Origin of the sequence: Nocardia sp. NPDC051570 (assembly GCF_044454005.1) — a bacterium.
GTDB lineage: Bacteria > Actinomycetota > Actinomycetes > Mycobacteriales > Mycobacteriaceae > Nocardia.
The window spans coordinates 621,899-675,748 of the sequence record NZ_JBITDI010000004.1 but is presented as its reverse complement, the minus strand read 5'-3'; the positions used below and the strand labels follow the sequence as shown (position 1 = coordinate 675,748).

Here is a 53,850-nt window from a genome sequence, read left to right as displayed (position 1 = left end):
GGATTCACCGCAGGCAGCCCACAAGAAGCCCTCGACTGCGCCTGCGACCTCTACCTCGGACACTGACCCCCGAAGAACTTGTAGGCATGACCACTAAGTCTGGTTCGCAGCCTGTTTGACGGTCCTGATCACCGGTGCGGTCTCCATATGTGTGATGGCCGGGAGGGACGCCACCTGGGTGGTCAGGTACCGGTACAGCTCCCGCTGATCGGTGCAGACGGCGGTCGCGTACAGGTTCGTCGGCCCGGTTGTGGCTGCGGCGAAGGCGATTTCGGGGTGTTGGGCCAGTGCGGCTCCGGCCTGCTCGAGACTGGCGGGAGCCACCGAGAGCCAGAGCAGGGTGCGCACGCCCAGGCCGAGCAGACGCCAGTCGATGTCGATATCCAGATACAGCACCCCGTGTTCGCGCAGCTCGGTCATCCGGCGCCGGATCGTGGTCGGCGACCAGCCGGTCACCGCGGACAACTGTTCGATGCTGGTCCGCCCGTCGTCGGCGAGGGCGGCGAGCAGTTTCCGGTCACCGTCGAAGAGCTGCACCCGCCCGGGCCGATACGACACCGGTGGTGGGTGTAGTAGCGCGGCCTCCTGGTCGGTCAGCACACCGAGTTTGGCGATCAGGCTGTCCGAGCGGCCGTAGAACATGTGCAGCACCGAATGTGCGGTCACCCCCTCCACACGGGAGGTGCGAGGAAGTTTCGCCAGCAGCAGCGCTTCGCTGTCGGCGTCGTTCTCGGTGCGGACCACACAGGTGATCTCGGTGCCGCCGGAGCACAGGCTGACCCAGGAGGTGTCCGGTCGCCGGGCCAGCGCCTCGGCGACCGGGACGGCCGCGGCGGGTGCGCAGCGCACCCGCAGAAACCACATCGTCGCCCCCAGCGCCACCGGGTCGACCCCGCCGATCACCCGCACCGCCCCGACCGACCGTAACCGGGCGTAGCGGCGGGCGATGGTGCGATCCGACACGCCCAGAACCTCGGCGATGGCGCTGAACGCGGCCCGGCCATCGATCTGCAAAGCGTGCAGGAGACGACGATCCAGCTCATCGAAGTCGAAATCCACCGTCGCAACGGTAGATATTGCCGGATACCGACGCAATCAACCCGGTTGATGGCTCCGCAGTCCCAGCAGGCGCAGCGTTGCTGGTGTCCCGATCGACACGATCGAAGCGACACAACGAACAGGAGAAGCGATGGACACCGACGTGCTCATCATCGGCGCCGGACCCACCGGTATGACGCTGGCCAACGAACTGCGGATAACGGGAGTATCGGCCACGCTGGTCGACAAGCTCGCGCAGCGCAGCCAGTTGTCCAAGGCGGGCGGTGTGCAGTCCCGCACGCAGGAGGCATTCGATCAGCGCGGCCTGCTGGAACCGTTGCTGGCCACCGGAAATCACCAGACCAGCACCGCGCACTTCGCCGGTATCCCGCTCCTGCTCACCCGCCGGCGGCAACGCCTGCCGTGGCGGTCCATACCGCAGGTGGTGATCGAGGGCTTTCTCGAACAGCATCTGGCCGCACACGATCTTCACGTCCGTCGCGACCACGAGTTGATCGGCCTCGCCCAGAACGATATTGGCGTGACCGCGAATTTCGCCAACGGTGTCACCGTCGAGGCGGGATACGTCGTTGCCGCGGACGGCGCCCACAGCACGGTGCGGTCACTGCTGCGCGCCGAATTCCCCGGGCGGGTGGGGACGGCGACCGCGATCGCCGCCGACGTCCGGCTCGACGGCGACGTCCCGGCGCTGACCCGCGCCTGGAGCGAGGACGGATATTGGGCGCAGGTGTTCCCGCTGGGCACCGACTCGCAGGGCAGACCACTGCACCGGCTTGCCCTCGGCGGGCCTGGTCGATCCCTGTCCAGAGACGTTCCCGTCACCGAGGACGAAATCCGCGACGGCCTCCGGAGCGTATTCGGCGCACGGGTGCGACTGCTCGAACTGCGCTACGCCCGCCGCATCACCAACGTGGCCCGCCAGGCCGCCCGCTACCGGCACGGGCGAGTGTTCCTGGCCGGCGACGCCGCCCACGTCCACCTCCCCATCGGTGCGCAGGGCATGAACACCGGGATCCAGGACGTGCTCAACCTCGGCTGGAAACTCGCTGCCGCCGTGCACAATTGGGCCCCGGAACACCTGCTCGACACGTACCACGACGAACGGCACCCGGTCGCGGCCGCCGTGCTGCGCAACGTTCAGGCGCAAAGCCTGCTGATGGACTGGGAAGGCACTCACGACCCGGACGTGATCGCCGCCAAGGACCTGTTCGCGTCCCTGGCCCAACTGCCGGAAGTTCAATACCACCTCGACGGCATGCTCTCCGGAATGGGCATCCGCTACCCGATGCCCGGCAGCGACGACCAACCGCTCGTCGGCCTCCCCGCGCCGGACCTGAAGCTCGGCACGACACGGCTGCACGAACTGCTGCGCTCGGGCCGCGGCATCCTGCTCGACCCGTCCGATACGCTCGCCGAACTCGCCTCCCCGTGGACGGATCGAGTAGACCGCACCGGCCAAGGCGCCGAGCCCGAGCCCATGCTCATTCGTCCCGACGGCTACGTGTGCTGGACCGCCGGCGCCGACCGAAGCACCGACGGCCTGACGTCAGCACTGAACCACTGGTTCGGCAAGCCCCGTTGATGACAACCGCATCTCGGCAATAGGGTGCGTCGAGGCCGACGAGATGATCTCGGCACGTTGACCTTTCGAGCGTGCCGCATGGCCGCTTCGAGCCGCGCGCCATGCGGCATGGAAAGAACACCAGCAGGGCGCCCCGGATCGACCTCACTTCGGCGTATCGTTTGCCTGAGCCGATCATCGCGACCACAGCTCCGTAGAAACAGCGATACCGGTGTTGCTTCCGTATCGCCGAGGTGATGCCAGCTGCGGACTAGGGGTGGCAGGCGGATGTCTGAGCAAATCTGTTCCGTGAGAATAGATCTCACGCCGCACGGCTGGTCATGATCAACTACCGTATCGGCTGTCGCTACTCGGATCTCGGAGGGTGCAGCAATGGCTGAGGATGGTCCGGCTGTTGTGGTCGTGGGTGCGGGTATCGCCGGTCTGTCTGCCGCGTATCGCCTGCAGCAGGCGGGGATTCGCGTGCTGGTGGTGGAGCGGCAGGGGGCGGAGCTGGTCGGCGGGCGGATGGCGACGGTGCGCCGGGGCGGGTTCGACGTCGATCTCGGCGCGCCGCTGTTGGCGCGGCGGTACCGGCGCATGCTGACATTGCTCGACGAGGTGGGCGCGGGCGATCAGATCGTTTCCGCGGCAGATGTTTTCGGTATTCCATATGCGGGACAGGTGTTTCGGGGGCGGACCGGTTCGCCGTGGCGATTGTTGCGTGGTGGCCTGCTGGAGGCGGTGCCGATGGCCGATCGGCTACGGCTCTCGCTCGATGTGTTGCGGCGACGCGGTGGGCTGCACCCGGCGGATATGACCGGTGCGGCGCGATGGGATACCGAGTCGTTGACCGGTTATGCCGATCGGCGCCGATTGCGCCGGTCGACGCTGGATCTGCTGCTCGATCCCCTGGCGAGCACCTTGTGTCTGTCGGAGCCGGGGACCACGGCGGCGATGCCGGCTCTGTTGTTTCTGGCCTTTCTGGCCGGTAGCGGTGGGTTGTTCACCTCGGCCCGGGGGACCGGGTTCGTGCCGCAGGCACTCGCTGCGCGGGTGCCGATCGCCTACCACTGTGAGGTGACCGGCATCGAAACCTGTAGTGGCGGTGTGAAAGTCAGCTACCAACAGCGGAGCGGCGGGGAAGTCACCCGGGCCGCCGAGGCGGTTGTCGTGGCCACTCCGCCGCCGGTGTCGGCCGCCGTGTGTCCGCAGGTGCGGGGCCCGTTGCGGGAAGCATTCGCGGGTACGACCTATTCGCGGACGATCCAGGTGACCTTCTGCCTGGACCGGGCCACTGCCGAGACAGCGGCCTACCTGTTCACCCCACGCCCCGAAGCCCCTGATATCGCCGGAATCACCCTGCCGCACAATCTATCCCGCCGCCGGGTGCCCGAGGGTAAGGGCATGATCACCGTCTACCTGCGTGGTGAGTCCTCGGATCGGTTGTGGCACAGTCCCGATGCGCGGATCGTGGACCATACCGTGGCGGAGCTGTCGGGTCTGCGGATACTGCCCGAAGCGGAGCGGCACAGTTGCGCGGTGTACGTCGATCGGCTCTCCCCGTGTGTGGTGCGCCGCAGGCCGGGGGACTACCGGCGTCTGGCAGACGCGGTCCGTACCAGCGGCGCGCTGCCCGCCATAGTCTGGGCCGGGGGAGATCACTTCGGCCATTCCACCACCATCGGCAGTCTCACCAGCGGTGAGCAGGCCGCTCACGCCGTGCTCGCACATCTGGCGGCACAGAACCCGAAAGGCACACTGTGACAGCGGAATCGGAACTGTTCCCGGATTCGGATTGGCGCGACCTACTCGGCCCCGAGCGTCGCGCACAGGCCCGCGAACGCATGCAGCGGCGGTGCTGGATCGGCACCGACGACGAGGAGCCGTGGATCAGTATCGAAGTCGATCGCGAATGTCTGGAGATGGCCTACACCCTGTTGGCGGTCATCTCCCCGGTCACCGCGCCGGGACGCGACCGTGAAGCCATGATCGTCTATGGCGCGTTGTCGGCCATCTTCGATACCGGTGCCACCGTGACGAGTACGTTCACCACCGAGGACCTGCTCGCCAAGAACTTCCGGGGCAGGCCGATCGCGCAGTGGGCCGAGCGCGCCACTCACGGTTTGGACGAGTGGACGAAAAACCAGATCCTGCAAGGCTTCCACCGCCAGATCGGCCAGCTCACCAAACAACGCGTCGAACACGGCATCGCGGTCAGCGAGACCCGGCACCGGGCCAACCAGGCGAACTATCGGGAGTATCTGCGGTGGCGCGACCGCGAAGGCTGGTACACCGGCGGTCTGCTGTCGTGTGCGGTGATCTCCGGTGTCGACCTGCGCGCGATCCCGCACCGCTGGCTCGAGGAAACCATCGAGGCGTCGATCCTGGCGTTCGATATCCACGGCTCGGTGCGGCACTCCTACGAGCAGGAATTGGGCCACACCCTCAACTATCTGCCCGGCAGCCAACATGACCAGGTCACCGCGTCCTTGGACGCCTACACCGAGATCCTGTTCCGTATCCAGGAGACCGACGAGCTGACCCCGGCGGACAGGGAGTTCCTGATGCGGTTCATCACCGGGCTGGTCATCGCGTCCTACGGCTGTCGCCGCTACAACCGGACCACCGCACTGCATATCGCACAAGCCGGCGACGTCACCACGCCGTGGACCCACACCGACGGCAGTCCCGGATACCGCTACACCTACGACCAAGTCACTACCGAGGGCTGATCATGTGCGAATCCGATAGCCTCACCGACCTCAGCGCGAACGCGGATGTGCGCACCGCACAGAGTCATCGGCTCGTGCAGAAGTTCTACGACATCGCCACCGCGGCGTACCTCGACAACTGGGGAGTGTCGTTCCATCTGCCGCCCTTCACGCCGGGACAGACCCTGCAACAGGCATGCGTTGCTCAGGAACAGCAGCTCGCGGGTAACTTCCGTGCCGGGCAACGCATCCTCGATGCCGGATGCGGCGTCGGCGGGCCCGCCCGAACGATCGCCGCCAGCGTCGCGGGCCTGCATATCACCGGCGTGACACTGATCCAGGAGCAGGTCGATCTCGCTGCCGAGTACACCCGCACCGCGCGGCTCGCCGAGCAGATCACCTTCGTCACAGCCGATTTCAACCGGCTGCCGTTCCCGGACCACTTCTTCGACGGCGCCTACACCTTCGACGCGCTGTGTCACAGCCCCGACAAAGCGACCACCTACCGTGAACTGCATCGCGTCCTCGCTCCCGGCGCCACGTTCGTCGGTACCGACTGGATGCACGCCGACGGTCTGACCGCCTCCGACTACGCCCGCTGGATCGAACCGGTCTGCCGTTACTCGGCCCTGCCGGATCTGCGGAGCCCGGCCGGCACCGCCGAACTGCTGCACGCGGCCGGATTCACCGTCCACCACTGCCACGATCTGGCGGCCGGGCACGACCTGAGCCCCAACTGGGACCTGTTCGATCAATCGGCGGCCTCCATCGTGGACTACTCCGACCCCAGACACCGCTACCTGCACCAGCATTGCGTCACCACCGCCGACGCCGGACGCGCCGGAGCATTCACCATCGGTGCCTGGACTGCCACCGCGTGACCAGTATCGGAATGCCATGACCACCGACGCCGAACTGCCCACGGCCGCAGCCCAGCACGCACACCACCTGCTGGCCCGAGCTCATGCACGGGTGGAACCCGGGTTGCGGCGCAGCGTCGATGACCTGTCGGGCCCGCTGCGGCTCATGGCGGGATACCACTTCGGCTGGTGGGATCGCCACGGCGACACCGTGAACGGGTGGCGCGGCAAGGCATTGCGGCCGGCACTGACCTTCGGTGGCGCCGCATACGGCAGCGATCCGGCGCAAGCCACCGACGCCGCGGTGGTCGTCGAACTACTGCACAACTTCTCACTGATCCACGACGACGTCATGGACGCCGACCCACTGCGCCGCGGACGCGGGACAGTCTGGCACATCTGGGGAACCACCGACGCAGTCCTGCTCGGCGACGCTTTGCACACGCTCGCATTCCGCACACTCACCACCACCACCGCCGCGTCGGCGGCCACGATCCGTCCCGCGATCGACCGGCTCACCACCACCTCACTCGAACTGTGCCGAGGCCAACAAGCCGACTGCGCCCTCGCACACCGCCCGCCGCACACCACCGACTACATCGCGATGGCCATGGGCAAGACCGGCGCACTGATGGGTTGCGCCTGCGCATTGGGCGCCCTGTGCGCCGGTGCACCCACCGAAACAGTCGATGCGCTGGACGCCTTCGGACGGCAACTCGGACTCGCGTTCCAATTCGTCGACGACATCATCGGCATCTGGGGCGACCCCACCGTGACCGGCAAACCCGTCGGCGCCGATCTGATGCGCCGCAAACCCACACTGCCGGTACTGACGGCCATCGAAACCGGCGGCCCCGCCGCCACGGAATTACGTCGGCTCTACGAATCCACCTCCGCGATAACGGCATCCGACATCACCCGAGCAACCGAACTACTCGACGCCTGTGGCGCAAAACAGCAAACCCTCCAGCACGCCCAGCAACTCATCACCGACGCATTCGCCGCACTACCCACACAACAATGGGCCACCGACCTCGAGACATTGGCCCACCTCGCCGTTCACCGGAATCGATAACAGGCAACGTGGCAATAGCGCGACACGGCACCGAACACCACATAATCAGCTTGGGCAGTAGGCGCATTCGCGGTCGGGTCAGATGTCTCGCCGCATCTCCCAGAACTCGTTGCCCGCTTCACTTTTCGGCGGGATGTAGGTGCCGACACGGTGGAATCCGGCCCGCTGATAGACCCGGATGCCGCGCTGGTTCCAGCTGAAAACGAACAGGCGGAAGTAGGCGGGCTGAAATGCCGTCCGCGCGAAGTCGAGGCCGGCTCGCACGAACGCGAGCCCGGCCCCGCCACCTGTCGCGTCCGGTCGCATGCCGAGCCCGATCGCGACCTCTCCGTCGTCGCCGAGCAGGGCAGGCCCGGCCGTGTCCCAGGGCAGCGCGGCGGTGCCGAAGCTGAAGAACCCCACGAGGTTTCCGCGCTGATCGTGCACCGCGTAGTACGGGCTCCGCGGATCCAGCAGTTCTTCGGTGGAATCCTCGCCCATGTCGTAGATCTGGTACGGGGATTCGTAGCGCCACGAGAGAACGGCTCGGGCATCGCTCGGGCTCATTTCCGCCAGCGTGAACAACGAACAGAATCTCCTCATCGGCGAGTGGCCTTCGATACCTGTGGGACTCGCGAAACCATGACACACCCAGGGAAGAGTCCGCGACCGTATTTCACGCGGTGCCTCGAAGTTCGCGCTCATCGGCGTAGCGGGCACTCGACGGGGCGCGACTAGTTCGACCGGGTGGGTTGGGTGTCGGCGCGGGTGTCGTATTCGGCGCGGGCGGCATCGATGTGTGTCAGGTGGGCGATGCTCCACTCCAGAAGGGGTGCGGTGGCTTCGCGGAGAGTCCTGCCCATCGGGGTGAGTTCGTAGCTGACGTGGGGCGGCATGACGTTGTGGACGGTCCGTGTCAGGATTCCGTCGCGCTCCAGGCTGCGCAGGGTGACGGTGAGCATGCGCTGGCTGATCCCGTCGATATCTCGTTTGAGTTCGGTGAAGCGGCGCGGCCCGTGTCGGAGATTGCGCACGATCAGCAGCGACCACTTGTCCCCGACGATGCCGAGCACTACCCGTGCCCGGCACGCATTGTCCTGCCGCACAGGCTCGTTGTCCGTCGTGGCCATGGTTACCTCCAGAGAACCGGGGCACCGAAATGTGCCTTATTGCTCAGGGCATATCGAACGATCACGATGGTTGTGGTTCCTAAACAGTACCGGGTTACGAACAGTAACCAGGGTCGTTTCGCGCGTTGTCACGCCTTGAAAAGAAGAGAGCACTACAACCATGTCGATATTTCTGCTGGTCCACGGCGCCTGGCACAGTGGACGGTGCTGGGAGCGGGTGGTGCCGCTGCTGGAGTCGCCCGGCCACCGAGTGCTCGCACCATCGCTGACCGGCTACGGCGACCGGGCACATCTACTCAGCCCCGAGGTAGGGCTCGACACACACGTCGACGACATCGTCGCGCTGATCGACGAGGAGGACCTCACCGAGGTGATCCTGGTGGGGCACAGCTATGCGGGACTGGTCATTTCCTCTGCGGCCAACCAGGTTCCGGACCGGATCGCGCACCTGGTCTATCTCGATGCGATGGTCCCGCGCGACGGTGAGACCGCGATCGACATCCAACCCGTCACCCGGAATCTGATCGACCTCGCCGCGCAGTCCGACAGCGGCTGGCGAGTTCCGCCGCTTCCCGAGAGGCCGCCGCCCTTCGGCCTGTTCGGGGTCACCGACCCCGCGGATGTCGCTTGGCTGCGTGAGATGCTCTCGGATCAACCGGTGCGCTGCCTTCAGCAACCGGTGCGGCTGGACAACCCAGCCGTGCACGCGATCCCGCGGACCCATATCCACTGCGTCGGGGCGAGGCCGGCGGGCATCATCCGGCGACCCGTCCCCGCGATGCAGCCCAATGGTTCTCCGGCGCAGGTGTGGGAGCTGCCGACGGGCCACGACTGCATGATCACCCTGCCCACCGAGCTCAGCGAACTGCTGCTGAAGCTTGGCATGTAGCCCCGGCCCGAGGCGTCAGCAGTCGGGTGAACCGCTCATCCATAATCCGGTAGGCAGTGTCTTACGTTGTCGCCGTGCCGATTCGGTTCTCCGCCGGGCTACCGAGACCGTGGATGAGGTCGATGCCGTGGCCGAGGTTGTCCAGTCGGGCGGTGAGGGTATCGCCTGCGGGGTAGAGGCGGATGGTGTCCACCCCGGCGTCGCGCCAGGTGCGCAACCTGTCGCGGACCATGGACTCGGTGCCGATCAATGTCGTCGCCAGCACCATCTCATCGGTGATCAGGGTGGCGGCGCCCATGCGGTCGCCGGACTGCCAGCGTTCCCGGACCGCGGCGGCGACCTCGGCCCAGCCCTGCCTGCTGTAGGCCTTGTTGTAGTAGTTGGTATCGCTGGAACCCATGCCGCCCAGGGAGAATGCGAGCTCCAGTTTGCGGCTGCCGAGGGTCTCGGCCAACCGGCTCTCGTCGACGATGTTGATCTCGGCGCCCTGGCAGATGTCGAGATCGGCGCGGCTGCGACCGGAGCGCGCCAGACCCGCGTCCAGGTGCGTGAAGTACGCGGCGGCGCCCTCGGGGACGAAGCTCGTGCCCAGCCAGCCGTCCGCGATCTCGCCGGTGAGTTCCAGCATCTTCGGTGACAGCGTGGCGAGGTAGATCGGCACCGATACCGGCGACAGGCTCAATCGCATCGGGCGGCCCTCGCCACCGGGCAGCGGGATCGTGAATCGCTCACCGCTGTAACTGATCTTCTCGCCGGTGAACGTGGCGCGCACGATCTCCACGGTCTCGCGCATCCGGGACAGCGGGCGGGCGAAGGGGATGCCGTGCAGGCCCTCGAGAACCTGCGGGCCCGAGGCGCCGAGGCCGAGCACGAAGCGGCCACCGGACAGGTGGGCGAGTGTCATCGCGGTCTGTGCGATGGTCACCGGTGACCGGGTGCCGAGCTGAATCACCCCGGACCCCAGCAGGATCCGCTCGGTGCGAGCCGCGAGAAATCCCAGCGGCGAGGGCGCGTCGGCACCCCATGCCTCGGCGACCCAGCACATATCCAGTCCGAGCTTTTCGGCCTCGACGACGAATTCGGTGATCATTCGCCAATCGCCGGCCGAACCCTCGATCGTGGTCGCGGTGCGCATCACCGTACCTCTTCCAACAGATCCTTGATGGCGGCCAGATTGGCTGTCATACCCGTCTCGAATTCGCGCAGCCGGACGAATACGATCTTCTGCTCCTTGTCCGGCATCGCACTGATCGCGAAGCTCAACCCGGAAGGGGCCGGGCCCATCTGCGTCCACTGCTCCAGCACCGTGCCGGACCCTTCCGGACGCACCGTGAAACGCCAGATGCTGGAAGGAAATTCGGGATCGCCGACCGCCCAGGCGAAGCGGCGCGGCGGATCGTATTCGACGACCGTGCTCACCGTCTCCCAGGACCCCAGCGACTCGTGGACGTTGCGACCGGCGAACCGCATGCCGATCGCGGGCCCCGCGGCGCCGTCGAGCCACTCGACCTCTCGCAGCTCGGCGCTCAGTGTCGGCATCAGGTGAATATCGCTGATACAGCGCCAGACTTGCTCGGGCGGAGTCTCGATATAGCTGTCGACCGCCACGGTCGGGGTGTCCGCGTACACCTGTCCGGTCCATTCCACGCTTCATTCCTCTCGCCTACGTCCATAGTTGCGTAGATAGACTCACTGGGCAAGACTGGACCGGTGAAACGCACCTCGTTCGCGAACTGGCCCTGCTCGATCGCGCGGACCATGGATCTGCTCGGTGACTGGTGGACGCCGCTGGTGCTGCGCGAGGCGTTCTACGGAATCCGGCGGTTCGACGAGTTCCAGCAGGAGCTCGGCATCGCCCGCAAAACCCTGTCGGAGCGATTGCGCCGGCTGGTGGAGGCCGATCTGCTGGAGAAGCGGATCTACGAGACCACGCCGATCCGGTACGAGTACCTGCTCACCGACTCCGGCCGGGACTTCTTCCACGTCCTCCTGGCCATGACCGCCTGGGGTGACCGATGGCTGTCCGGCGAGGGCGGCGTCCCCGTCATCGCCCACCACACCACCTGCGGTCACGATGCCGAGGCGAAAGTCGTTTGCTCACACTGCGATCAGCCGATGGACTGGGACAACGTGACCTGCCGCCCCGGCCTCGGCTACCCCGCCAAACTACTGACCCGCCCGGCCGTCCGCCGCCGATTCCATCTCGACGACCCGGTCGCGGAATCCGCCGGGCCGGCGGCGTGAGGAATCCTGAGATGTGAAAACTGAACGGCCACAAGCGGTTGACGCGCTGGCTACCTTGCGGCCGCTTGTAGTGGTTCGGTCTTCCTGGGCTTCTGCAAGAGGCTGAGCAGTAGTCGCACGTAGGGTCCCCAGTGCGCCGGGTGCGCCACTGTGCCGGTGCAGGCGAGCTCGGCTCGGTCCAGGCTGTCTTCCAGGCATGCGTTGTGTAGCGGTCCGATGGCGAGTGGCCAGGTGAGTCGGGCCATGCCGCGGGTTTTCATGGCGACGGTGTGCCGAAGAAGTGTGTGGTCCTCGTCGACATCCAGGACGGCGAATTCATGGAAGCCGTGGAAGCCTCGCGGCCCGGTGAAGGTGAAACGCACCCAGGTAGCCGGGACGTACGCGGCGACGGTGTAGCGGATCGGCTTGTGCCCGCCGACCGCCCCGACCGACAGAGGGCGGTCGAACTCCATCGGAGGCCACTCCGCTCGCGGCCATAGTGCGTCGTTGCTGCTCGACAGGGTGTCGATCAAAGCTCCCACCTCGCTGTGCTTGGCGGGCAGCAGGCGCTCGTGCACGTTGTAGACGGCCATCAGTCCTCCAGGATCAGGTATCAGAGGGAACCTTCAATAGCGCGAATCCGGTCACCGTTCGGGCGGCAATCTCTGCGACTGGAGCATTCGATCGACTCGATGCTGTTCTTGTACGCAGGAACCTCGGCTCCTGTCGACCTGGATAACACCTGACCTTCCCACGTTAGGTGATCAAGGACGGCCCAACCGGCGGAAGCGCCATTTGGTTATCCAACAGCAATTAGCGAGCTATGCCGTCGCAGTTCCGGCTCGATCAGCACCATCTTGCTGTCCTCTGAAACCGTGGTTGCCGATGAGACACTCTAGGCGTAGTGTCTCCGGCGAGACACTGTCTCATAAGTGTCTCATGAAGGTTGTCAGCCATCGTGGCCGGTGAGAGGAGCTTGTTTTGACCATCCAGACGACGACGCTCTTGGAGCTTCCGGACACAATGGTGGCTCGGCAGTGTCTCGAGCTCGCGATGCTCGAGGAGTCTCCCGCGATTGTCAATCACTGCATCCGCAGTTTTCTGTTCGCGAGATTGTTCGCCGAGAACATTCAGGCGATGCCCGGTTCGGACTATGATCCCGAAATACTGTTCCTCGCATGCGTTTTGCATGATCTCGGTCTGGGCGTCTCTGCCGACAGCTATTTGCGCTTCGAGGTCGATGGCGCGAACAGGGCCGCGAAATTCCTCACGGAACTGCGGGTGCCGGCCGATCACGTGGACGCCGTGTGGGAGGCTATCGCGCTACATACCTCGGCCCACATCGCGGAACAGCGTAATACCTTGTGCTACCTGACCCGATCCGGAATCAATCTCGATTTCGGTCCACCGGCGGGATTCCCCTTCGGCCCATCGTCGGAGTTCATCACGGACGAGCAGGGTGCGGCCATTCACGAGGCCTATCCGCGGTATTCGATGGTCACGGCGCTGACGAATACGGTGATCGAGCAGGTCGAAGTGCGCCCGGCCAAAGCGCCGCCGTTCTCTCCCGCCGCGGTCATGACGAGCGAACGTCAGCAGTCGCCCGATCACCTGAGCTGGATGGAACGTGCCGGCAGCGCCGGACGGTGGGGAAACTGATCACGCCGAATCGGCATGCCGACCGACTGCGAATCGAGGTTTGATCGATGGGCGCACAGGATGGGTTCGATTGGAGCTGGGCGAGTAGCACCGGCGGCAAGCTCGACCGGCGACAGATGGGCAAGCTCCTCATCGCCGCAGCCACATTGGTACCCGGAGCACTCAGTAGTCATGCACTGTCATTTCTGGGTGTCCAGGGTCCGGCCGTGCTCGACGAGGCCGAGATGCGAATTCCGGATACCGCGGTGGCCAAAGAGGCCGAATGGGAGGCTCGCAGGAGATTGAGCCCCTGGGTGCTGGAGCACTCCTACCGGGTCTACTACTTCGGCAAGGCATTAGCGAAGATCGGTGGGGTGCCCCTCGACGAAGAGCTGCACTTCACTACGGCGATTCTCCATGACATAGAGTTCGAACATCCCGTTCCCGGAAGGTGTTTCGCAGTGCGCGGCGCCGAGGATGCCGAACGCTTCCTCACCGGCCTCGGAGTCCCCCGGGACAGGGTGGTGCTCGTACGCAACGGTATCTCCGGGCATATCACCTTCGGTGTCGAAAAGGATCTGTCGGATCTGGCCGGAGTCGTTTCGGCGGGATGCGAAACCGACCTGGGCGGAACTCGCGTGGAAGAAATGAACCGCAAGTGGGTGGATTCGGTTGTCGCACAGCACCCTCGCCTCGATTTCAAGCGAAGGGTAATCGAGGCCGTTCGCTTGGAATCCGAAGCCGTTCCCGACGGCCGCACAGCATTGATGCGCCAAATGGGCTTCGAAATGGGCGTGACCAACGCGCCCTTCGCGGAGTAACGCCCGCGAGCGGCGCTAGCGCAGAACTCGGCCGATAATAACCCCGGCAGCGCCGGGATCGGCCGGCTCGCCGGTGATGAACTCGCGGTAATAGAAGGACTCGGCCAGGCGCACAACGGCATAGGCGAGACTGTGGCTGTCGATATCGGCCGGTTCGCCGATCTCCTCGATGATCCACTCGACGACGGTCGTGATGAGCCGCTGCTGAACCACCCCGTGCCGAGAGGACAGCACCCGTAATGCTGTATCGGTATGTTCGCCGAGGAAGGTGCGCATGGAGTGGCGCGCGAAGCTGATGCGCACCAACTCTTCGACGGACTCCGCGATTCCGGTCGCGCCCCGGCCTCGGTGTTGTTCACGCAGGCCGGCCAGGTCGGCACTGGCTTGTGACCACACCACTTCACCCAGGATGCGGTCTCGGTCGCCGTAGCGACGGTACAGCGTCGCGCGACTGACCCCGCTGACCGTGCCCAGCCTGCGGACGTCGATCCAGCCGTCCTGAATGAACATCTCCCGCGCGATGGCCAGCACGGGATCATCGGCCGGGAACGGGGCCGGCGACTCTTGCTCCTGCAACACCACCTGTTCAGTGTCTCACACGCTGACGTCGTTGCCCTTGATACACCACGCGGGTAGTGTCTCAACTGAGACATTGACCATACTGTGTCTCAGGGGAGTTTCAGGGGCAAAAGGAGAACCTCATGAACACACGCACCAGAAATGGCCGGCATCGCGTCGCCACCAGCCGCTGGCTGAAGGTCGGCGCGACCGTGACCGTGACGCTGGGGCTGATCGGCTCGACGATCGCGTCCGCCTCGGCGGATCCCGTTGAGGAGCAGCCGCGGCACAGCTTCGCCGAGTATCAGGGGATCCCGATCTCCATCTACGAGTACGGACCCAGCGCCGAGGAAGCTCCGACGATTGTCATGACCGGCGGCTGGCCGGGTACCTCGGATATCTTCGAGGCCTCGGCTCGCAAGCTCGCATCGACGTACCACGTCGTGCGCTACGACCACCGGGGCTCCGGCGAATCCGGGCATCCCACGGACACCCAGTCGTACACCCTGGAAAACCTGGCCGGTGAATACGGCGCGGTGATCGACAAAACCGCACCCGGTCGTCCGATACACAACTACGGCATCGCTTTCGGGGCGTGGATCGCCGCCGAATACCAGTGGCGTCACCCTGGGCGCATCGTTTCCCTCAGCTCGATCGGCGCACCGAGTGCGGACCTGGTGCACTACGCACTGGCCGACGCCGCCACAGATCCGACGGTATATCCGCAGCTCGCCTTTCAATTGGCCTGCATCTTCTACTTCGCCGGCTACGAGGTGCCGGATATGCCCGAAGCGTTCTTCCGCACCTTCCCGGTCGAACCGGTCCTCGCCGAACTCATGAAGCTCAAGGGCAATCCGCCCATGGAGTGGTCCAATGCCGACACGGTTTCCGGGGTGCAGATGTATCGCGCGAACACGCCGGAACGAGTCGTTCGCTCCCCCCGATACGACTATCTCACCGTGCCGGTCATGCAGGTGTTCCAATCACCCGATGACCAAGAGGGCCCGCTCATGATCCGCGGCCTGGCCCAGCACACCAACAACCTCTGGCTCACTCAAATCCAAGGTGACCACGGCGATTTCGGCCGCACCTCCTGGCCACTGATCCGCGCCGAACTCGATAAGGCCATCGCAACCACCGAACCCGGCGCATCAACCAACTGACCGGGTCCGCCCTCATGATGCGCGGCCGTCTACGTGATACTGGTCGGTATGCGCGTTGACTTCGATCCTGCTGTGCTCGACCGCAACACCTTCTACAGGTTATTGACCGCCACGGTCGTTCCCAGGCCGATCGCCTGGGTATCGACGCTGTCGGCCAGCGGTGTCGCGAATCTCGCCCCGCATTCCTTCTTTACCGTGTCCTGCGTCGAACCACCCATTGTGCAGTTCAACTCGGTCGGCCGTAAGGACTCGTTGCGCAATGTGGAGGAGACCGGGGAGTTCGTGGTGAATCTGGCGCCGGAGCCGCTTTTCGAACAGGTCAATGCCACAGCGACGGAGTTTCCGAGGGAGACAAGCGAGTTCGATGCCGTGGGGATCGCGCGGGAGCCCAGCGTGCGCGTGAAACCGCCACGGGTGATGGCGTCGCCGGTGGCGCTGGAGTGTGTACTTCACAGCACTCTGCGGTTGGGGGATACCACGATGGTGTTCGGCCGGGTTGTGCACGCGGCGGTGTCCCAGGACGTCATGGAGGACGGACACCCCGACGTCCGCAGGCTCCGGCCGCTCTCACGCCTCGGCAAGAACGAGTGGGGGACGATCGGAGACCTGCGGGAGATCGCACGGATCCGGTTGGGGGACTGGCCCAGCGGTGGGATCACATCTCCTTCTCGATGAACTCGCGGAAATCCCGTGGCGCACGGCCGCTGATCTTCTCGACCGTGTCGGTCACCCGATCCTCGGTCCCCGCGCGGATATCGGCGTCGAGTGCCGCGAGCATGGTGGCGAAGTCCGCGGGTATGCCGGTTTCGATGAAACGGTTCGCCAGTTCGCCCCTGGTGATCGCGCGGTGTGTCAGGGGGCGGCCGGTGATCTCGGTGATGAGGGCGGTCGCCTCGGTGTAGCTCAGCGCCCTCGGTCCGGTCAGTATGTGCTCGCTGTTGTGCGGTGTGAGGTCGAGCAGGGCGTGGCCGGCAGGGAGATGCTGCTGCGTGCCCTGGGCGCCGTCGCGCACTGACGGTGGATCAGGCGGGGGTCGTGTGCCGGGCGCTGCGTGCGGTCCAGGTAATCAGCAGGACGTAGACCGCGATCATCAGGATCTGGGACAGGTCGGCCGCGATGTGGATCGGGAGCAGGTAGACCGCTGCGATGCGCAATGCCGAGTCGGCCAGCAGCGCCAGGCCCCAGACCAGCGACACCCGGAACCAGCGCTTGCGCATGGCGTCGCTGTGAGCATGGGCGAGGAAGTCCGCGCGGCGCTGGGCCCCGGCGAATCGCAGGGCGGCGTAATAGGCGAGTGGGCGGCCGATCACGCAGCTGATGACCAGGGTCAGGCCCGCGGTGGCCGAGGTCGCGGAGTCCTTGGCGAGCATGAATCGGACATCGCCGGTCACGAAGGACAGCGCCAGCCCCGCACCGAACAGCACCAGTAGGAAGGTGGCGAAGGCATCGATGCGCCTGTGGCGCACCAGGACCCAGACCATCCGCACCCCGGAGACCACCGCGCCCGCCAGTAGCGAGAGGTAGGTGCTCGCGCCCAGCAGCTGCGCCAGGAAGTAGGCGGCGACCGGCAGGCCGAGATCCAGACCCAGCGTGGTCACCATGTTCCGGACCGCGGGGGTGTGCGACTGCCGGGAGTCGGTCTTATGCGTCATCGTGATTGTCCTTCATCAGGCGAGGGTGTTTCGATGTCGCCTATGACGCTACGAATCGACGCGGCCTGGGTGATCGGCTCGTGAATGTAGCCCGGGTGGAACTTCTCTCGCCGCGGGTGGACCGAATTCTCCACCCGCACACCCTCGGCGGGCCCTACCGGCCCACCGATGATCAGCGCAACAGCCGAAACCGCAAGGCCCACCAAATCTCCAGCGCCCGAGTCGGATCGGACAGATCGATGCCCACCAGATGTTCGTATCGGCGTAGCCGGTAGCGGACGGTATTGGTGTGCAGGCGCATGGCCTCGGCGGTGCGGTCGACGCGCATGCCGTTGGTCAGATAGTGCTCGACGGTGTCGAGAAGGGCTGCGGCGCTGTCGGTATCGCCGAGCGGGGTGACGTAGCGGGCGGCCACCTCCTCGCCCACCTCGGTATCGGCGAGGATGGCCGGCAGCAGGCCCAGCTCGGCGAGGGTATGGATGCCGCGCAGGCCGAAGGCGTGTGCGGTGCTCATCGCGCGGGTGGCCTTGCGGAAGGAGGGTTCCATCCGATCGAGGCGGGTCGCGGGGCCGAGGCCGACGGCCGCGAGGATCGAACCTGTCGGGGGTGCCGCCACGATGCCCGCGAGATCGCCGTCGACGACCGCGATCAGGCCGCGGGGGCGGTCGGCGGGCGGTTCCAGCAGCCGGGTCAGGGTTTCGGCGGGTAGTTCCGGGGTGGGGCGGGCGCGCAGCGCGTGATAATCGCGCTCGGGATCCAGGCCGTAGCGCTCCGCCTCGATGCGGATCTCGGCGGGGCCGAGCGTGCCGAACAGGATGCCGCGCACCAGATCCGCGCGGCGCTGCTGGTCGTGGCTGGCCAGTTCGAATTCGGTGGCCATATGGCCGCGGGCCATCGCCAGGGCGGCGGCGTCGGTGAGTGCCAGTGCCTCGGTGCTCAGATCCAGCAGGGCGCGGTCGTCGATGCCGAGCGCGCGGCCGGCCTTGGTGATCTCGTCGAGCAGGCCGCGCACGGCCAGCCGCCAGCCCCGGAACATCTCGGTGAGCGGAATCCCTTGGCGTCCACGGGCTCTGCCGTGTTCGGTGAAGACGGCGACCTCGGCGTCGGTGAGCCCGCGCTGTTCGGCCACGGCCGCGAGCAGCCCCAAGGCGGTGCGGTAGGCGTCCGGCATGAGCTGATCCAGGTCGACGAACGAATAGACGGGGATATCCGCGCGCATCCGCTCGATGACCGCGGCCACCAGATCAGGCCCGTGCGCCACCAGCGCGTCGACCAGGCTATGGCGCGTGTCGAGCGGCAGAGATTCGGCCATATCGTCGAGAATAGACCCGACCTTGGACAGAACAACAAGGTGATTATGACAAACTTAGGCGCTCGCTCCATATCAATACCGCCCTGAAGTGGACATTCTGGTATCAACGGCACCGTGGCCGGGCCACGGGGTTGGACATGTACACAATGTGCCCCTGTGGAGGATCAGTGAGCTCACCGACGACGCTCTGCGAGGCGTTCCAGCGCACCGCGACGACCCGATCCGATCGGGTGGCGCTGCGCACGGTGGACGGTTCGATCGAGATCACCTGGGGTCGCTACAGAGAGCGGGTGCGCGCGATCGCGGCGGGGCTGTCGGCGCTGGGAGTCGGACGCGGGGACACCGTGGCGCTCATGCTGACCAATCGCCCCGAATTCCATCTGGTCGACACCGCGGCACTGCATCTGGGGGCGGTGCCGTTCTCGGTCTACAACACCTTCACCCCCGAGCAGATCGCCGGGGTGTGCGATAACGCCGGGGCGCGAATCGTGGTGACGGAGCAGCGTTTTCTGCCGTTACTGCGGCAGGCGCAGCCGGGCACCCGCCTGGAACGAATCGTGCTCGTCGACGGCGCCGCATCCGATGCGGTCACGCTGGCCGAGGTGGAGGCGACGCCCGACCCGGCCTTCGATTTCGAGGCGTCGTGGCGGGCGGTGACGGGTGCGGATCTGATCACCATCGTCTACACCTCCGGCACCACGGGCCCGCCGAAGGGCGTGGAACTCACCCATGCCGCGCAGGTGGCGCTGCTCGCCGGGCTGGAGCAGATCTTCGCCGACATCCCCGGTTACGCGCAGCGGTCGATATCGTTCCTGCCCGCCGCGCATATCGCGGAGCGGTTCGGCTTCCACTACTGGCCGATGCTCACCGGCGCCACCATCACCAGCGTCGCCGAGATGTCCGGCGTCATGGACGCGCTGCCGCGGGTTCTCCCCACCTATTGGGGCACGGTGCCGCGGGTATGGGAGAAGGCGAAGGCCGGTATCGAGGCCAGGGTCGCCGAAATGCCCGGGGGCGCACGATATCTGTTCGAGAAGGCGTTGGCGCTGTCGCTGCGGCGGGTGCGGGCCCAGCAGGCGGGCCGCGACCTCGATCCGATCTCGGTGGCACTGCAGCGCGCGGTCGACGCGCTGCTGTTCGCCCGGCTGCGCCGGACGATGGGTCTGGAGCAGTGCCGGTTCGTCTTCGTCGGCGCCGCACCGATTTCCGTGGATGTGCTGGAGTTCTGCAATGCGCTCGGCATCCCCTTGATGGAGGCGTTCGGCATGACCGAATCCTCGGGTCTCGGCGCGGTCAACCCGCCCGAGGACGCGCGGATCGGCTCGGTCGGGAAGGCCATGCCCGGAATGGAAGTGCGGTTGGCCCCCGACGGTGAGTTGCTGCTGCGTGGACCGCTGCTGATGCGGGGCTACCGCGGGCAGCCGCAGCAGACGGCCGAGGCGATCGATGCCGAGGGCTGGCTGCACACCGGCGATATCGCGACGATCGACGCCGACGGCTACGTCCGGATCGTCGATCGCAAGAAGGAATTGATCATCAATGCCGCGGGCAAGAACATGTCGCCCGCCAATATCGAGGCCGCGTTGAAGGGCGCGCACCCGCTGATCGGCCAGGCCGTGGCCATCGGCGACGGGCGGCCGTACAACGTCGCGCTGATCGTGCTGGATCCGCAGGTGGCCGCGGCGTTCGCCCGCACCCGCAATCTCCCCGCCGATCCGGTCGCGCTGGCCGACAGCGCGGAGGTGCACGAGGTGATCGAAGGCGCAGTGGCCGAGGCGAATCGGCATCTGGCCCGCGTCGAGCAGATCAAGCGGTTCGTGATCCTCGGCCAGGAATGGCTGCCCGGCGGTGATGAGTTGACACCGACGCTGAAGCTCAAGCGCACCCCGATCACCGCGAAGTACGCCGACCGCATCGAGGCCCTGTACGGGCCGGTACCGCAAGGGAGTTGAGTTATGACCGGATGGCATTCCATCGAACGCGGCACCGGCCGCCCCCTCATCCTGCTGCACGGCGGCGGCGCCTCGGCACGCAGCTGGCTGCCGGTCTTGGATCGGCTCGGCGCCGAAAGACATGCCATCGCACTGGATTTCCCCGGTTTCGGCGAGACGCCCGATCCGGAGGTCGAGATAACCATCGACTGGGTGCTCGACGAACTGACAGAAGAGTTGCGGCGCAGAGAGATTCCCACTCCGGTGGATATCGTCGGCAACTCCATGGGCGGGCTGTTCGCGCTGGAGTTCGCCAAGCGAGGGCTGGCGCGTTCGGTGGTCGCGCTGGCTCCGGTCACGTTGTGGCGCAGCACGATGCCGCTTCCGCTGCGCGCCCAGTTTCAGCTCGGCATGGCGCTCGCGCCGGTGACCCGAACCCCCGTGCGGCGCATCCTGGACAAGCCCGCCGTCCGACGCGCACTGCTGTCGATCCCGTTCGCTCATCCCGAGCATATGACCGGTGCCGAGGCCATCGCCTTCATGCAGGATCTGGACCGCTCCCGTCCTACCTTGCACATCGCCCTGAACATCGCGAAATCCATTCGCTTCCAAGGCGGTAACGCGATCACCTGCCCCATCACGGTCGCCTTCGGCACCCGCGATCACATGCTCCCGCCCAGCACCAGCCAAGTCCACGACGAACTTCCGGCGCAGACCCGCTGGCTGACGCTGCCCGACTGCGGCCATATGCCCATGTGGGACAACCCCGCCCTCATCGCGGAGACCATCCTGACGGGCACCGAGAGCGATCGGCTCGCACAGACGGGCTGATCGGTCCGGCCGTCGGCTCAGCTCGTCGCCTGCGTGCGCAGGGCGTCGAAGAACCACCAGGCCCCCACGGCCGCAACGGGTATCCCGATGGCGACAGTGCCGACGACCGCGCCGATCGCCCCCGCCGCGGCGCCGGTGACGAGGCAGCCGCCGAGGAAACCGGGGACGGCGAGCACGCCGATACTGGGCACGGCCGCGGTCGCGCCGACGAGTGCGCCGCCCGCGACGCAGCCGACGACCGCGCCGATGGCCGTGCCCAGCAGGGTGCCCAGGGCGACGCCGAGGCCGAGCTGGGTGGCGAAGTTCATCACCGAGGTATTGAAGGCGGGGGACTGCGGATCGAGGGCGATCTCGCCCGCGCTCGGATGTGTCACGGGGACAGCGTGTTTCGGATCCGTATCGGGTGTGAGCGTCACGGTGCCGGCGTCGATCGCCGCGCCGATCGGATAGACGGCGTCCTCGCGCCGATAGCTCAGCGGCACTGTCACCGCCGCGGCGCCCGACCGATCGCGCACCTCGAGTCGGCCGTCCCGGGCGACCAGGCTGCCCTTGTCCAGGGTCAGCACCACGGACCTGTCGACCAGGCGCATCGAATACCCGATCGATGCCGCTGCCTGCGGCGGCGGATCGGCGGCGGCCCGCCCGGCCGGTCCGGCGATCGCCGCCACCGCACAGGCCGATACCACCGCGAACGTGAGAGCCCTCATCATCACGACCACTTTCTCTAGGACGAGACGGCACGAACGTGCCGTGGGTGAAGGTCGGCGGCCACGCGGGCGAAGTTCCGATGGTGAGGGGTATCACTGTCCCAGTCGAATCCGGGTATCGTTTCGCTGAGGATTAGCGCAATGCCGCCAATCGGATTGGATATCTCCGAATGATCGCGAGAGAGGTGCGCACATGCTTGTCTCCAAGATTGTTGCGGGAATGATGCTGGCCGACGCCCATGTCATCGCATACCAGGGCGGCGGCCTGACCGGCGGATCGCGGGCGAGCTGAGGACCGCGGCGATCATGTCCGGGAACTACGACCAACTGCTGGCGACGCCCGCGATCGATCCGGTCGCCGAATCCGAACGATCGGAACCGGTTGCGAACGGTTCGCGATTTCCCTTGTTGCGCCGCGAGATTCGCGCCGCGGGGCTGCTGTCCCCGAGACGGCGGTACTACGTGGTCAAGGCGATCGTCAACGTCGCGCTACTGACGGCCTGTTGGATCGCGTTCATCGCCCTCGGCCCCTCGTGGTGGCAGCCGGCGGTGGCGCTCGCGCTGGCGTTCTGCTTCGTGCAGATCGGCCTGCTGGGCCACGATATCGGCCATCATCAGGTCACCCGGAATCGTCGTGCGACCGATGTGCTCGGCTATCTGCACTGGAATCTGTTGCTGGGCGCCAGTTTCGACTGGTGGGTCAATCATCACAACCGCCATCACAGCGATCCGAACCATCTCGACCGCGATCCGGATATCGTGCGCCGCAGGGCGATCTTCGCCGTCGAACAGGCCGCGCGGCCGATGAGCGCGGCCCGGCGGCTGATCATCAGGTTCCAGGACAAGATCTTCTTCCCGATGTCGGCGCTGGAAGCGCTGGGGCTGCGGGTGCTGAGCATTCGCGCCATCGTCCGCGGCACGGTCCGGCGGCCGTGGACGGAGGGGCTGCTGCTGGGGCTGCATCTGGTGTGTTACTTCACGGCGGTGTTCTGGGTGCTCGAACCGTGGCAGGCATTGGCGTTCACCGGTGTTCACCATCTGGCGACCGGACTGTACAGCGGTTCGATTTTCGCGCCGAACCATAAGGGCATGCCGGTGCGATCCGATGCCGAGACCCCGGACTGGATGACCCGCCAGGTGGTGACCGCGCGGAACATCCGCGGCGGCCGCCTGGTCGACTATCTGTACGGCGGCCTGAACTATCAGATCGAGCACCACCTGTTTCCGGGCATGCCGCAACCGAATCTGCGCCACGCGCGGCCGGTGGTGCGCGCACACTGCCGGACCGCGAGCCTCACTTACTACGAAACATCGCTGGTGCGAGCGTATGTCGAGATCATCGCGCACCTACGGCGGGTGAGCCGGCAGGCTCGGGCTCGGTGAGGCCGTAGCGGCGATGCCACCGCGCCAACGGGCCCGGGGCCCACCAGTTCCACGCGCCGGCCAGTCGCATGACCGCGGGCACCAACAGGATTCGAATGAGGAATGCGTCCAGCAGCACCGTCAGCACGAGGCCCACGCCGAGGCCGCGCATGAACGAGACCTGCGCGGTGGTGATGGCGGCGAAGACGATGGCCATCACGGTGGCCGCCGCGGTGACGATCCGCCCCGTGCGGGCCAGGCCGAGCGCGACGGCGCGCCGATTGTCGCCGCAGGCCAGCCATTCCTCCCGCATGCGCGACAGCACGAAGATCTCGTAATCCATCGACAGCCCGTAGGCGATGCAGATCAGCAGCGGCGGCATGGTCGCATTGGTGTGTCCGGTAGCGACGGTGCCGAATCCGCCGAGATGTCCGTCCTGGAAGATCCACACCATCGCGCCGAGCGCGGCCGTCAGCGACAGGGCGTTCATCAGCAGCGCCTTCAGCGGCAGCAGCAGGCTGCCGGTGAACAGGAACATCAATACGACTGTCGCCAGCACGATCAACGCCAGAATCAGCGGCACCCGATCGGTGACGCCGCGTACGTTGTCCAGATCGCGCTGCGCCAATCCGCCGAATAGGGTATCCGCCGGCGCGGCAACGGCTTTCAGGTCGTCCAGCTGCCGCTTGGCGGCATCGGAGAACGGGTCGAGGCTGGTGCCGACGCTCAGATATACGGCGTCACCATGACGGGCCGAGTCGACCGTCGCCGTGCCGAGTCGCGTTCCGCCGGAATAGATTCCGTCCGGCGCGGCCACTCCGGTCACCCGTGGCACCCGGGACAGTCGCGCGGCATACTCGCGCACCTGCTTGTCCCCGGGTGCGGCGGGCATGACGATGGTGACCGTTCCCTGGCTGTCCTGCCGCGGGAACTGCGCCCGCAGCATGTCGCCGGTCTGCCGCGACGAGGCGGAGGTGGGCAGGTTCCGGTCGTCGGGATAACCCAGCTTCACACCGAGGAATGGCGACCCGACGACCACGAACAGCGTGATCACCACGAGCACCGTCGACATCGCATGGCGCATGGCGAAATTCGCGATCCGATACCAGGCGGTGGCCTCGGCCGGGCGGGTCGCCGCGGCGGCATGCCCGATCCGATCGCCGATCGCTACGATCAGCACCGGCGCGACCAGCAGCGCACCCACGAGACTGAAGGCGACACCGGCGATGCCGGCGTAGGCCAGGGAACGCAGGAAGTACATGGGCAGAACGAGCATGGTCGCGACCACGCAGCCCAGCGTCAGCGCGGAGTAGACGACGGTGCGCCCGGCGGTCGCCAGGGTCCGCCGCAGTGCCGGATCGGGCGGTGTCCCGGCGGCGCGCTCCTCGCGGTAGCGGCTGAGGATGAACAGCGTGTAGTCGACGGCCAGCGCCAGGCACAGCGCGGTCGCCAGATTCACCGCGAAGACGGCGACATCGGTGAAGGCGAACAGGATTCGCAGCGCGGCGGCCGTGCCGACGATCGCGAACGCGGCCACCGCCAACGGGATCAGCGCCGCGATCAGCCCGCCGAAGATCCAGATCAGGGCGAGAAAGGTGAACGGCGTTGCGAGGATCTCGAGTTTGATCAGATCGATGCGCGACTGCCGGTTGATCTCGTACTGCGCCATCGCCTGACCGCCCGCGGTCACGGTGACCCCGTCCTCGGCGCCGATGAGCGCCGCGGCGATCTCGTGCGCGCGCATCGGCGCCTGCCGATCGTCGCCCGCGATGCGCGCCGCGATCAGACCGGTGCGATGGTCCGTGCCGACCAGCGCGGGGGCGAGCGCGGCGGGTGCGGTCCAATACGAAACCACCTGCGTGGCATATGAGGACGCGCGCAACGCGTCCACCACGCCCAGTCCGCGAGCGCGCGCCTGCGGCCCGTCGGCCCCCGCCGGCGAGGTGACCGTGAATACCAGCGAGAATCCCCCCGCCCCGAACGTCTCGTCCAACACCTGTGCGGCGCGGGCCGATTCCGATCCGGGCACGTCGTATCCGCCCGCGGGCAACTGCGCACTCACCGGCAGGCCGTAAACCGCTGCGGCGAGGACGAATGCGGCCAGCCACGCGCCGATCCGCCGCGGAGCACGAAGGACGAGTTCGGCGATCCGAGCCAACAGCATATCCACCTCCCACTGATTCGATTGCACGACAACAGCTCCGCGGCGGCATTCGGCCCCGGTCACGGCCATGACAGCGTGGGCGTCTGAAATCCCGCTGACATCACCACTGTTGCTGATGGATAGCCTTATATCTGTAAAGCAACCTCGGTTACCTCTTTTACCTGAAGATTCCTAATATCAACCGCCAGGGCGTAATTCATCCTGGTGTGTATCGCCGGTAAATCGACATTCTGGTGATAGGGTCTAGCGCGACCTCGAGCTCATCGAACCTCCATGCACATCTGCGAAGGAAGGTTGAATGTCCACGATGCGTAATAGGCGGTATCGGCATGGTTTTGCCTTGACGGCCGTGGCGATCGTTCAAGTTGCTCTTGCCACGCTGGCCAGTGCCGACCCCTACTGCCCCTGTCTGCCCCCGGCGGGGCCGGTATCCGACAACCCTGATATGTACACCGGTCCGATCCAGCCGATGCTGCCGTTCCCGGTTCCGCCGACCGCGCCGGAATTCGATCCGTTCTACAGTCCGTCGCCGGACAGGTTCGTCGATCTGAATCCGGGCCAGGTCATCGATGCGCGCAAGGTGAATCTGGCGGGCCTGGGTGTGTTCGGGCCGCTGGATGTCGATGCCTGGCAGTTGTCGTTCCGTTCGAACAACACTCGTGGCGTGCCGATTCCGGCGGTGACGACCGTCGTGCGGCCGAAGATCGGTTCCGCCACGAATCGGAAACTGCTCTCCTTCCAGGTGCCGGAGGATTCCCTCGCCACGCACTGCGCGCCGTCCTACAACTTCCAGCTGGCCTCGGTTCCGGCCAACTACATGGGACAGTACGAACCCTTCGCCGAATTCATTCAGCCGTTGCAGCAGGCGGCTCGGCAGGGCTGGGATATCAATCTTCCTGATTTCCAGGGGCCGAAATCGGCCTTCGCCGCGGGACCGTTGAGCGGTCAGATCACCCTCGACAGCCTCCGCGCGGCCGAGAACTTCTACCCGCTCGACGTCGACGGACGGCATACTCCGGTGACCATGCAGGGCCACCTGGGCGGTGCCATCCCCACCCAGTTCGCGGCCGAACTGCACAAGTCCTATGCGCCGGATCTCAATGTCGTCGGCGCGGCCGTCGGTGGTCCGCCTGTGGATCTCGGTGGGATGATCAACTACCACGTGAATGACGGTGCGTCCCCGACCATGTTCGACGGCCTGGTCGGCCTGTCCCGCGAATATCCGGAGCTGGACGACTATCTCAACCGGAATATGGACGGATTCGGTCAGGTGATGCGGACCCTGCACAGCACATGGTGCATGGGCTGGTCGAATACGGTTGTTCCGATCCAGAACGTGCAGGGCTCCCTCCCGCCGGGAGCGCTCGACACTCCTCTGGTCAGGAACATCATCGACGAGAACCGCATGGGCAAGACGATGCCGGACATGCCGATGTACTACTACACCCCGTTCCTGGACTGGGTCGTGCCCGTCCGGATGCCGAACGAGCTGGTGGACAACTACTGCCGGAACAATCCCGATGCCCGCATCCATTACGTGCGAGATCACGCCAGTGAATCGCTCACCCTGCCGTATCTGGCCCAGCCCTCTGTGGATCGCTGGGTGACCGAACGAATGGACGGTATCCCCGCGCCGACGGGCTGTACCACCGTCGACGTCGCGACCATGGCGACGCCGAACAATGCGAATGCGGACCAGGACGACAACTGAGTAAGGGACGAAACAGCCCGGCCGGATTCATCCGGCCGGGCTTTCTTCTCATACCAGCACAGCTCTCATACCAGTACTGCACGCAGCCGATCACTGGGCGCGATACCCAACTCCGCGTCGAGGATTCGCCGCAGATTCCGAAAGGCCTCGACCGCCTCCGCCCGTCGGCCGGAGCGTTTCAGGGCGATGAGCAATAACTCCCACAGTCGCTCGTTGAACGGATCCGCGGCGATGAAGGTCTTGGAGTTGACGATCACCTTCTGATAGTTCTCCAGGCCGATCCACGAGTCCAGCAGCGCCTCCCGCGCGACGGCGCGCAGCTGATGCAGCTGATCCGCGCGCGCCGCCACCACCGGACCGTCCGAAACATCGGCCAGCGCGTCGCCGCGCCACATGCGCAGGGCATCCTCCAGCATGGCCACCACCACCGATCGGGCGGAGGCGCCCAGCGCCAGGGCGTGTTCGACCTGTTCGGAGAATCGGTGGGCGTCCACGCACGCATGCTCGATATTGAGCCGATAGTTCGATGCCGCCGACTCCAGCAGATCCGGGGCGAGTTTGTTCGCGCTGAACCACTTTCGCAATCGTGCGATATGCGCGTGCAGGGCATTGACCGCATCCGTGGTGCCGGACAGCTGGAGTTCCTCGATGAGCTCGTCACGACGCATCCACTCACCCGGCCGCACCGCGAGAATTGCCACGATACTGCGCAGCTTTCTGCCCGACAGGGTGATCTCGACTCCGTCCAGCATGATCTGCACGGGTCCGAGCACTGAAATACTGGTTGTCGCCATACGTCGCCCATCATCCAGAACGCGCCGAAGCCGTTACTGCACCGGGACCCCCTCGAGTGCGAATGCTAGCACTACTGGATTTCCGTGGCGCGCAACGGCGACTCGCGTGTGAGTTCGAATGAGCGCGACTTCGGCGTACGGGTCGCCCACCAATAGCTGGTTCCGGTTCCCGGCCAGCATTGCCGATTCTTGCCGGTATGGTCGAGGAACCAGCTGTCACAGCCGCCCGAATTCCATACCGAGCGGGAAAGTTTCGCATGCAACCAGTGGTTGAATTCTTGTTGAATCTCCGGGCGCACCTCGATCCGGGTCGCGCCGCCGCGGCGCATCAGGCCCAGACACCGGGCGATGTAGCGGATCTGAGCCTCGATCACGAACAGGATGGACTGCGCGCCGCCGCCCGAGTTCGGCCCCATCACCAGGAACAGATTCGGGAATCCGGACACGCTCATGCCGAGATATGCCTGCATGCCGTCGCGCCACGCGCGCTCGATCGTGAGCCCGTCGCGTCCGACGATATGTTCGCCGGCGCAGCGGTTGTCGGTGTCGAATCCGGTGGCCAGCACGATCACATCGGCCTCGTGCAGCACGCCGTCAACGGTGCGCACGCCGCGCGGCTCGAATTCCGCGATCCCGGCGGTGACCAGATCGACGTCCGGCCGCGACAGTGCCGGATAGTAGTCGCTGGTCAGCAGGATCCGCTTACAGCCGATGGTGTAGTCGGGAATCAGCTTGGCGCGCAACGCCGGATCCGGCACCTGCCGGCGCAGGGTTCGCAGCGCCGCCCAGCGCAGCACCCGCAGCAGGCGCGGATGCAGGAAACCCGCCACCGGAATCTCATGCGTCCAGAAGGCGATGGTGCGATACAGCGCGCGCAGTCCGGGCACCGTCGACAGCAGCCTGCGCTCCCGATCGCCGATCGCGCGGTTCATCTTCGGGAGCACCCAGTGCGGGGTGCGCTGGAACACCGCGACCCGTTCGGCGGCCTCGGCGACGGCCGGAATCACTTGCACCGCACTGGCTCCCGTGCCGATCACCGCCACCCGTTTACCCGTCACATCGATCGACGGATCCCATTCTGCGGTATGCACGATCGGGCCGGAGAATCGGTCCCGCCCCGGGAATTCGGGAATATGGGGCCGATGCAATGCGCCGTGACACAGCACGACCACGCGCGGGCAGTAGAGGTCGCCGCCGCGGGTGCGCACCCACCAGCGATCGATGGCGTCGTCGAATTCGTAGGACACCACCTCGGAGTCGAAGCGGATATGCGCCCCCAGTGCGAAGTCCTTCACCACCCGCCGGGTGTAGTCCAGAATCTCCGGTTGGTCGGCGTAGAGCTTGCTCCAGCCGTCGTGCGGCGCGAAGGAATACGAGTACATCATCGACATGACATCGCAGGCGCACCCCGGATAGGTGTTGACCCGCCAGGCGCCCCCGACCGCGTCCGCCTTCTCGAGGACGACGAAGTTCTCGATGCCCGCTCGACGCAGACCGACGCCCATACCCACGCCGGCCAGTCCGGCGCCGACGATCAGAACATCCGGATAGCTGAAATCCGGCATACCCCACCTCATTTCGCAGTGCCGACGCATTCCGCGCCGGGAACAGTGGACGCTGTCATCAGCACCCGCAGCGCCCGCGGCAGGACGTGCAGGGTATATCCGGCCGAGGTGCGCGGCATCAGCTCGCCATCGTGTTCGATCAACATCTGCTCACCGTCGGTGCGCTCCAGCCGGATTCGCCGCCCTCGGCCGTAACGCACCCCGGGCAGCTCGTCGATCGCACCGGTGAAGGCCACCCGGAACAGTTCGGTGAGATCGACCCCGGCGGTGGCCACGCAGACATCCAGCAATCCGTCGTCGAGCACCGAATGCGGCAGCAGCCGGAAATCCCCGCCGCGGTGGCGCATACCGCCGACGTCGGCCACGATCAGTTGATCCTCGACGAGCACCTCGCCGTCGATGATCACCCGCCCCGGAAACGGCCGGAATGTCGCGGCGGCGGCGACGGTCGCCCGCAGCAGCAGATCGCGGCCGCCGCCGTCCAGCTCGGCGGCTGCCTGCAGTGCCGCGGGCAGAAGTCCGGCCGCGCAGCCCAGCAGGACGGGCGCGCCGAATTCCTCGAGCCGAGCCAAATCGATTGTCCGCCACTGGAAATCGGGTCGCAGTGCCATGGTCGCCACCTCGTCCCAGGGCCGGTGTCCCCACAGCCCGCGGAAACTGGAATTGCCCGTGCCCCCCGGCGCGATCAGCAGTGCGGGCGCCTGACCGGTGAGCTCGTCGAGCGCCCGCAGCGCGGCGGCGACCTGCCCGGCCGTACCGTCCCCGCCGATGGCGACCACCACCTCGGGCCACCGGGCCAGCACCTGCTCGACCACCCTCGCCTCGGTCCCCGCCGCGGCGGTCTCGATGCTGCGCAGCGCGATGGTGTCGAGGCGCTCGAGCGTGCGCACCAGCGCGCCCGTATCGCCACCGGCGGCTGGATTGATCACTGCCAGAACGGGAATCGCCGCCCTCATGGCGCGCTGTTCGGCCGCGGCGGAATATCGGCATACCGCCGGAGAACATCGCGGCGGATATCCTCCCCGCATGGCGTGATATCCGATGAAACCAACGGTGAGCTGCCCTTTCATCAAGATCCGACGGGATGTGACCCAGTCTGTCCGCGCGTCCTGACGCTCGACTGATCCGGATATAACGCCGTGTCAGCAATAGGTCAGCAACATTTCAGTGCCGCGCGGCAGGCTGGCGTTCACGATGACGACGGCGCAGCAGACGAAGGCACCCACCTACGGCAGCTATGTGGGTGGGGAAGACATTGGCGGCAGCAGCTGGGTGCATGTGCTGTCCGCGCGCGCGATCTTCGAGGACTCCTTCGCGAGCCTGCGGCTCAAGCGGGATCTCGACCGCGGCGCGGTGGCGCTGTCGTCGGTGCCGCCGGGGGTGGTGGTCGGCAGGGTCGCGGTCGCCGACGAGACGACCGCCGCGCGGGCGTTGACCGCGGCGGCCCAGGCGGCGGCGGTCTGGCGCGCGGAACCGGTCGCCGATCGGATCGAGTTCCTGACCCGGGCGCGGGAGTTGTTGCTGGACAAGGCCGATGACGTCATCCGGATGCTCACCCTGGAGGGGCATCCGCTGGAACTGGCCCGCTGGGAGTTCCGCGGCTTCCTGGAGATGTGCGAGCAGTCCACCCGCGAGTTCGTGCGCGGGCAGCTGTGCGCCGAATATCGCACCGCCGACGGCCGCCTGCGCATGATCCGCCGCTGCGCCGACGGTGTGGTGTGCGTGAATCCCCCGGCGAACGCGCCGATGGCGAGCGCGCTGCTGGCCGCCACCGCGGTGGTCTCGGGCAATGCCGTGGTGGTGCGCGCACCCCGCGCGGCCCCGCTGGGCGTGACCTACGCGGTGCGCGAGATCGTGGCTCCGGCCCTGGCCGCGGTCGGTGCGCCGCGCGGCACGGTCAATACGTTGTGCGGCGATCCGCAGTCGCTGCTGCGGATGTGGCTGGACAGTCCCCTGGTCGACGACATCATGTACTTCGGCGGGGTGGAGTCCGGGCTGGACCTGGAAAGGCGTTGTGTCGCAGCCGGAAAGAAGCCGATCCTGGAGCTGGCGGGCAACGACGTCGTGCTGATCTGGCGCGACGCCGATCTCGCCGCGGCCGCCCGCGCCGTGACCGAGAGCTTCTTCGGCTCCGGCCAGCTGTGCATGATTCCGAATCAGGTGGTGGTGCATCCCGCGGTGGCCGACGAACTCCTGGCCCGGGTCGCCACGCTCGCGGAGGAGCTGCGGCCGGGTTATCCGGACGGCGAGGGGGTGGTGCTGTCGCCGGTGCTGCACCACGATCGGTTCCATGCCGCGCTGGCCGATGCCCTCGCGCGGGGCGCGACCGTCGTCACCGGCGGTGCCAACATGCATTTCGATGGTTCGGTCGACGGGGCGGGATTCTTCCTGCGGCCCACCGTCGTTCGCGTGGACGGATTATCGGCCGCGCGCGATCTGATCGCCGTGCGGGAGGAGACGTTCTTCCCGCTGATTCCGGTGATCGTGCCCGAGGGCGACGACGAGGACGACCGGCTGCTCGGCGCCTGCCTCGAATTCGTCGACACCAATCGCTACGGCCTGCGAAACTCCCTGTGGTCCAACGATAGCCGGGTGATCGACCGCTATGTGGCGACCGTGACCAACGGCGGGCTGCTCAAGGTCAACGAATCCCATATCGCCTTCGCGGCCCCGCTGCCCTCGCATGGCGGAACCGGTGTCACCGGCGGTGTTTTCGGCGAGGCGAACTATCCGATGCTGCGTGCCTCACATCTGCAGGGCGTCGCGATCTCCACCGCGGGCCAGCCGTACGGATACCGGTAGGGTCGTGATGCGCACCCTCGACGAGGCCAGGGACGCCTGCGAAAGGCATGCTCCCGGACTGTATTCCGCGCTCGCGGACATCCCGCTGCTCGAATTGGAACAGCCGGGGAATCCCGGATTGGAGCTGTTCCGCAAGTTCGGCGGGCCGGGGCTGGTGATACCGCGCGCCTACGGCGGGCGCGGTGTCGATCCGCTCGACGCGGTGCGGGTGGTGCGCGCGGTGGCGTCGGTCGCACCCTCGCTGGCGGTCGCCACCACCATGCACCACTTCTCGGTCGCCACGCTGTTCGCCCTCGCGGGCAGCCTGCGCGCCGTCGGAACCGAATGGGCCATCCTGGAGGGGATCGCTGATCAGAATCTGCTCGTCTCCTCGGGTTTCGCCGAGGGGCGACCCGGCCAGGGCATTCTGGCGCCGACGATGACCGCCACCCCGGCCGAGCGTGGCTACCGCGTGACCGGCGCGAAACGCCCGTGCAGCATGGCCTCCTCGATGGATCTGCTGTCGGCCAGCGCGGCCGTGCCCGGCCGTGCCGAGCCGGTGCTGTTGCTGATACCGGCTGCCGCCGAAGGGATTTCGGTCCATCCCTTCTGGGCGACCACCATCCTGGCCGGGGCCGAGAGCGATGAGGTGCGCCTGGACGACGTCTTCGTCGACGAACGCCTCGCGGTGACCGCGGCGGTGGACGATTCCGGTGCGGTCGACGAGCTGCAGACCGTCGGATTCATGTGGTTCGAACTGCTGATCAGCGCCTGCTATCTGGGCATGGCCAGCGCGCTGGTGGAACGGGTCTTCCGGGCGGGCCGGACGAGCCGGGATATGTTGTCCTCGTTGGGTATTCGATTGGAGACCGCGGCGCTGCTGCTGGACGCGGTGGCGCATCTGCTGCTCGCGAACCGAACCGACAATCCGGCATTGGCCCAGACCGTCATCGCCCGGTTCGCCGTACAGGACGCCATCGGTGAGGTGGCCGGCCGCGCCATGGAGATCCTCGGCGGCACGGCCTTCATCACCGCACCGGAGGTCGCCTACCTCGCCACGGCGAGCCGCTGCCTCGCCTTCCATCCCCCCGCCCGGCAGTCCTGCGGCGACAGCATCGCGGAAAGCCTGTCCGGCGGCACCTTTCGCATCGACCGGGAGTGACGATTATGACCGACGTGACCGAAGAAGCGACCGGCGTGACCGATACGACGTGGGTGGCGCGGGCGTATCGCGACAACCTCAGTTCGGGGCGGGCGCGCATCGCGGAACTGATCGGCGGACAGGTGGAGGTCGAATCCCGCGGTGCGTGGGTCACCATGATCGACGGCGAGAAGTACCTCAACGCGGGCGGTTACGGTGTCTTCATCACCGGTGCGCGGCATCCGGTGGTGGTGGGGGAGGTGCAGCGGCAGCTGCATCGGCATCCGGTCGGGACGCGAATGTTCCTGGAGCCCACCGCCGCTCGCGCCGCGCGGATGCTGGCGGGGGTCGCGCCCGAGGGGCTCGAGCGGGTGCACTTCTGCGGTTCGGGGGCCGAGGCGACCGAGACCGCGATCAAGATCGCCCGGCTGTCCGGGCACCGGCACCTGATCTCCATGCACGGCGGATATCACGGCAAGACCCTCGGCGCGCTGTCGGTCACGGCGAAAAGCCTGTTCCAGGACCCGTTTCGGCCGCTGCTGCCCGATGTGACGCATATTCCCTACAACGATGTCCCGGCCCTGCACGCCGCGCTGGAACGCTCCGCGGGCCCCGCCTGCGTGATCGTCGAACCCATCCAGGGCGAGGCGGGGGTCGTGCTGCCCGCGCCCGGTTATCTGCACAGCGTGCGCACGCTGTGCTCGGAGTTCGGGGCGCTGCTCGTGATCGACGAGATCCAAACGGGTCTGGGCCGTCTCGGTGCCTGGTGGGGTTCGGATCTCGAGGGCGTGCGGCCCGATATCCTGTTGTCCGGCAAGGCACTCGGCGGTGGCGTCCTGCCGGTCGCCGCGGCCATCGCGACCGAGAAGGCCTACGCCGTCCTGGACCGGGACCCCTTCCTGCACACCTCGACCTTCTCCGCCGCGCCGGTGGCCATGGCCGCGGTCTGCGGGGCGATCACCGCCATCGAACAGGACGGTCTCGTGGAGCGGTCCGCCCGGCTCGGCGCCGAATTGCTCACGGCCATCACCGATATCGCGATCGGCGCGCTCGGCGTGCAGATCCGCCAGGTACGCGGCCGCGGGCTGCTGATCGGCATCGAACTGGTCGACCCCGCGCTGGCGGGCGAGCTGCTCATCGAACTGGTCCGCCAGCGCATCATCCCCAGCCATTCGCTCAATTGCGAACGCGTGCTGCGGCTTACGCCCCCGGCGACCTTGGATCGAAACGAGGTGTGCTTTCTCCTGGAGCGCTTCGCGCGGGCGGTCACGGCCCTGGCCGACCGCTACCCACACAGTGAAAGGTGAGGTGGACAGCTATGCGTGTGGTGCAGCTGACCGTCGGCTCCATCGGATGTACGGCGGCGCAGGCCTACGCCCGGATCACGAAGTTCGAACGATATCCGGAGCTGGTGGCCGAGGTGCGGTCGGTGGTGGTTCATGACACTCCCGGCGGGGCGCCGATGACCAGCGATTGGGAGGTGTGTTTCCGCAACGGCCCGCTGCGCTGGTCGGAGGTCGACTACTTCCAGCCCGAACAGCGGCGGATCGTCTTCGAACAGACCACCGGCGACTTCGACGTCTTCCGCGGCACCTGGCGCGTGGAGAGCGTGGGCCCGGGCTGCGCGGTGCATTTCGAGGCGGCCTTCGACTTCGGAATCCCCAGTCTCGCAGGCATTCTCGAGCCGGTCGCGGAGAAGGTACTCAAGGAAGGTCTCGCGTTGGCGCTGTTCCAGCTGCTCGGCGACGCGCGGGTGGTCGACGACGAGGCCGTCGCCGTGGCGGTGGCGGGCAGACTGGCGGATCGGCTGCGGGAGCCGAGCGAGCTAGCGAGCCGGCCGCGATGACGATCTCCGTGGAGCCGATCAGCCGGGCCGTCGGCTCGACCGCCGAATTGGCGGCCTGGGCGCGCACCGTGCGCTACGAGGACATCCCCTCGAGCACGCTCGCGCTGGCGCGCAGCCAGCTCGTCTCGACCCTCGCGGCCGTACGCGCCTCGCTGACCCATCCGCTGGGACGCGCGCTGGTGGCCACGTTCGGCGCGCCCCTGCACCGGGATCCGAAACAGTCCGCCGCGGCGCTGGCCGGGCTGGCGACCTGCCTGGACTTCGACGACGTCGCCTTCGTCGGACATCTGTCGGCGTCGTGTGTGACCGTGCCCGTGGCCTACGCCCGCGGCCTCGAGATGGACGGCCGGGCGCTGCTGACCACCCTCGTGGTGGCCAACGAATGCGCGGCCCGGCTCACGGCCGCCACGATTCTCGGGCCGTTCTTCCGGGCGCAGGCCAACACCCACTGTCATCTGGTCGGGGCGGCCACCGCATTGCTGCACGCGCGGCGGGCGCCGGCGATCGAATGGACCTCGGCGCTGGGCCTGGCCCTGGGTATGGTGCCCACGCCGCTGCACCGCGCCGTGCTCGGCGGCGATATCAAACCGCTCACCGCGGCGCTGCCCGTGCGTTCGGCCCTGGACGCATGCGATGCCGCGGCGCACGGAATGCGGTGCACCACAGACCTTCTCGATGGCGGCGACGGGCTGCTGGCGCAGCTGTCGTCGGTCCCGCTGCCGGAGCTGCTGGTGGCGGGGCTCGGTCGCCGGTGGCATACGGATACGGTGGGGTTCAAGCGATTTCCGGGCAGTGCCTACGCGCAGGCGGCCTACGAATGCGCCGAGCGGCTCAGCGCGCGGCTGCAGATCCGGGAGCTACCCTCGATCCGCCGCATCGTCGTCCACGGCTGTCTGCTCACCTATCTGCTGGACCGCAAGGTGCGCCCGTTCCTGGACGGCCGCCGAACTCCGGTCGCTGCGGCCAACTTCGCCGTCGGCTACGGCGTGGCGACGATCCTGCTGACCGGGCGGCTCGGCGCCGAGGACCTCGCACCGGCGGCGCTGGGCGACGAACAGCGCTGGCGGCTGGCCGACAGGGTGAGCGTGGAACACGACACCGGACTCACCGAACAGATGGTGCGCGCCACGGCCCCGCTGGGCGAGGCGCTGCGCTGGGCCGGTCCGCGCGCGACCGCGTGGCCGGAGCTGCAGGCGTGGGCGGGTGACGAGCTGCCGCGCCGGCTGGCCGAACTCGGCCTGCCCGAGGCCACGTTCGAGCAGGCGACGATGTCCATCGGCGCGCGGGTGGTGATCGAATTGGCCGACGGCCGCCGCCTGACCGAACAGTGTGATCGCCCGATAGGTATGACCGGACCGGCCACCCGCCAGCACCACCAGGTGATCGCGGGCGGGAAGTTCCTGGGCGTGGGCGGCTACGCCGAGACCCTGTCGAGGCTGGAACGTCTGGAACTTCTGGATGCCGAGCAAACTGCCCGCACTCTCGCGACGGCACTCTGTCAGCCCTTCGGAAGGTGAGCGGTTCGGCCGGAATCTCTGCTATCGAATTCTGGTACTTCGCGCTGTACATGATGGCGTTGCTGGTGGCGTTCTCTTCCCGAAACTGATGTTCCGGCCGGTGTTCCTCGGGCCCTGATTCCCTCGGTGAATTCGAGGAATCAGGGCCCGAGGATTTCACTCAGCGGCCGAGCGCCCGTGCCAGCTGGCGCTTGTTCATCTTCGACCGCCCCGCGATGCCGCGCCGGCGAGCCAGATCGTAGAGCTGGTCGCGGGTCGGGCCCTGCGTGCGCCTGGCTGTTCCCTGTGCTGCCATGTCACACCTCCTTGCGGGTTTGAACCTTCCTACTGACCATTCATCGGTGGCCGACGGATCGCTCGATGAGCGTCCCGTCGGCGGGTAGACCCGTCACCCGTCCGGACGAGCCCACGGCCTCGATGGTGATCGTGGCCGGGCCCAGCCGCAGATCGGCGAGCACGAGTCGACCCCAGCGCTCGGGCAACAGCGGTGCGAGCGCGATTCCGCGCCCCGGGACATCGGATTCGAATCCCGGGAACGAGTGGGCGATCGGACGGACAGAGCGTGCCGGCCTCGACCAGAGGGTGGTCGGCGGCCCGGTGTCCACTATTCGCGGCAAGGTACTGCTCATCGCATTCCTCCGCGTCGGTTACAGAACCGAGATGCAGCGATCTCATCGATACTGCCCCCGCCGGGGTTGATCTGTCGAGAAATTAGCGAACTTTCCGCTAATACATCCGGACCCATCCTCTCCCGAGAGGGCTACGAACATGAAAAGGGCCGGTAGTACCGGCCGGAATCGTTCGACTCGGGGCGGCGGTCGAACGTGGGATCCGGCATTTCGGTCGTTCCGCTCGGTAGTGTCCGGCCGGAGATCGAGTTCCTTTCACACAACGCTCTGGGAAGGATTGCGATGCAAGGTAAGCGAGGGGTGCGGTCGGCGTTGCTGGCGGCCGGGCTGCTGGGCGCCGCCGCGCTCGGGTACAGCGCGGTGGAGGCGCCGCAGTCGGTGGCGCAGGACCCCGGCAAGACGTTGAACTGCAAGATTCCGAAGGCCTCGATTTCGCTCACCCATACGGACGTGCCGGAGGGCCAAACGACGGGCGGCGTCTACAAGATGGTCGTGCCGACTATCACGCTCTCAGGTGATGACGGCTGCGGAAAGCTCGAGGGGGACACGATCCAAGTGGAGGACGACCGCCCGGACTACAAGAAGAACGGTTCGTGCGCGATGTCGGTCAAGGACATCACCGATCCCGACAGCAAGTTCATGAATGGATCCGGAACGGTCACTGCCGATCTCTCGGGCGAGAAATCGAAGTTCAAGGCCGACGCCGTGACGTCCGACAAGCCCGACACGAAAGCTCAGAGGAACAAGAAGGTACATATCGAAGGCACCTTCACCGGCCTGACGGGCGACTGCGTGGCAGGTGGTCTCAAGGATTCGACCGTCAAGCTCAGCGGCGGCACCGTCACGTTCTCACCCAAGTCGTCGTAGGACATTTCGACAATGTCGCATACGGATGGCCGGGGCGCTCTGCCCCGGCTCGCCGTCACCATGGCCCGCCACCGGCGGCGAGTCTTCGCGGGGTGGCTCGTCGCGGTGGCGATCGGATTGTGATCCGTCTCGTGCTGGTCCCGTGCTGATGCAGATCATGGGACGGTGGAACTGGTGGTTTCCCGGTGGTACGCCAGGCAGGCGGCCGACCGGTCGTACGCGCCCAGAAACAGCACCGTCCGCGCGGACTCCAGGCAGCCCAGTCGTTCCGCATGAACATAGGCGTGCACCGGCGCCGCCGAATACGGACGGCCCGGTTCCGGCGCGCCGATAACCGAACGCGGCGTCAACCCTAGCGTATTCGCCAGCCGCGCAACGAAATCGGGGGTGTGGGAGGGGGAGAGCAGGACCGCGCGCCCGCGCCGGAAATCCTCGGGCGACAGCTTGTCGTCGGCCAGGCACCGCTCGACGGCGGAGGCGGCGGCATCGAAGGCGTCGCCGGTCGGGCGCAGGTGCCCGTGGATTCCGGCCTCGTCGGATGACGTCCAGGCCGACGGCGGCACCGGACCGGTGGGGTCACTCGTCCGCAACGTGCCGAAACCGCCTGTCACAGTGGAGTTTTCGAGCAGTAGGGCGGCGCCGCTGGCGGTCGGGGCGGCGACGGGGTCCGCGACCGTCGGCCACGGTGTGTCACCGGCCACGAGCAATGCGTACCTCACCTTCCCGCCGATCAGGAATCCGTCGGCGACGGTCATCGCGTGCAGCACTCCGAGGGCGCCGTGTCGAAGATCGAAGGAGAGGGCCGGGGCTCGGCCGGGCCGGAATTCCGGTCCGAGGCCGAGCCGCTGCTCGATCGCGACGGCCGCGGGTGCGTCGCCGCGGCCCAGCACGCCGGAACTGATGAGCAGTCCGACCGCGTCGGCGTCGATTCCCGCGCGCCGCAGGCACTCTCGCCCCGCGCGGGCGGCCAGTTCGACGTAGCTGTCGGTGTCGGGATCGGTGCGCACCGCGGCGGCAAGGATTGCCGTGGGCACGATCAGACTTCCAGCCGGGAGACGGTGGCGGCGCAGCAGCCGGACATGATTCCGGAGGTCTGGGGGATCATCAGGATTCTCGATCCCTTGGGGATCTGCTGTTGCCGCAGATATTCGTGCAGCACAAGGAAGTGCGACGTGGATGCCGTATTGCCGTAGTCGGCAAGGACATTGAGCATTCGCGTCGGCAGGCCGCGGAATGTCTTGCGGGCCAGGCGATGCAGGCGGGTGATGGCCGGGGCGCTGGACTGATGGTAGATGCAGAAGTCGAAGCTCTCCTCGCGCGGATTGCGTCCGCCCTCGCGCAGGACGGCGGCCAGTCGGTCGATCGCCTGTTGCTGTATCGGCTCGTCCGAGTGGGTCTCGGCCGGTGTCGTCATCAGTTCGATGTAGTGGATCTCGTCGTCATCGTCGCCTCGGTCGTCGACTATCACGGCTATCCCGGCATCGCCGACGGTCAGCGCCTCCAGGTGAGAATCGTTGCGGGAATTGATATCTCGCACCGCGGATTCCGTCGCGGCGGTGAGTTGCTCGCCGGCGACCACCATGCCGTTGCGGACGACGCCCGCCTTGATCATGCGGTCCAGGATCGCGACCCCGGTCAGCATGCCGGCGCAGCCGTTGTCGATATCGAAGTGGCGAGCCCGATCGGCGCCGATCGCGGTGGCCAGCATGAGTGCGAATGCCGGTGCGGCGCAGTGGGTTCCGGGTCCGACCGTGCGGGTGGTCGAGGCCGAGATGATGATGTCGAGATCCGCGGCGGAGTAGGCGGAATGGCGCAGGCAGTCGCGCATGGCCCGCTGCGCCAGCACGAACGACGATTCGTAGCGATCGGGATGCGGATCGTAGACGTGTCGGTTGCGGACGCCGGTCAGGCGTTCGAGGGCCAGGCCGCGAAGCTTCAGCCGGGAGATCAATTCCCTTGTGGAGACCTTCGTTTCCGGTGTGTACCGGCCGATCGACTCGAAACGGGTGCGTCGCACGGCCCGTAGCGTACCCGGGGCTATTCCCGGCAGGAACGGTTCAGCGTCACATCGCCTGTTGACGAGTGACGTGGGCCACTCTACGGTAAGGAAATCTCCATTCTCCTTTTCAGATGAGGGACAGATGAGGTTTCGCACCGCCGTGGTCGCCGGCGTCTTGTTCGCCCTGGTCGGCATCGTCGCAACCGGTGGCGCCCATGCGGTGCCCATGCGCTCCGACGTGCCCATCGCACCCCTTCCGGTCATGGTCGTCCCGCCCGAGCTGGATTCGTTCTACAAGGCTCCGGCCGACGTCATCGCGGGTACGCCGCCCGGGGGAATCATCAAGGCCCGGCAGATCACCCCGGCGCTGGGGTCGGTGGCGCCGTTCAATATCGACGCGTGGCAGGTGCTGTATCGCACCGACGACAGTCACGGCAATGCGATCGCCACGGTCACCACGCTGTTGAAGCCGCGCGGTGCCGCGCCCGAGGGCGGATTCAAGCTGCTGTCGTATCAGGTGGCCGAGGACTCCACCGCGCAGTACTGCGCGATGTCCTATGTCGTCCAACAGGGTTCGATCCCCGCGGATTACGTCAATTCGGCGGAGACCTCGCTCGCCGTCGCCTTGGGTGTCTCGCAGGGTTGGGCGGTCGCCATTCCCGACTATGAGGGCCCGAATTCCGCCTACGGCGCGGCCATTCTGGGCGGGCAGGCGACCCTGGACGGGATTCGGGCGGCCGAGAGCTTCGCACCGTTGCAGCTGACCGCGGGCCCGGCGACGCCCGTCGGATTGATGGGCTACTCCGGCGGCACCATCCCGAGCGGATGGGTGGCCGAACATCACGACACCTACGCGCCGGAGCTGAATATCGCGGGCATCGCCATCGGCGGCGTCGCGATGGGCGATCTGATGGCGGTGCTGCGCTCCGACAACGGCAATCTCGGCGCGGGCGTGATCGGTGCGGCGCTACACGGCTTCGCCACCGAATATCCGGAGGTGCAGCGGGTATTCGATACCCAATACGACTGGTTCGGGCGCTTCATGACCTCGTTCAAGGGCGTGCTGTGCCATCCGATGGGTTCGGCGCTGTTCCCGTTCTGGAACTACCTGGGCTCCTACACCGGCCACGGCGATCCGCTCGAGGTTCCCGAACTGAGCAACGCGATCACCGCGCAGCAGCTCGGACAGCACACCCCCGATGTCCCGATGTACATCTATCACGCGCAGAACGACGAGTTGATCCCGAATGCGGGCACCGACCGGATCGTCGACGGCTACTGCGCCGATCCGAATGTCAGCATCACCTACACCCGAGAATTCCTCGCCGAACACATCATCGGCATCATGGGCTGGCTGCCCGACGGCTACCAGTTCATCATCGACCGCCTCAACGGCGTCCCCGCTGCCAAGGGCTGCACGATCACCAGCCCGTTCACCTCGTTCAGCACAGGCGATTTCGCCGAACTACTCAGCGATACATGGCCCGCCATAGCGGGATTGGTGACGGGATATCCGGTCGGCGCGCGATAGGTGGACGACGAGCTGGTGCGCATTGCCGCACACAACAATGCGCTCTGGTGCGACGCGATATGCCGATCACACGGAATAGCAGGCGAATTCGAGGCCACCGCGTGGACGAGTGCGCACCGGACGCCACCGCTGTATCCGGATGCGGTGACGCTCGGTCCGCAGGTGGCCGCGGGAGACATCCTGGCCCGCATCGACCGCGAGACGCCCGGCGCTTCGATCAAGGACAGCTTTGCCCGCCTGGACCTGGCCGACGCGGGATTCCGCGTGCTCTTCGAGGCGCAATGGATCTTCAGACCGGCCGATCGACCGCCGCCCGCCGCGCCGGAGCAGCCGTGGAGCCGGGTGAACAGCCCCGAGGATCTGGCCGCCGCGGTTCGCCACGGATGCCTGCCCATCGGAGGGTTGAAGATCTGGCTTGCCTAGGACTGCCCGGGCCTGCCCGGGCGGGGCGGCAGGGTGACCGGGTTGTCGATGCTGCTCGGTGGGTCGACCTGGGATGGGACCACCGGGTTGTGGGTCGGGAGATATCCCGGGGGGACTCCCTCGGCCTCGATGAGGTCGGTGTAGGCCTGGACCGCGTCGGTGGGGGTGCGCGCGAGGGTGGGATCGGTGGTGACATTGACCGTGTACAGGCCGAAACGGGGTGTGTAGGAACCCCATTCGTAGTTGTCGGTGAGGCTCCAGTAGTTGTAGCCGATTACGGGGTAGCCGTCCATGCGGGCGCGCTGGATCCAATAGACGACATCGCGCAGGTAGTCGGCGCGGTCGTAATCCTTACGCGGAGTGCCGTTCTGAGTGGCCATGCCGTTTTCGGCGATGTACAGCTTCTTCTTCGGGAACTTCTCCGCATAGCGCCGGATGGCGTAGTAGATCCCCTCGGACTGCAGCGGACCGTCCCAGAGTTGTTGGGCGACAGAGCTCGCGCCGGATCGGGCGACGGGCCGGGCCGTGGTGGCGGCGTCCGCGCCGAAGTAGTAGTCCAGGGTCACGAAGTCGAGTTTGTCCTTGATCAGCGCGACCCACTCGTCGTTCACCTGTGCGTCGCTCTTGGCGACGAAGCCGACATTGCTGGTGACCATCGCGCCGGGCTGTTTGCGGTGGATGTCGTCGTAGATCTGGTTGTGCGCCTGGGCGAAACTGGCCTCCATCTGATGGAAGCGCTTGTCGAAGTCGGGGCCCTGGACGTGGTGGTGGTTCAGTTCCTGGACGATATAGGCGACCGGCTCGTTGATGGTGACCCACAGCGGTTTTCGCGCGGCGTATCGGTCGACCACCTTGTTCGCGTTGGTGAGCCAGTTCTTGACCATGTTCGGATCGTCCCAGCCGCCGAGGGCGGCCTGCCAGCCGGGATACACCCAGTGATCCAAGGTGATCATCGGCTGCATTCCGGCCGACCTGATCAGATCGATCACCCGATCGTAGAACTCGAATGCGCTTTCGTCCCATTGGCCCTGCCGCGGCTCGACCCGGGCCCATTCGACGCTGAGGCGAAAGACCTTGATGCCCATGGCCGCTGCCGCCGCGATATCGGTCGGGTAGTGGTCGTAGAAGTCGACCGAATCGCGGTACTGCTCGTGTCCGAAGTTGGGGTCGGCGATGTACCGGGTCCAATTGCTGTCGGGTGCGTGGCCCTCGCTCTGGAAGCCGGACGTCGCTACGCCCCAGAGGAAATCGCTCCCGAGGGGTTCGACCCGGGCGGGCGGCGGGGATGCCTGTGCTGGTGCGGCGGCGCTCACCCCTACGACGATAGCGGCGAACAGCGCGCCGGCCAATGTCATTGCGGGACGGTGCGACATGAAGATCACCGATCGTATTCGTAGCCAGGGCCGTTCCGGATGGAAAAGCGTTGTGCGATTCGCGGGACATGTCCGAAGAAATCTAGATCCCATCCGGAACGAACCCGGCTCCGAATGCTTGATGGCGCCCGGTCGGTACTGGAGCGCCGTCCGCGCTTACGCGTCGGGCGGATTCAACGAAGTGTCCGCAACTACTCGAGGAGAATTATGGGTGCACTGACGGCTGTCGTTTCCACGCTCGGAAGCGTGGCAGGTGCTCTGCTCACCGGGCTGGGGAACGTCGTCACCGCGCTGTTCTGAGTTCTGCCGGTTCGGGGCGGGCTCCGAGCCGCCCAGCTTCGCCCTGTCCCGAACCGGACAGCCTTTCATGATCGCTGGTCGAGGGGCGTAAGTCGCTGCGAGGGGTCGATTTTCGTGTCGAGGACAAGCGTTGAGTCGATGATCCGACGAGGAGCTGTCGCAGCACTCGCAGCGTCGACGATCGGGGTGGCTGCCACGGCTCATGCCGAACCGCAGGCGATTTCGGTGCCGCTGCAGGGCTGCCCCGGTTTGTACGTGCTGGCGGTGCAGGGTACGGGGCAGTCGGCGCCGGACGCGCCGATGTCGCTGGATTCGGGCATGCTCGCGACGGTGATGGAGCCGGTGCTGACCACGGCGCGGGGCCTGGTGGCGCGGGCCTATGTGCCCTATGACGCCGGCTTCGGCGGCGCGGTGCCGGGCGGACTGGTGCCGTATTCGGTATCGGTGACCGGCGGACTCGACCATCTGCGGCAGATGGCCTCGGATGTGATCCGGCAGTGTCCCGGCAGCGAATTGGGGCTGGTCGGATATTCCCAAGGCGCGCATGTCGTTTCGATGCTGGCGCAGGAGATCGGGCAGGGCCGCGGCGAGATTCCGGCCGATCGTGTCGCGGCCGTGGCGCTGATCGCCGATCCGACGCGCAGGCCGGGGGCCTCGCTGTTCCCCGGCAGTCCGGGACGCCGCGCTCCCGCGGCCGCGCCCGGCACGTCGGGTGCGGAAGTCGCTCGGCTGCAACCCTTTTCGCAACAAAGTCTGTCCGGCGGCGGGATCGGTCCCGATCAGGACATCGCCATCGACTTCGGAGCGCTCAGCGGCCGGGTCGCATCGCTGTGTATTCCGGGCGATCTGGCCTGCGACGCGCCGGCGGATCTGCCGATGCTGCGCACGATCGTGAATCTCGCCGGGCAGGCCGAACTCGATCCGGCCGATCCGATGGCGGCATTCGCTTCGATTCTGCGCGCGCTGCGGGATATGGCGGTCAAGACGGCCCTCGAGGTCGCCGACCGCGATCTGGCGGGGCAGTCGCTGGGCACGCTGTCGCTGTCGCAGCAGACGCCGCTGAGTCAGCGCCTCGCCGAAATGTCGGATCCGCGAACGCGACCCGAGGATCCGGAGGCCCATCGCACGCTGTTGAAACTCGGGACGAGCGCGCTGAACACCCTGCTCGTGCTGACGGGTGCGACGCTGACGCCCGATGAGGTCGCCTATGTCGTCGCGGCCACCGATCCGCTCGACGGGCTGCGTCGCCTCGCCGAGAAGATCGTCGAATCAGTGCGCCGGCCGATTCCGAAAACCCATGCGTTCCATCTGTTCACGCAGATGTTCGACGCGGTGGCCCAGCTACTGGACGACACCCTCTCGGCCGCGGATCCGGCGATCTGGACGCAGTATCTCGATACCGGGCGGCAACACGGCGCCTACGTATTCGCCTCGGCCAGTGGGCGTTCCGCGGTGCAGTTCGTCGCGGACTGGTTCACCGCGTTGGCGCGGGACCTGTCGTCGCCTCGGCTCCCGGCCACACCCGCGCCCGCCGCCACGCCGACCCCGGAATCCCGTGCCGCGCAACCGCTGCCGATACCCGTGCCGGGACCGGCCTTCGGATCGGACCGCCTGGGCCCCTCGGCCCCCGGGACCGCGACGTCCACGCCGCCCTCGCATCGCAAGGTCGCGTGGTGGCAGCCGATCGGGCGGGACGGCGACGAGAGCCGGTACTACCTGTGGCTGCTGGTATTGATCGGCACGGCGGCGGTCGCGCACATGCTGACAGGGATGTGGAAGCCGCGCGAACAGTTCCTCGTCGGCATCGCGGCTCGCCGACGGCGCCTTCGGAAACGCTGAGCGGATTCGATCAGGAGCCGAGGAGATTGTCGATGCCGCGGCGGAGCAGCCGCACGCTGTCGTGATTGCCCAGGCGCAGGGCGATATTGGTGTTGTTGAGCATGCTGTCGATCTGGAAGACGGCGAGTTCGGCGTCGATATTGCCGAGTTCGCCCGCCGCGATGGCGCTGTGCAGATGGCGCAGCAGCAGCGCCTGCCAATCGGCGCGCTGCCGGGCGAGGGCGTCGCGGACCGGGCCGGGATGGCTGTCGAATTCGGCCATCGTGGCCGTCCAGAAGCAGCCGCCCGGGAAGACCGGTCGTTCGACGTAGGCGATCCAGTTCTCGAGCAGGGCGCGTAACCGCACCAGACCCGACGGCAGATCGCGGGCGGGCGCCACGACCTCGTCGAGGAAGACCAATCGTGCCGTCTCGACGGTGGCGAGCTGCAGCTGTTCCTTGGTACGGAACAGGGTTTGGATACCGGCCTTGCTGATGTCGAGATCGTCGGCCAGCCGCCCGAAGCTCACGCCGTCCAGCCCGTCGAGGGACGCGATGTCGACCGCGCGCCGCGTAATGGCCTGCCGCGACCGAGCGCCGCGCTGCAGGCGGCGATCGGAGATCGCTGTCACACTCACGATGTCACCTCGCTGCCGGTATGCGCTCCGGATCCGAGCGCGTTCTGCGATGGGTATTCGGCGAGCCCACTCCCGATGGCGTCACACCGCCGCTGGATTCCACATTACGCGACGCACAACGGGTGTACGGCCCGCTCGTGGGCTCGCTCATGATTCGGCGGCGAGCGATCGCGTGCCCGCGCCCCGCCGCGTGGCGACAACGAACAGCGCCACCAGCAGCACACTCAGCCAGACATAGGTGTCGCCGACGATATGTTGCCAAGGGGTCCAGGAGAATTCGCGATCGGCGTCGCCGGGCTCCCAGTTCTGCGGTCCGATCACGAATACCACCGCGGCGGCGAGCACGACCGCGAACCACGGCAGCGCCGAGCGCAGCGGCCGGCGCGCGGCGGCGCCGACCCCGGCCAGCAGCCCCGGGGCGATCCACACCCAGTGATGCGACCACGAGATCGGCGATACCAACAGCGTGAAGACCGCGTTGAACGACAGCATGAGCGCCGGATTGTCGTGCGCGCGGCGCATGGCCGTCACGACCAGCACCAGCAGCAGCGCGCCGAGCACCAGCCACAGCGCGGTGAAGGCCGGTTCGGGCACGCGCAGCCGGGCGAGCACGCCCTGGATCGACTGATTGGTATGGAAGGCCGAACCGCTCAGCCCGGATACGTTGCCCATACCGCCGAACCAGTAGCGGGTGGATGCGTGCGGCATGATCGCGAAGGCCAGCAGGGTCGCGACGGCGCCGGTCACCGCGGCCGTGATCGCGGCGCGGTAGTCCTTGCGCACCAGGAAGTAGATGACGAAGGCGGCCGGGGTCAGCTTGATCGCGGCCGCGATGCCGATGAGCATGCCGCGCCGCCATTTCGGCCGCGGCGCCAGGCAGTCGGCGGCCACCAGCACCATCAGCAGCAGATTGACCTGGCCGAAGTCGAGGGTGGAACGTATCGGCTCGAGCAGCAGGCCCGCCGGGATCGCGCAGGCGGTCGCCCACAACACCAGCTCGGTGCCGCCGTCCCACAGCCGCCGGGCCGTCAGATAGATCGTGATCGCCAGGGCCAGCGTCGAGACGATGAAGAATGCGAGCGCGGCCGGATGCCAGGACAGCATCGCGAACGGGCCCAGGGCCAGCGCCGCGAACGGGGGATAGATGAACGGCAGGCTGATGCCCATGGTCGTCTTGGGCAGCGAGCCGTACATATCGGCGCCGTGCCACCACGCCTGTACGCCGAGGCGGTAGACCTGCAGGTCGATGAACTCGCGCTTGATCGGGGTCAGCGGCCAGGTGGGGTGGGTCAGCCACCAGACGGCGACCGCGACCAGCAGTGGCGGGATCAGCCACAGTGGACGACCGAGGGGACGAGCCGAGGACTTCGTCGGAGCGGGGGTGGAGACGCTAACCATCCAGCAAGAGGTTACCGGTCGTCGACCGGCCCGGCGCGTTCGGGCCGTACGGCCCGAACGGCGATGCTAACGTCACTTTACTGGACATGAGTCCAGCAGTCGGGCGGGGCAGGAGTCGCGGACCGTGCGGAACACCTCATATCTCTCGATGGCGGTCGTCGTGTTCGCGGCCTGCTGTGCGGCGTTCGCCCCCACCGCGGCGGCCGGTCCCGGATTCGAAGAGTATGTGGCCCTGGGCGATTCGTGGGCGGCCGACGCGACACTGAGCCAGCCGACCGATCGTTATGTGCCCCTGGGCTGCGCGCAGAGCCGACGGGACTATCCCGAACAGCTGGCCGCGGCCCTGCGGATTCCGGTGTTCCGGGATGCGACATGCGGAGGCGCGGAGACGGCCCAGATGACCGCACCGCAGACGACCCCGCTGGGTACGAACGCCCCGCAATTCGATCGGCTCACCCCCGCAACGGATCTGGTGACCGTGGGGATCGGCGGTAACGACGCGCAATTGGCGTCGACCGTGCAGCGCTGCCTGACCATCGATCCGACCGCGACGCCGTGTCAGGACGCGCTGGTCGTGAACGGCGTGGATCGGATGTCGGCGAATATCGCCGCGGCCGAGCCGAAGGTGGTGGCGACACTCGCCGGGATCAGGGCGCGTTCCCCGCATGCCCGGGTGCTGTTGATCGACTACTTCCAGGGCGTTCGCCCGGCCCGTGGGTGCTATCCGGTCATTCCGATCTCCGACAGCGATGCCGCGTGGCTGGGCCGCAAGCTCATCGAATTGGATGCGATGCTGGCCGATGCGGCGCGGCGCGGCGGTGCCGAATTCGTCGACACCTATTCGGGAAGCGGCGGCCATGACGCCTGCCAGCTGCCCGGTGTTCGGTGGGTGGAGGGCCTGATTCCGGTATCGGTCGATCCGCCCGGGCTCGCGGTGCCGTTCCATCCCAATCAGCTCGGCGCCGACTATCAGGCCCGGGCCGTACTCGCGGCGATCGGCGGCCGATCCACGCCTTAGCATGTGGGGCGTTATGGCCACTCTTCACGAGCAGCGGCGATCCCGGAATGCCGAGGCGCCCCTCACACTCACCACCGAACCGCCCCGGAGCCTGTCCTTCGCCGATCAGACGGCGTTCTGGATCAATCTCGGCGTGAGCCTCATCGGCTTCACCGGGGCCGTCTTCGTGCTGCGACCCGGCGACCATCCGCAATTGCCGATGGTCGCGGCGATCGTCGCGACCGTGCTGGGGACGGTGGTCGGCACGGGGATGGTCGCGGCCGCCGGATCGGTCGGGGCGCGCACCGGGGCGCCCGCGATGGCGAACTTCCGGGGACTGTTCGGAACTCGGCTGTCCTATGCGCCGACCGTCGCCAATATCGTGCAGTGCATCGGATGGGGCGTCTATGAACTGACGGTCATCGCGAGCGGATTCCAGGCGATCACGCACGGTCGATTCGGACATGCGCCGGTGATCGTCGCGGCGGGAATCTTGTGCACCGCAATGGCGATCTGGCCGCTGTCGGTGCTGCATATCCTGCGCAAGTATGTGACCGTCGCGGTCGCGATATCGATGCTGTACTTCACCGTGCAGTTGCTGCGCAATCCGCTGCCGCATGTCGAGGGCACCTCGTGGAGCGGTTTCTTCCCGGCTGTGGACACCGCCCTCGCGGTGGCCGTGTCGTTCGTCCCGCTGGCCGCCGACTACACCCGGCACGCGCGTTCGGCCCGCGCCTCCTCCACCGCGACGCTACTGGGATATTCGGCAGGGCAGATCTGGTGCTATCTGCTGGGTGTGATCGCGCTGATCCAGGTGGGCGGCGATCCCGATCGGATCTTCGACACCTTCCTCGGGGTCACGGCCGGGTGGGTGTTCTTCGCCGTGCTGGTGCTGCGCGAATCGGATCAGTCGTTCGCGAACGTGTATTCCACGGCCATGTCGCTGCAGAATCTGCTGCCGCGGGTGGATCGCCGGATTCTCGCGGCGGCGGTCGGGGTGCTGGCGACCGTGCTGGCGCTGGGCGTCCACGATTTCACCGGATTCTCGAACTTCCTGCTGCTGATCGGCTCGGTATTCGTACCGCTGTGCGCGGTCATGGTGGTGGACTACTTCTTCGGCCGGGGGCGCCACGGGTGGGATCTGTCGGAGCGGGCGCCCGCGCGGCCGCTCATGCTGCTGCCGTGGCTGCTGGGTTTCGCGGTCTATCAGCTGTGCAATCCCGGTTCGGTGTCGTGGTGGGCGCGGATCTGGGAGCGAGTGCAGGAGGCGATCGGATTCCATCCGGATTGGTGGTCCTCGGCCTCGCTGTTCTCATTCCTCATCGCGGCGGCGGCGACCGGTGTGCTGGTGCTGATCGAGCGCCGGAGGAAGACCGCTGTCTGAGCACACCGGTGATCCGGTATTCGGCATGGGTGCCAGTCCGATGGCCGAATCCGATTGGCCGCCACTGACTCTCGACGAGATCGATGATGCCGTCGAGATCGAGTGGCGCAGTCCCCGGCCGCTCTCGACGACCGCTCGGGTGCGGCTCGCCATGGGGGAGTCCGTCGTGGTCAAGCGCATGGCCGTGGCATTGCGCGATGCGGCCGCGCTGGGCGAGGAGCATGCGTTCACCGATCATCTGCGGGCGCGCGGTATGCCGATCCCGGCCGTGCGATCGTGGCTGCGCGGGGAATTCGGCTACGAGAGGTACGAACTCGGCGTGGGGGAGGATCGCTATCGCGGCGTGTTCTCCTGGACGCCGTATCTCTCGGTGGCCCATGCGGCCTCGGCCGGGCGAATGCTGGCGCGATCACATGGCGCCGCCGAGGGTTTCGATGCACCCGAGCGACCGCCCCGGCCGCTGACCGCCGCGCTGTGCGTCGATCCGATCGCGACCGTCGAGCGGTATGCCGCGGCCCGCCCCGCGGTCGCGGCCTTTCTGACGGGGCGGCGGTGGCGGGACGAATTGTCATGGCCCACCGTCGATATCGCGGAACTCGCGCCGCTGTGGACGCATAACGACTGGCACGGCACGAATCTGCTGTGGTGCGGCGACGAGGTCGGCACGGTCTTCGATTTCGGGCTGGCCAATCGCACGACGGCGGTCTTCGATCTGGCCGTGGCGATCGAACGGTTCGCGGTCGACTGGATCGCGCTGCGCGACGGCGGCCCGGCGGGGGTGCGGGCCGATCAGCTCGCGGCGTTCCTGCGTGCCTATCGCGAGATCCGCCCGCTGTCTCCCGCCGAGCGTCGCGCGCTGCCGCAGCTGTTCCCGCTCGCCCACATCGCCTACGAACTGTCCGAGATCGATTACTTCCTGGCCGTTGTGCCGCGGCCCAATCGCGAGAATGCCGAGATCGCGTATCGCGACTATCTCGTGGGACATCTGCACTGGGCGGGATCGGCGGCGGGACGCGACTTCCTCGCGCTGCTCGGTCATTTGATCAAGTGAGCGAACCCACACCGCTCCCGCCGACGGTGCCGTTCGGAACTTTCCGGCCCTGATTTCGGCAGATTTGTGGGCTGAGCACAACCTTGCCGGACAAACCGGGCGAATATATGGCCGATTTCGCATACTCTTGTCGCCGTCACCCGGAGACCTAGATCACTCCGTCGGGCTGCTATGTTGGCTCGCTGCTAGTGCTCGCCGCGGGTCGAGCGGGGGACAGCTACGACAGAGGAGTAAGAGGTTGGCTATCCCGAGTTCAGATGAGGGCACGACCCGAGGCGAGTCGCCCGGACGGTGGGGGGCGTTGTTGCGCACCAAATCGGTCGAGCAGTCCATCCGCGATACCGATGAACCCGGTACGAAGTTGCGCCGGGATCTGACGGCCGTGGACCTCACGGTGTTCGGCGTCGCCGTGGTGGTCGGCGCGGGCATCTTCACGCTGACCGCGCGCACGGCCGGCACGGTGGCGGGGCCCTCGGTATCGCTGGCCTTCATCTTCGCCGCGATCGCCTGCGGCCTGACCGCCCTGTGCTACGCGGAATTCGCCTCGACCGTTCCGGTGGCGGGCAGCGCCTACACCTTTTCCTATGCGACCTTCGGTGAGCTCGCCGCCTGGATCATCGGCTGGGATCTGATTCTGGAATTCGCGCTCGCGGCGGCCGTGGTGGCCAAGGGCTGGTCGCAGTATCTCGGCCAGGTCATGGGTTCGCATTCGCCGATCGTGCATTTCGGATCCATCAGCTTCGACTGGGGCGCGGTGCTTTTGCTCTCCGTGCTCGGTGTGCTGCTCGCGCTGGGCACCAAGGTCTCCTCGCGGGTCTCCGCGGTGGCGGTGGCCATCAAGCTGGCGGTGATCGCGCTGGTGCTGGTGGTCGGCGCGACCTACTTCAAGGCCTCGAATCTGAAGCCCTATATCCCGCCGTCCAAACCGGGCGAGGGTGGTTCGGGCGTGCATCAGTCGCTGTTCTCGTTGATGACCGGCGGGGGTAACAGCACCTTCGGCTGGTACGGCCTGCTGGCCGCGGCGAGCCTGGTGTTCTTCGCGTTCATCGGATTCGACGTGGTCGCCACCACCGCCGAGGAGACCAAGAATCCGCAGCGCAATGTGCCGCGCGGCATCCTCGGCTCGCTGGTGATCGTCACCGTGCTGTACGTGGCGGTCTCGCTGGTGCTCACCGGCATGGTGCCCTACACCGACTTGCAAAGCGGCGACGCCACTCTCGCGACCGCGTTCGCGGTGCACGGTGTGACCTGGGCGAAGAACATCATCTCGATCGGCGCGCTGGCCGGTCTGACCACCGTCGTGATGGTGATGTACCTGGGCCAGACCCGGGTGCTGTTCGCGATGTCGCGCGACGGACTGCTGCCGCGCGGACTCGCGCATACCGGCCCCAAGGGCACGCCGGTGCGGATCACCGCCATCGTCGGCGTGGTGTGTGCGGTGCTCGCGGGATTCGTCGAGTTCGGCACGCTCGAGGAGATGGTCAACATCGGCACGCTGTTCGCCTTCGTGCTGGTCTCGATCGGCGTGCTCATCCTGCGCAGGACCCGGCCCGATCTGCCGCGCGGATTCCGGGTGCCGCTGGTGCCGCTGATCCCGATCCTCGCCGTGCTGTCCTGCGCCTGGCTGATGCTGAACCTGTCGGTGGAGACCTGGCTGCGATTCGTCATCTGGATGGTCATCGGCCTGGGGCTGTACTTCACCTACGGCGTGCGACATTCGGTGCTGCGCAAGGGCTCTAAGTAGCGCGCGGGCGGATCACGCCCCATACGCTGGCCGGGGGAACCGGCGCTGTCTCGGCCGCCGCATGGGCGGTCCGGGCCAGCGCCCGGGCCCGATCCAGTTGTTCGAGAATGGTTTCCCAGTGGGCGTATCCCGCCTCGGTGCGGGTGCCGTGGGACTGGTCGTGATGGATGCGCAACAGCGTGCGGGTGGCCTCGGCGGTATAGGCCGCCGCGGCCAGCGGCGGGGGGACCTGGTCGGCGGAGTCGTAGAGCTGGGCGATCCGATCGGTGAGCCAATAGGCCTCGAAATGTGCTTGGGCGGACGGATCTTCCTCGCTCAGCGCGATCGCGCCCGGTCCGGCGGCGCGTGCCCGATCGGCCAGGCTGGCCAGATCGGGTGCCTGGGTCAGCGATCTGCGCAGGTCCGCGCCGAGCAGCCGATACAGCAGACCCGCGAGCATGGCATGCTCCACGCCCGGGGTGTCGGCGCCGGTCATCTCCCGACGCCACACCTGCGTGGCGACCTGCTCGACCTCGGCGCGCAGGATCGCCAGGGTTGCTCTCAACTGCCCTATCGTGGCCATCGGTGCTCGTTTCTCTGTCGTCCTGACAGGTGGACAAGACGGACGACCGTCTTCCCGAGAAGGAAGGCTACCTTCTAGCAAATGCAATTCCCGGCGTATCGCCCATGCGGGGCTTTCGGGGTGTCGCGATGATTCGTTCCAAACGGAGCCGCG

The 53,850-nt window shown here is 66.8% G+C and carries 51 protein-coding genes; 28 read left to right on the top strand and 23 right to left on the bottom strand.

The window, feature by feature from the left end:
- Nucleotides 1-93 precede the first annotated feature (93 nt).
- Nucleotides 94-1,059, bottom strand: a complete 966-nt coding sequence (locus ACIA76_RS13295; protein ID WP_397151901.1) for an Lrp/AsnC family transcriptional regulator — start codon at nucleotides 1,057-1,059, stop codon at nucleotides 94-96.
- Nucleotides 1,060-1,189: 130 nt separating this feature from the next.
- Between ACIA76_RS13295 and ACIA76_RS13290 the strand changes: the two genes are divergently transcribed.
- From ACIA76_RS13290 to ACIA76_RS13270, 5 genes are all read left to right on the top strand, one after another.
- Nucleotides 1,190-2,641 (top strand): FAD-dependent monooxygenase, encoded by a 1,452-nt coding sequence (locus ACIA76_RS13290; RefSeq protein WP_397151899.1) that lies wholly within the window; start codon nucleotides 1,190-1,192, stop codon nucleotides 2,639-2,641.
- Between the two features lie 372 nt (nucleotides 2,642-3,013).
- A complete protein-coding gene (locus ACIA76_RS13285; RefSeq protein WP_397151897.1) occupies nucleotides 3,014-4,387 on the top strand; it encodes a protoporphyrinogen/coproporphyrinogen oxidase in 1,374 nt (457 codons plus the stop codon).
- Complete coding sequence (locus ACIA76_RS13280) at nucleotides 4,384-5,355, top strand: hypothetical protein (RefSeq protein WP_397151895.1); 972 nt, start codon at nucleotides 4,384-4,386, stop codon at nucleotides 5,353-5,355. The genes ACIA76_RS13285 and ACIA76_RS13280 overlap by 4 nt, the downstream gene beginning before the upstream one ends.
- 2 nt (nucleotides 5,356-5,357) lie before the next feature.
- Complete coding sequence (locus ACIA76_RS13275; RefSeq protein WP_397151893.1) at nucleotides 5,358-6,215, top strand: methyltransferase domain-containing protein; 858 nt, start codon at nucleotides 5,358-5,360, stop codon at nucleotides 6,213-6,215.
- Nucleotides 6,216-6,231: 16 nt separating this feature from the next.
- Nucleotides 6,232-7,269 carry a polyprenyl synthetase family protein gene (locus ACIA76_RS13270; protein WP_397151891.1) on the top strand — a complete coding sequence of 346 codons (1,038 nt, stop codon included), beginning with the start codon at nucleotides 6,232-6,234 and terminating at the stop codon, nucleotides 7,267-7,269.
- A 78-nt stretch (nucleotides 7,270-7,347) separates the two neighbouring features.
- Here the strand turns inward: ACIA76_RS13270 and ACIA76_RS13265 are convergent, their stop codons facing one another.
- Nucleotides 7,348-7,815 (bottom strand): GNAT family N-acetyltransferase, encoded by a 468-nt coding sequence (locus ACIA76_RS13265; protein WP_397151889.1) that lies wholly within the window; start codon nucleotides 7,813-7,815, stop codon nucleotides 7,348-7,350.
- A gap of 167 nt (nucleotides 7,816-7,982) precedes the next feature.
- The gene (locus ACIA76_RS13260; protein WP_397151887.1) at nucleotides 7,983-8,378 is read right to left on the bottom strand and encodes a winged helix-turn-helix transcriptional regulator; all 396 of its coding nucleotides are present in this window, start codon (nucleotides 8,376-8,378) and stop codon (nucleotides 7,983-7,985) included.
- A 160-nt stretch (nucleotides 8,379-8,538) separates the two neighbouring features.
- Here ACIA76_RS13260 and ACIA76_RS13255 point away from each other — a divergent pair, with 160 nt between their 5' ends.
- Nucleotides 8,539-9,267: an alpha/beta hydrolase gene (locus tag ACIA76_RS13255; RefSeq protein WP_397151885.1), complete on the top strand. Its 729-nt coding sequence runs from the start codon at nucleotides 8,539-8,541 to the stop codon at nucleotides 9,265-9,267.
- A gap of 61 nt (nucleotides 9,268-9,328) precedes the next feature.
- Here the strand turns inward: ACIA76_RS13255 and ACIA76_RS13250 are convergent, their stop codons facing one another.
- A complete protein-coding gene (locus ACIA76_RS13250; RefSeq protein ID WP_397151883.1) occupies nucleotides 9,329-10,402 on the bottom strand; it encodes an LLM class flavin-dependent oxidoreductase in 1,074 nt (357 codons plus the stop codon).
- Complete coding sequence (locus ACIA76_RS13245; RefSeq protein WP_397151881.1) at nucleotides 10,402-10,914, bottom strand: SRPBCC family protein; 513 nt, start codon at nucleotides 10,912-10,914, stop codon at nucleotides 10,402-10,404. The genes ACIA76_RS13250 and ACIA76_RS13245 overlap by 1 nt, the downstream gene beginning before the upstream one ends.
- A 63-nt stretch (nucleotides 10,915-10,977) precedes the next feature.
- Between ACIA76_RS13245 and ACIA76_RS13240 the strand changes: the two genes are divergently transcribed.
- Nucleotides 10,978-11,511, top strand: coding sequence for a winged helix-turn-helix transcriptional regulator (locus ACIA76_RS13240; protein WP_397151879.1), 534 nt, complete (start codon nucleotides 10,978-10,980; stop codon nucleotides 11,509-11,511).
- 50 nt (nucleotides 11,512-11,561) lie between these two features.
- Here the strand turns inward: ACIA76_RS13240 and ACIA76_RS13235 are convergent, their stop codons facing one another.
- Nucleotides 11,562-12,083, bottom strand: coding sequence for an SRPBCC family protein (locus tag ACIA76_RS13235; RefSeq protein ID WP_397151877.1), 522 nt, complete (start codon nucleotides 12,081-12,083; stop codon nucleotides 11,562-11,564).
- A 388-nt stretch (nucleotides 12,084-12,471) separates the two neighbouring features.
- On the opposite strand from ACIA76_RS13235, the gene ACIA76_RS13230 reads away from it, so the two are divergent.
- Entirely contained in the window at nucleotides 12,472-13,149 is a 678-nt protein-coding gene (locus ACIA76_RS13230) for an HD domain-containing protein (RefSeq protein WP_397151875.1), read from the top strand.
- Between the two features lie 47 nt (nucleotides 13,150-13,196).
- Nucleotides 13,197-13,949, top strand: coding sequence for a phosphohydrolase (locus ACIA76_RS13225; RefSeq protein WP_397151873.1), 753 nt, complete (start codon nucleotides 13,197-13,199; stop codon nucleotides 13,947-13,949).
- Nucleotides 13,950-13,964: 15 nt separating this feature from the next.
- Here the strand turns inward: ACIA76_RS13225 and ACIA76_RS13220 are convergent, their stop codons facing one another.
- Nucleotides 13,965-14,531, bottom strand: a complete 567-nt coding sequence (locus tag ACIA76_RS13220) for a QsdR family transcriptional regulator (RefSeq protein ID WP_397151871.1) — start codon at nucleotides 14,529-14,531, stop codon at nucleotides 13,965-13,967.
- A 119-nt stretch (nucleotides 14,532-14,650) separates the two neighbouring features.
- On the opposite strand from ACIA76_RS13220, the gene ACIA76_RS13215 reads away from it, so the two are divergent.
- On the top strand, nucleotides 14,651-15,670 hold the full coding sequence (locus ACIA76_RS13215; protein ID WP_397151869.1) for an alpha/beta fold hydrolase: 1,020 nt from the start codon (nucleotides 14,651-14,653) through the stop codon (nucleotides 15,668-15,670).
- Between the two features lie 48 nt (nucleotides 15,671-15,718).
- Entirely contained in the window at nucleotides 15,719-16,345 is a 627-nt protein-coding gene (locus ACIA76_RS13210; RefSeq protein WP_397151867.1) for a flavin reductase family protein, read from the top strand.
- Here the strand turns inward: ACIA76_RS13210 and ACIA76_RS13205 are convergent.
- The 3 genes from ACIA76_RS13205 to ACIA76_RS13195 form a co-directional block, all read right to left on the bottom strand.
- Complete coding sequence (locus tag ACIA76_RS13205) at nucleotides 16,326-16,682, bottom strand: hypothetical protein (protein WP_397151865.1); 357 nt, start codon at nucleotides 16,680-16,682, stop codon at nucleotides 16,326-16,328. The genes ACIA76_RS13210 and ACIA76_RS13205 overlap by 20 nt on opposite strands.
- 10 nt (nucleotides 16,683-16,692) lie before the next feature.
- Entirely contained in the window at nucleotides 16,693-17,322 is a 630-nt protein-coding gene (locus ACIA76_RS13200) for a VC0807 family protein (protein ID WP_397151863.1), read from the bottom strand.
- Nucleotides 17,323-17,494: 172 nt separating this feature from the next.
- A complete protein-coding gene (locus ACIA76_RS13195; protein ID WP_397151861.1) occupies nucleotides 17,495-18,634 on the bottom strand; it encodes a PucR family transcriptional regulator in 1,140 nt (379 codons plus the stop codon).
- Between the two features lie 167 nt (nucleotides 18,635-18,801).
- Between ACIA76_RS13195 and ACIA76_RS13190 the strand changes: the two genes are divergently transcribed.
- Both ACIA76_RS13190 and ACIA76_RS13185 read left to right on the top strand, forming a co-directional pair.
- Nucleotides 18,802-20,586, top strand: coding sequence for an AMP-dependent synthetase/ligase (locus ACIA76_RS13190; protein WP_397151859.1), 1,785 nt, complete (start codon nucleotides 18,802-18,804; stop codon nucleotides 20,584-20,586).
- 3 nt (nucleotides 20,587-20,589) lie between these two features.
- Nucleotides 20,590-21,396, top strand: a complete 807-nt coding sequence (locus tag ACIA76_RS13185) for an alpha/beta fold hydrolase (RefSeq protein WP_397151857.1) — start codon at nucleotides 20,590-20,592, stop codon at nucleotides 21,394-21,396.
- Nucleotides 21,397-21,413: 17 nt separating this feature from the next.
- On the opposite strand, the gene ACIA76_RS13180 is transcribed toward ACIA76_RS13185, so the two are convergent.
- Complete coding sequence (locus tag ACIA76_RS13180; protein ID WP_397151855.1) at nucleotides 21,414-22,106, bottom strand: hypothetical protein; 693 nt, start codon at nucleotides 22,104-22,106, stop codon at nucleotides 21,414-21,416.
- A gap of 303 nt (nucleotides 22,107-22,409) precedes the next feature.
- On the opposite strand from ACIA76_RS13180, the gene ACIA76_RS13175 reads away from it, so the two are divergent.
- Nucleotides 22,410-23,486, top strand: coding sequence for a fatty acid desaturase family protein (locus tag ACIA76_RS13175; protein WP_397151853.1), 1,077 nt, complete (start codon nucleotides 22,410-22,412; stop codon nucleotides 23,484-23,486).
- Here the strand turns inward: ACIA76_RS13175 and ACIA76_RS13170 are convergent.
- Nucleotides 23,440-25,629, bottom strand: coding sequence for an MMPL family transporter (locus ACIA76_RS13170; RefSeq protein ID WP_397151988.1), 2,190 nt, complete (start codon nucleotides 25,627-25,629; stop codon nucleotides 23,440-23,442). The genes ACIA76_RS13175 and ACIA76_RS13170 overlap by 47 nt on opposite strands.
- A 349-nt stretch (nucleotides 25,630-25,978) precedes the next feature.
- On the opposite strand from ACIA76_RS13170, the gene ACIA76_RS13165 reads away from it, so the two are divergent.
- Nucleotides 25,979-27,340: a lipase family protein gene (locus ACIA76_RS13165; protein ID WP_397151851.1), complete on the top strand. Its 1,362-nt coding sequence runs from the start codon at nucleotides 25,979-25,981 to the stop codon at nucleotides 27,338-27,340.
- 65 nt (nucleotides 27,341-27,405) lie between these two features.
- Here the strand turns inward: ACIA76_RS13165 and ACIA76_RS13160 are convergent, their stop codons facing one another.
- The 3 genes from ACIA76_RS13160 to ACIA76_RS13150 form a co-directional block, all read right to left on the bottom strand.
- On the bottom strand, nucleotides 27,406-28,134 hold the full coding sequence (locus ACIA76_RS13160; protein WP_397151849.1) for a BTAD domain-containing putative transcriptional regulator: 729 nt from the start codon (nucleotides 28,132-28,134) through the stop codon (nucleotides 27,406-27,408).
- Nucleotides 28,135-28,205: 71 nt separating this feature from the next.
- Complete coding sequence (locus ACIA76_RS13155) at nucleotides 28,206-29,699, bottom strand: flavin-containing monooxygenase (RefSeq protein ID WP_397151846.1); 1,494 nt, start codon at nucleotides 29,697-29,699, stop codon at nucleotides 28,206-28,208.
- Between the two features lie 8 nt (nucleotides 29,700-29,707).
- A complete protein-coding gene (locus tag ACIA76_RS13150) occupies nucleotides 29,708-30,628 on the bottom strand; it encodes a diacylglycerol/lipid kinase family protein (protein WP_397151844.1) in 921 nt (306 codons plus the stop codon).
- Between the two features lie 265 nt (nucleotides 30,629-30,893).
- Here ACIA76_RS13150 and ACIA76_RS13145 point away from each other — a divergent pair, with 265 nt between their 5' ends.
- The 5 genes from ACIA76_RS13145 to ACIA76_RS13125 are packed head-to-tail and all read left to right on the top strand — an operon-like array spanning nucleotide 30,894 to nucleotide 36,984.
- Nucleotides 30,894-32,501: an aldehyde dehydrogenase family protein gene (locus ACIA76_RS13145; RefSeq protein ID WP_397151841.1), complete on the top strand. Its 1,608-nt coding sequence runs from the start codon at nucleotides 30,894-30,896 to the stop codon at nucleotides 32,499-32,501.
- Between the two features lie 7 nt (nucleotides 32,502-32,508).
- Nucleotides 32,509-33,642: an acyl-CoA dehydrogenase family protein gene (locus ACIA76_RS13140; RefSeq protein WP_397151986.1), complete on the top strand. Its 1,134-nt coding sequence runs from the start codon at nucleotides 32,509-32,511 to the stop codon at nucleotides 33,640-33,642.
- 14 nt (nucleotides 33,643-33,656) lie between these two features.
- Nucleotides 33,657-34,928 (top strand): aspartate aminotransferase family protein, encoded by a 1,272-nt coding sequence (locus ACIA76_RS13135; protein WP_397151839.1) that lies wholly within the window; start codon nucleotides 33,657-33,659, stop codon nucleotides 34,926-34,928.
- Between the two features lie 11 nt (nucleotides 34,929-34,939).
- On the top strand, nucleotides 34,940-35,467 hold the full coding sequence (locus ACIA76_RS13130; RefSeq protein WP_397151836.1) for a type II toxin-antitoxin system RatA family toxin: 528 nt from the start codon (nucleotides 34,940-34,942) through the stop codon (nucleotides 35,465-35,467).
- Nucleotides 35,464-36,984 (top strand): MmgE/PrpD family protein, encoded by a 1,521-nt coding sequence (locus ACIA76_RS13125; RefSeq protein ID WP_397151833.1) that lies wholly within the window; start codon nucleotides 35,464-35,466, stop codon nucleotides 36,982-36,984. Before ACIA76_RS13130 ends, ACIA76_RS13125 begins: the two co-directional genes overlap by 4 nt.
- Before the next feature lie 160 nt (nucleotides 36,985-37,144).
- Here ACIA76_RS13125 and ACIA76_RS13120 read toward each other — a convergent pair whose 3' ends face one another.
- Both ACIA76_RS13120 and ACIA76_RS13115 read right to left on the bottom strand, forming a co-directional pair.
- The gene (locus ACIA76_RS13120) at nucleotides 37,145-37,279 is read right to left on the bottom strand and encodes a hypothetical protein (RefSeq protein ID WP_397151831.1); all 135 of its coding nucleotides are present in this window, start codon (nucleotides 37,277-37,279) and stop codon (nucleotides 37,145-37,147) included.
- A 40-nt stretch (nucleotides 37,280-37,319) separates the two neighbouring features.
- Nucleotides 37,320-37,613 (bottom strand): hypothetical protein, encoded by a 294-nt coding sequence (locus tag ACIA76_RS13115; RefSeq protein WP_397151829.1) that lies wholly within the window; start codon nucleotides 37,611-37,613, stop codon nucleotides 37,320-37,322.
- Between the two features lie 282 nt (nucleotides 37,614-37,895).
- On the opposite strand from ACIA76_RS13115, the gene ACIA76_RS13110 reads away from it, so the two are divergent.
- On the top strand, nucleotides 37,896-38,480 hold the full coding sequence (locus tag ACIA76_RS13110) for a hypothetical protein (RefSeq protein WP_397151827.1): 585 nt from the start codon (nucleotides 37,896-37,898) through the stop codon (nucleotides 38,478-38,480).
- A 155-nt stretch (nucleotides 38,481-38,635) separates the two neighbouring features.
- On the opposite strand, the gene ACIA76_RS13105 is transcribed toward ACIA76_RS13110, so the two are convergent.
- A complete protein-coding gene (locus tag ACIA76_RS13105; RefSeq protein WP_397151825.1) occupies nucleotides 38,636-39,514 on the bottom strand; it encodes a hypothetical protein in 879 nt (292 codons plus the stop codon).
- A gap of 2 nt (nucleotides 39,515-39,516) precedes the next feature.
- On the bottom strand, nucleotides 39,517-40,497 hold the full coding sequence (locus tag ACIA76_RS13100) for a 3-oxoacyl-ACP synthase III family protein (RefSeq protein ID WP_397151822.1): 981 nt from the start codon (nucleotides 40,495-40,497) through the stop codon (nucleotides 39,517-39,519).
- 124 nt (nucleotides 40,498-40,621) lie between these two features.
- Here ACIA76_RS13100 and ACIA76_RS13095 point away from each other — a divergent pair, with 124 nt between their 5' ends.
- Together ACIA76_RS13095 and ACIA76_RS13090 are read left to right on the top strand one after the other, a co-directional pair.
- A complete protein-coding gene (locus tag ACIA76_RS13095; protein WP_397151820.1) occupies nucleotides 40,622-42,010 on the top strand; it encodes a lipase family protein in 1,389 nt (462 codons plus the stop codon).
- Nucleotides 42,011-42,433 carry a hypothetical protein gene (locus tag ACIA76_RS13090; RefSeq protein ID WP_397151818.1) on the top strand — a complete coding sequence of 141 codons (423 nt, stop codon included), beginning with the start codon at nucleotides 42,011-42,013 and terminating at the stop codon, nucleotides 42,431-42,433.
- On the opposite strand, the gene ACIA76_RS13085 is transcribed toward ACIA76_RS13090, so the two are convergent.
- Complete coding sequence (locus ACIA76_RS13085) at nucleotides 42,430-43,788, bottom strand: family 1 glycosylhydrolase (protein ID WP_397151815.1); 1,359 nt, start codon at nucleotides 43,786-43,788, stop codon at nucleotides 42,430-42,432. The genes ACIA76_RS13090 and ACIA76_RS13085 overlap by 4 nt on opposite strands.
- A gap of 456 nt (nucleotides 43,789-44,244) precedes the next feature.
- Between ACIA76_RS13085 and ACIA76_RS13080 the strand changes: the two genes are divergently transcribed.
- Nucleotides 44,245-45,945, top strand: coding sequence for a cutinase family protein (locus ACIA76_RS13080; protein WP_397151813.1), 1,701 nt, complete (start codon nucleotides 44,245-44,247; stop codon nucleotides 45,943-45,945).
- A gap of 10 nt (nucleotides 45,946-45,955) precedes the next feature.
- Here the strand turns inward: ACIA76_RS13080 and ACIA76_RS13075 are convergent, their stop codons facing one another.
- The gene (locus ACIA76_RS13075; protein WP_397151811.1) at nucleotides 45,956-46,561 is read right to left on the bottom strand and encodes a TetR/AcrR family transcriptional regulator; all 606 of its coding nucleotides are present in this window, start codon (nucleotides 46,559-46,561) and stop codon (nucleotides 45,956-45,958) included.
- A gap of 147 nt (nucleotides 46,562-46,708) precedes the next feature.
- Nucleotides 46,709-47,959: a glycosyltransferase 87 family protein gene (locus tag ACIA76_RS13070; protein ID WP_397151808.1), complete on the bottom strand. Its 1,251-nt coding sequence runs from the start codon at nucleotides 47,957-47,959 to the stop codon at nucleotides 46,709-46,711.
- A 124-nt stretch (nucleotides 47,960-48,083) separates the two neighbouring features.
- On the opposite strand from ACIA76_RS13070, the gene ACIA76_RS13065 reads away from it, so the two are divergent.
- From ACIA76_RS13065 to ACIA76_RS13050, 4 genes are all read left to right on the top strand, one after another.
- On the top strand, nucleotides 48,084-48,977 hold the full coding sequence (locus ACIA76_RS13065) for an SGNH/GDSL hydrolase family protein (protein WP_397151806.1): 894 nt from the start codon (nucleotides 48,084-48,086) through the stop codon (nucleotides 48,975-48,977).
- A gap of 13 nt (nucleotides 48,978-48,990) precedes the next feature.
- On the top strand, nucleotides 48,991-50,340 hold the full coding sequence (locus ACIA76_RS13060; RefSeq protein ID WP_397151804.1) for a purine-cytosine permease family protein: 1,350 nt from the start codon (nucleotides 48,991-48,993) through the stop codon (nucleotides 50,338-50,340).
- Nucleotides 50,341-50,365: 25 nt separating this feature from the next.
- Complete coding sequence (locus ACIA76_RS13055; RefSeq protein WP_397151802.1) at nucleotides 50,366-51,391, top strand: phosphotransferase enzyme family protein; 1,026 nt, start codon at nucleotides 50,366-50,368, stop codon at nucleotides 51,389-51,391.
- Nucleotides 51,392-51,692: 301 nt separating this feature from the next.
- On the top strand, nucleotides 51,693-53,135 hold the full coding sequence (locus tag ACIA76_RS13050; RefSeq protein WP_397151800.1) for an amino acid permease: 1,443 nt from the start codon (nucleotides 51,693-51,695) through the stop codon (nucleotides 53,133-53,135).
- Here the strand turns inward: ACIA76_RS13050 and ACIA76_RS13045 are convergent.
- Nucleotides 53,128-53,679, bottom strand: coding sequence for a hypothetical protein (locus ACIA76_RS13045; RefSeq protein WP_397151798.1), 552 nt, complete (start codon nucleotides 53,677-53,679; stop codon nucleotides 53,128-53,130). The genes ACIA76_RS13050 and ACIA76_RS13045 overlap by 8 nt on opposite strands.
- Between the last annotated feature and the right edge of the window lie 171 nt (nucleotides 53,680-53,850).

Excerpts from the sequence above, each read along its gene's own strand:
- ACIA76_RS13110 (WP_397151827.1), top strand. The coding sequence starts at position 37,896 with ATGCAAGGTAAGCGAGGGGTGCGGTCGGCGTTGCTGGCGGCCGGGCTG.
- ACIA76_RS13125 (WP_397151833.1), top strand. The coding sequence starts at position 35,464 with ATGACGATCTCCGTGGAGCCGATCAGCCGGGCCGTCGGCTCGACCGCC.
- ACIA76_RS13160 (WP_397151849.1), bottom strand. The coding sequence starts at position 28,134 with ATGGCGACAACCAGTATTTCAGTGCTCGGACCCGTGCAGATCATGCTG.
- ACIA76_RS13285 (WP_397151897.1), top strand. The coding sequence starts at position 3,014 with ATGGCTGAGGATGGTCCGGCTGTTGTGGTCGTGGGTGCGGGTATCGCC.
- ACIA76_RS13250 (WP_397151883.1), bottom strand. The coding sequence starts at position 10,402 with ATGCGCACCGCGACCACGATCGAGGGTTCGGCCGGCGATTGGCGAATG.
- ACIA76_RS13270 (WP_397151891.1), top strand. The coding sequence starts at position 6,232 with ATGACCACCGACGCCGAACTGCCCACGGCCGCAGCCCAGCACGCACAC.
- ACIA76_RS13085 (WP_397151815.1), bottom strand. The coding sequence starts at position 43,788 with ATGACATTGGCCGGCGCGCTGTTCGCCGCTATCGTCGTAGGGGTGAGC.
- ACIA76_RS13130 (WP_397151836.1), top strand. The coding sequence starts at position 34,940 with ATGCGTGTGGTGCAGCTGACCGTCGGCTCCATCGGATGTACGGCGGCG.
- ACIA76_RS13180 (WP_397151855.1), bottom strand. The coding sequence starts at position 22,106 with ATGATGAGGGCTCTCACGTTCGCGGTGGTATCGGCCTGTGCGGTGGCG.
- ACIA76_RS13255 (WP_397151885.1), top strand. The coding sequence starts at position 8,539 with ATGTCGATATTTCTGCTGGTCCACGGCGCCTGGCACAGTGGACGGTGC.
- ACIA76_RS13210 (WP_397151867.1), top strand. The coding sequence starts at position 15,719 with ATGCGCGTTGACTTCGATCCTGCTGTGCTCGACCGCAACACCTTCTAC.
- ACIA76_RS13060 (WP_397151804.1), top strand. The coding sequence starts at position 48,991 with ATGGCCACTCTTCACGAGCAGCGGCGATCCCGGAATGCCGAGGCGCCC.
- ACIA76_RS13275 (WP_397151893.1), top strand. The coding sequence starts at position 5,358 with ATGTGCGAATCCGATAGCCTCACCGACCTCAGCGCGAACGCGGATGTG.
- ACIA76_RS13175 (WP_397151853.1), top strand. The coding sequence starts at position 22,410 with ATGTCCGGGAACTACGACCAACTGCTGGCGACGCCCGCGATCGATCCG.
- ACIA76_RS13260 (WP_397151887.1), bottom strand. The coding sequence starts at position 8,378 with ATGGCCACGACGGACAACGAGCCTGTGCGGCAGGACAATGCGTGCCGG.
- ACIA76_RS13055 (WP_397151802.1), top strand. The coding sequence starts at position 50,366 with ATGGGTGCCAGTCCGATGGCCGAATCCGATTGGCCGCCACTGACTCTC.
- ACIA76_RS13155 (WP_397151846.1), bottom strand. The coding sequence starts at position 29,699 with ATGCCGGATTTCAGCTATCCGGATGTTCTGATCGTCGGCGCCGGACTG.
- ACIA76_RS13070 (WP_397151808.1), bottom strand. The coding sequence starts at position 47,959 with ATGGTTAGCGTCTCCACCCCCGCTCCGACGAAGTCCTCGGCTCGTCCC.
- ACIA76_RS13120 (WP_397151831.1), bottom strand. The coding sequence starts at position 37,279 with ATGGCAGCACAGGGAACAGCCAGGCGCACGCAGGGCCCGACCCGCGAC.
- ACIA76_RS13265 (WP_397151889.1), bottom strand. The coding sequence starts at position 7,815 with ATGAGCCCGAGCGATGCCCGAGCCGTTCTCTCGTGGCGCTACGAATCC.
- ACIA76_RS13185 (WP_397151857.1), top strand. The coding sequence starts at position 20,590 with ATGACCGGATGGCATTCCATCGAACGCGGCACCGGCCGCCCCCTCATC.
- ACIA76_RS13290 (WP_397151899.1), top strand. The coding sequence starts at position 1,190 with ATGGACACCGACGTGCTCATCATCGGCGCCGGACCCACCGGTATGACG.
- ACIA76_RS13145 (WP_397151841.1), top strand. The coding sequence starts at position 30,894 with ATGACGACGGCGCAGCAGACGAAGGCACCCACCTACGGCAGCTATGTG.
- ACIA76_RS13095 (WP_397151820.1), top strand. The coding sequence starts at position 40,622 with ATGAGGTTTCGCACCGCCGTGGTCGCCGGCGTCTTGTTCGCCCTGGTC.
- ACIA76_RS13225 (WP_397151873.1), top strand. The coding sequence starts at position 13,197 with ATGGGCGCACAGGATGGGTTCGATTGGAGCTGGGCGAGTAGCACCGGC.
- ACIA76_RS13080 (WP_397151813.1), top strand. The coding sequence starts at position 44,245 with ATGATCCGACGAGGAGCTGTCGCAGCACTCGCAGCGTCGACGATCGGG.
- ACIA76_RS13170 (WP_397151988.1), bottom strand. The coding sequence starts at position 25,629 with ATGCTGTTGGCTCGGATCGCCGAACTCGTCCTTCGTGCTCCGCGGCGG.
- ACIA76_RS13200 (WP_397151863.1), bottom strand. The coding sequence starts at position 17,322 with ATGACGCATAAGACCGACTCCCGGCAGTCGCACACCCCCGCGGTCCGG.
- ACIA76_RS13215 (WP_397151869.1), top strand. The coding sequence starts at position 14,651 with ATGAACACACGCACCAGAAATGGCCGGCATCGCGTCGCCACCAGCCGC.
- ACIA76_RS13235 (WP_397151877.1), bottom strand. The coding sequence starts at position 12,083 with ATGGCCGTCTACAACGTGCACGAGCGCCTGCTGCCCGCCAAGCACAGC.
- ACIA76_RS13195 (WP_397151861.1), bottom strand. The coding sequence starts at position 18,634 with ATGGCCGAATCTCTGCCGCTCGACACGCGCCATAGCCTGGTCGACGCG.
- ACIA76_RS13140 (WP_397151986.1), top strand. The coding sequence starts at position 32,509 with ATGCGCACCCTCGACGAGGCCAGGGACGCCTGCGAAAGGCATGCTCCC.
- ACIA76_RS13115 (WP_397151829.1), bottom strand. The coding sequence starts at position 37,613 with ATGAGCAGTACCTTGCCGCGAATAGTGGACACCGGGCCGCCGACCACC.